This is a genomic window from Pseudomonas kairouanensis, assembly GCF_004682055.1.
Lineage (GTDB): Bacteria > Pseudomonadota > Gammaproteobacteria > Pseudomonadales > Pseudomonadaceae > Aquipseudomonas > Aquipseudomonas kairouanensis.
This window is the reverse complement of the sequence record NZ_QUZU01000032.1, coordinates 1-57,671: the sequence shown is the minus strand read 5'-3', so window position 1 is coordinate 57,671 and position 57,671 is coordinate 1. Positions and strand designations below refer to the sequence as shown.

At 61.7% G+C, this 57,671-nt stretch carries 50 protein-coding genes and 1 pseudogene (1 of these 51 running past the window's edge); 24 read left to right on the top strand and 27 right to left on the bottom strand.

The window, feature by feature from the left end; all coding sequences use genetic code 11:
* The 3 genes from DYL59_RS22175 to DYL59_RS22165 all read right to left on the bottom strand — a co-directional run.
* Positions 1-97, bottom strand: partial view of a DUF4123 domain-containing protein gene (locus DYL59_RS22175; protein WP_135291097.1) — the 5' end (the start) only. 740 nt of this gene lie to the left of the window's left edge; only the first 97 of its 837 coding nucleotides appear in the window; its start codon is at positions 95-97; its stop codon lies beyond the left edge, outside the window.
* Positions 97-2,103 (bottom strand): type VI secretion system tip protein TssI/VgrG, encoded by a 2,007-nt coding sequence (gene tssI, locus DYL59_RS22170; RefSeq protein WP_135291096.1) that lies wholly within the window; start codon positions 2,101-2,103, stop codon positions 97-99. The genes DYL59_RS22175 and tssI overlap by 1 nt, the downstream gene beginning before the upstream one ends.
* Before the next feature lie 303 nt (positions 2,104-2,406).
* Entirely contained in the window at positions 2,407-3,375 is a 969-nt protein-coding gene (locus DYL59_RS22165) for a diaminopimelate epimerase (protein WP_135291095.1), read from the bottom strand.
* A 174-nt stretch (positions 3,376-3,549) separates the two neighbouring features.
* Here DYL59_RS22165 and DYL59_RS22160 point away from each other — a divergent pair, with 174 nt between their 5' ends.
* Positions 3,550-4,701: an MFS transporter gene (locus DYL59_RS22160; protein WP_135291094.1), complete on the top strand. Its 1,152-nt coding sequence runs from the start codon at positions 3,550-3,552 to the stop codon at positions 4,699-4,701.
* A 13-nt stretch (positions 4,702-4,714) separates the two neighbouring features.
* Here the strand turns inward: DYL59_RS22160 and DYL59_RS22155 are convergent, their stop codons facing one another.
* The 16 genes from DYL59_RS22155 to DYL59_RS22080 form a co-directional block, all read right to left on the bottom strand.
* The gene (locus DYL59_RS22155; RefSeq protein WP_135291093.1) at positions 4,715-5,263 is read right to left on the bottom strand and encodes a type III secretion effector protein; all 549 of its coding nucleotides are present in this window, start codon (positions 5,261-5,263) and stop codon (positions 4,715-4,717) included.
* 1 nt (position 5,264) lies between these two features.
* Positions 5,265-5,618, bottom strand: a complete 354-nt coding sequence (locus DYL59_RS22150) for a hypothetical protein (protein WP_135291092.1) — start codon at positions 5,616-5,618, stop codon at positions 5,265-5,267.
* Between the two features lie 132 nt (positions 5,619-5,750).
* Positions 5,751-6,053 carry a hypothetical protein gene (locus DYL59_RS31780; protein WP_238340762.1) on the bottom strand — a complete coding sequence of 101 codons (303 nt, stop codon included), beginning with the start codon at positions 6,051-6,053 and terminating at the stop codon, positions 5,751-5,753.
* A 77-nt stretch (positions 6,054-6,130) separates the two neighbouring features.
* On the bottom strand, positions 6,131-7,198 hold the full coding sequence (locus tag DYL59_RS31525; RefSeq protein ID WP_193557576.1) for a hypothetical protein: 1,068 nt from the start codon (positions 7,196-7,198) through the stop codon (positions 6,131-6,133).
* Positions 7,199-7,406: 208 nt separating this feature from the next.
* Complete coding sequence (locus tag DYL59_RS22135; protein ID WP_135291091.1) at positions 7,407-9,812, bottom strand: TonB-dependent siderophore receptor; 2,406 nt, start codon at positions 9,810-9,812, stop codon at positions 7,407-7,409.
* A 97-nt stretch (positions 9,813-9,909) separates the two neighbouring features.
* Positions 9,910-10,863, bottom strand: a complete 954-nt coding sequence (locus tag DYL59_RS22130) for a FecR family protein (RefSeq protein ID WP_135291090.1) — start codon at positions 10,861-10,863, stop codon at positions 9,910-9,912.
* Between the two features lie 29 nt (positions 10,864-10,892).
* Complete coding sequence (locus DYL59_RS22125; protein WP_135291089.1) at positions 10,893-11,390, bottom strand: sigma-70 family RNA polymerase sigma factor; 498 nt, start codon at positions 11,388-11,390, stop codon at positions 10,893-10,895.
* A gap of 77 nt (positions 11,391-11,467) precedes the next feature.
* A complete protein-coding gene (locus tag DYL59_RS22120) occupies positions 11,468-12,106 on the bottom strand; it encodes a CGNR zinc finger domain-containing protein (RefSeq protein ID WP_135291088.1) in 639 nt (212 codons plus the stop codon).
* A gap of 97 nt (positions 12,107-12,203) precedes the next feature.
* Entirely contained in the window at positions 12,204-12,818 is a 615-nt protein-coding gene (gene cysC, locus DYL59_RS22115) for an adenylyl-sulfate kinase (protein ID WP_135291087.1), read from the bottom strand.
* Positions 12,815-14,044, bottom strand: coding sequence for an MFS transporter (locus tag DYL59_RS22110; protein ID WP_135291086.1), 1,230 nt, complete (start codon positions 14,042-14,044; stop codon positions 12,815-12,817). The genes cysC and DYL59_RS22110 overlap by 4 nt, the downstream gene beginning before the upstream one ends.
* A 10-nt stretch (positions 14,045-14,054) precedes the next feature.
* Positions 14,055-14,825, bottom strand: a complete 771-nt coding sequence (locus DYL59_RS22105; RefSeq protein ID WP_135291085.1) for a class I SAM-dependent methyltransferase — start codon at positions 14,823-14,825, stop codon at positions 14,055-14,057.
* A 7-nt stretch (positions 14,826-14,832) separates the two neighbouring features.
* A complete protein-coding gene (locus DYL59_RS22100; protein WP_135291084.1) occupies positions 14,833-15,969 on the bottom strand; it encodes a Rossmann-fold NAD(P)-binding domain-containing protein in 1,137 nt (378 codons plus the stop codon).
* Complete coding sequence (locus DYL59_RS22095; protein WP_135291083.1) at positions 15,966-16,691, bottom strand: SDR family NAD(P)-dependent oxidoreductase; 726 nt, start codon at positions 16,689-16,691, stop codon at positions 15,966-15,968. Before DYL59_RS22095 ends, DYL59_RS22100 begins: the two co-directional genes overlap by 4 nt.
* Before the next feature lie 10 nt (positions 16,692-16,701).
* A complete protein-coding gene (locus DYL59_RS22090) occupies positions 16,702-17,430 on the bottom strand; it encodes a sulfotransferase-like domain-containing protein (protein WP_135291082.1) in 729 nt (242 codons plus the stop codon).
* Positions 17,427-18,647, bottom strand: a complete 1,221-nt coding sequence (locus DYL59_RS22085) for a transaldolase family protein (protein ID WP_135291081.1) — start codon at positions 18,645-18,647, stop codon at positions 17,427-17,429. Before DYL59_RS22085 ends, DYL59_RS22090 begins: the two co-directional genes overlap by 4 nt.
* A gap of 24 nt (positions 18,648-18,671) precedes the next feature.
* Entirely contained in the window at positions 18,672-19,376 is a 705-nt protein-coding gene (locus tag DYL59_RS22080; RefSeq protein ID WP_135291080.1) for an HAD family hydrolase, read from the bottom strand.
* 254 nt (positions 19,377-19,630) lie between these two features.
* On the opposite strand from DYL59_RS22080, the gene DYL59_RS22075 reads away from it, so the two are divergent.
* The 4 genes from DYL59_RS22075 (at position 19,631) to DYL59_RS22060 (ending at position 23,791) form a co-directional block, all read left to right on the top strand.
* Positions 19,631-20,431 carry a glucose 1-dehydrogenase gene (locus DYL59_RS22075; RefSeq protein ID WP_135291079.1) on the top strand — a complete coding sequence of 267 codons (801 nt, stop codon included), beginning with the start codon at positions 19,631-19,633 and terminating at the stop codon, positions 20,429-20,431.
* Complete coding sequence (locus DYL59_RS22070; RefSeq protein WP_135291078.1) at positions 20,424-22,250, top strand: glycoside hydrolase family 15 protein; 1,827 nt, start codon at positions 20,424-20,426, stop codon at positions 22,248-22,250. Before DYL59_RS22075 ends, DYL59_RS22070 begins: the two co-directional genes overlap by 8 nt.
* A gap of 39 nt (positions 22,251-22,289) precedes the next feature.
* On the top strand, positions 22,290-22,769 hold the full coding sequence (locus tag DYL59_RS22065) for an isochorismatase family protein (protein WP_135291077.1): 480 nt from the start codon (positions 22,290-22,292) through the stop codon (positions 22,767-22,769).
* A gap of 110 nt (positions 22,770-22,879) precedes the next feature.
* On the top strand, positions 22,880-23,791 hold the full coding sequence (locus DYL59_RS22060; protein WP_135291076.1) for an alpha/beta fold hydrolase: 912 nt from the start codon (positions 22,880-22,882) through the stop codon (positions 23,789-23,791).
* On the opposite strand, the gene DYL59_RS22055 is transcribed toward DYL59_RS22060, so the two are convergent.
* Positions 23,737-24,729 (bottom strand): GlxA family transcriptional regulator, encoded by a 993-nt coding sequence (locus DYL59_RS22055; protein ID WP_135291075.1) that lies wholly within the window; start codon positions 24,727-24,729, stop codon positions 23,737-23,739. The genes DYL59_RS22060 and DYL59_RS22055 overlap by 55 nt on opposite strands.
* A gap of 90 nt (positions 24,730-24,819) precedes the next feature.
* Here DYL59_RS22055 and inhA point away from each other — a divergent pair, with 90 nt between their 5' ends.
* Positions 24,820-25,500 carry an isonitrile hydratase gene (gene inhA, locus DYL59_RS22050; RefSeq protein ID WP_135291074.1) on the top strand — a complete coding sequence of 227 codons (681 nt, stop codon included), beginning with the start codon at positions 24,820-24,822 and terminating at the stop codon, positions 25,498-25,500.
* 126 nt (positions 25,501-25,626) lie between these two features.
* On the opposite strand, the pseudogene DYL59_RS22045 reads toward inhA, so the two are convergent.
* A pseudogene (locus DYL59_RS22045) lies at positions 25,627-25,731 on the bottom strand (LysE family translocator); the annotation flags it as partial.
* 159 nt (positions 25,732-25,890) lie between these two features.
* On the opposite strand from DYL59_RS22045, the gene DYL59_RS22040 reads away from it, so the two are divergent.
* The 15 genes from DYL59_RS22040 (at position 25,891) to DYL59_RS21970 (ending at position 45,829) form a co-directional block, all read left to right on the top strand.
* Entirely contained in the window at positions 25,891-26,406 is a 516-nt protein-coding gene (locus DYL59_RS22040) for a sigma-70 family RNA polymerase sigma factor (RefSeq protein ID WP_135291073.1), read from the top strand.
* On the top strand, positions 26,393-27,343 hold the full coding sequence (locus DYL59_RS22035) for a FecR domain-containing protein (RefSeq protein WP_135291072.1): 951 nt from the start codon (positions 26,393-26,395) through the stop codon (positions 27,341-27,343). Before DYL59_RS22040 ends, DYL59_RS22035 begins: the two co-directional genes overlap by 14 nt.
* Positions 27,344-27,449: 106 nt before the next feature.
* On the top strand, positions 27,450-29,936 hold the full coding sequence (locus DYL59_RS22030) for a TonB-dependent siderophore receptor (protein ID WP_135291071.1): 2,487 nt from the start codon (positions 27,450-27,452) through the stop codon (positions 29,934-29,936).
* A gap of 421 nt (positions 29,937-30,357) precedes the next feature.
* Positions 30,358-31,797: an undecaprenyl-phosphate glucose phosphotransferase gene (locus DYL59_RS22025; protein ID WP_135291070.1), complete on the top strand. Its 1,440-nt coding sequence runs from the start codon at positions 30,358-30,360 to the stop codon at positions 31,795-31,797.
* Entirely contained in the window at positions 31,797-33,257 is a 1,461-nt protein-coding gene (locus DYL59_RS22020) for a mannose-1-phosphate guanylyltransferase/mannose-6-phosphate isomerase (protein WP_135291069.1), read from the top strand. The genes DYL59_RS22025 and DYL59_RS22020 overlap by 1 nt, the downstream gene beginning before the upstream one ends.
* A gap of 1 nt (position 33,258) precedes the next feature.
* On the top strand, positions 33,259-34,170 hold the full coding sequence (locus tag DYL59_RS22015) for a glycosyltransferase family 2 protein (protein ID WP_135291068.1): 912 nt from the start codon (positions 33,259-33,261) through the stop codon (positions 34,168-34,170).
* 29 nt (positions 34,171-34,199) lie between these two features.
* On the top strand, positions 34,200-34,976 hold the full coding sequence (locus DYL59_RS22010) for a polysaccharide biosynthesis/export family protein (RefSeq protein ID WP_135291111.1): 777 nt from the start codon (positions 34,200-34,202) through the stop codon (positions 34,974-34,976).
* 14 nt (positions 34,977-34,990) lie between these two features.
* A complete protein-coding gene (locus tag DYL59_RS22005) occupies positions 34,991-36,982 on the top strand; it encodes a GumC family protein (protein ID WP_135291067.1) in 1,992 nt (663 codons plus the stop codon).
* Entirely contained in the window at positions 36,982-38,172 is a 1,191-nt protein-coding gene (locus DYL59_RS22000) for a glycosyltransferase (RefSeq protein WP_135291066.1), read from the top strand. Before DYL59_RS22005 ends, DYL59_RS22000 begins: the two co-directional genes overlap by 1 nt.
* Entirely contained in the window at positions 38,162-39,490 is a 1,329-nt protein-coding gene (locus tag DYL59_RS21995) for a glycoside hydrolase family protein (RefSeq protein WP_135291065.1), read from the top strand. Before DYL59_RS22000 ends, DYL59_RS21995 begins: the two co-directional genes overlap by 11 nt.
* Before the next feature lie 8 nt (positions 39,491-39,498).
* Positions 39,499-40,716 carry a glycosyltransferase family 4 protein gene (locus tag DYL59_RS21990; RefSeq protein WP_135291064.1) on the top strand — a complete coding sequence of 406 codons (1,218 nt, stop codon included), beginning with the start codon at positions 39,499-39,501 and terminating at the stop codon, positions 40,714-40,716.
* Positions 40,707-41,810, top strand: a complete 1,104-nt coding sequence (locus tag DYL59_RS21985; RefSeq protein ID WP_135291063.1) for a glycosyltransferase family 4 protein — start codon at positions 40,707-40,709, stop codon at positions 41,808-41,810. The genes DYL59_RS21990 and DYL59_RS21985 overlap by 10 nt, the downstream gene beginning before the upstream one ends.
* Positions 41,811-41,812: 2 nt before the next feature.
* Positions 41,813-43,240 (top strand): O-antigen ligase family protein, encoded by a 1,428-nt coding sequence (locus tag DYL59_RS21980; protein WP_193557575.1) that lies wholly within the window; start codon positions 41,813-41,815, stop codon positions 43,238-43,240.
* Positions 43,240-44,643 carry a murein biosynthesis integral membrane protein MurJ gene (gene murJ, locus DYL59_RS21975; protein WP_135291061.1) on the top strand — a complete coding sequence of 468 codons (1,404 nt, stop codon included), beginning with the start codon at positions 43,240-43,242 and terminating at the stop codon, positions 44,641-44,643. Before DYL59_RS21980 ends, murJ begins: the two co-directional genes overlap by 1 nt.
* Before the next feature lie 163 nt (positions 44,644-44,806).
* Positions 44,807-45,829 (top strand): acyltransferase family protein, encoded by a 1,023-nt coding sequence (locus tag DYL59_RS21970; RefSeq protein WP_193557574.1) that lies wholly within the window; start codon positions 44,807-44,809, stop codon positions 45,827-45,829.
* A gap of 60 nt (positions 45,830-45,889) precedes the next feature.
* Here the strand turns inward: DYL59_RS21970 and DYL59_RS21965 are convergent, their stop codons facing one another.
* From DYL59_RS21965 to DYL59_RS21955, 3 genes are all read right to left on the bottom strand, one after another.
* Complete coding sequence (locus tag DYL59_RS21965; RefSeq protein ID WP_135291059.1) at positions 45,890-46,465, bottom strand: DUF4174 domain-containing protein; 576 nt, start codon at positions 46,463-46,465, stop codon at positions 45,890-45,892.
* A gap of 165 nt (positions 46,466-46,630) precedes the next feature.
* Positions 46,631-47,263: a glutathione S-transferase gene (locus tag DYL59_RS21960; protein ID WP_135291058.1), complete on the bottom strand. Its 633-nt coding sequence runs from the start codon at positions 47,261-47,263 to the stop codon at positions 46,631-46,633.
* A 25-nt stretch (positions 47,264-47,288) separates the two neighbouring features.
* Positions 47,289-49,646, bottom strand: a complete 2,358-nt coding sequence (locus DYL59_RS21955; protein ID WP_135291057.1) for a DNA polymerase II — start codon at positions 49,644-49,646, stop codon at positions 47,289-47,291.
* 197 nt (positions 49,647-49,843) lie between these two features.
* Here DYL59_RS21955 and DYL59_RS21950 point away from each other — a divergent pair, with 197 nt between their 5' ends.
* Positions 49,844-52,075 (top strand): TonB-dependent receptor, encoded by a 2,232-nt coding sequence (locus tag DYL59_RS21950; protein WP_135291056.1) that lies wholly within the window; start codon positions 49,844-49,846, stop codon positions 52,073-52,075.
* A gap of 44 nt (positions 52,076-52,119) precedes the next feature.
* Here the strand turns inward: DYL59_RS21950 and DYL59_RS21945 are convergent, their stop codons facing one another.
* Positions 52,120-52,578, bottom strand: a complete 459-nt coding sequence (locus tag DYL59_RS21945; RefSeq protein WP_135291055.1) for an SRPBCC family protein — start codon at positions 52,576-52,578, stop codon at positions 52,120-52,122.
* 211 nt (positions 52,579-52,789) lie between these two features.
* Here DYL59_RS21945 and DYL59_RS21940 point away from each other — a divergent pair, with 211 nt between their 5' ends.
* The gene (locus DYL59_RS21940) at positions 52,790-53,191 is read left to right on the top strand and encodes a GFA family protein (protein ID WP_135291054.1); all 402 of its coding nucleotides are present in this window, start codon (positions 52,790-52,792) and stop codon (positions 53,189-53,191) included.
* Position 53,192: 1 nt separating this feature from the next.
* Here DYL59_RS21940 and mrdA read toward each other — a convergent pair whose 3' ends face one another.
* Positions 53,193-55,085: a penicillin-binding protein 2 gene (gene mrdA, locus DYL59_RS21935; protein ID WP_135291053.1), complete on the bottom strand. Its 1,893-nt coding sequence runs from the start codon at positions 55,083-55,085 to the stop codon at positions 53,193-53,195.
* Positions 55,086-55,219: 134 nt separating this feature from the next.
* Positions 55,220-56,635 carry an aldehyde dehydrogenase family protein gene (locus tag DYL59_RS21930; RefSeq protein WP_135291052.1) on the bottom strand — a complete coding sequence of 472 codons (1,416 nt, stop codon included), beginning with the start codon at positions 56,633-56,635 and terminating at the stop codon, positions 55,220-55,222.
* 102 nt (positions 56,636-56,737) lie between these two features.
* Between DYL59_RS21930 and DYL59_RS21925 the strand changes: the two genes are divergently transcribed.
* A complete protein-coding gene (locus tag DYL59_RS21925) occupies positions 56,738-57,628 on the top strand; it encodes a LysR family transcriptional regulator (RefSeq protein WP_135291051.1) in 891 nt (296 codons plus the stop codon).
* Positions 57,629-57,671: the final 43 nt, after the last annotated feature.

Sequence of the window (57,671 nt, the reverse complement as noted above, 5' to 3'; positions counted from 1 at the left end):
TCGGCTCACGTTCTGGGCTGTTACCCTCAAGGATCAAGCACAGCCGGTACCCCGCCTGGTGCTGTCGGGCCATCCATTGGCCTGGCATGTCGTGCATCAGGCCGCCCTCCCCGGCAGATCACAGACGCCTTCGCGGCAGCGTTCACACACCGGACAGAAGTCTGCGTCGAGTTGCCTGGCCATGAGCAGAGTGGCGCCTTGCACAACCGCGATTTTCGGCACATCGGCCATCGCCGATCGAGCCACGGGCGGCGCCCCGCCCAGGGTGATGGGCCGACTGCTGAAGATGCCGCCGGCCTGGATCAACAGATGCTCGCCACCGGCCTTGAGGCTCAACTGCGCCCCGGCCTCGATCACCAGGCTGGCACCGGCCTTGAGGTGAAGCTGCTGACCGGCCTCGATGACCAGCGTCTGGCCGACCTGAGTCCGGCTATCGCCTTGCACCTCCAGATGGTCACTCGCCTTGAGCACGACCTTGCGATCACCCGCAACCTGGCGATGTTCCTCGTTTTCCAGGCACACCGTGCTCAAACCCTGGATGACTTCACGTCGCTGCCCCGCCACCTCCAGCCGACTGTCGCGCCCCACGTAGTGCTCCAGGTCCCGCTGTGCGCGCAGGTAGATGAGTTCTTCACCACGGCGGTCTTCCAGGTGCAGCTCGTTGCAGCCTGCGCCGCCCGGCGAACTGCGACTGCGCAGCACGCTACGGGTCTTGTGTTGCGGCAACGAATAGGCCGGCCTGTGCAGTGCATTGGGCAAGCATCCGTTGATCAATGGCTGGTCCGGGTCCCCTTCCAAAAAGGTCACCAGTACCTCCATGCCGACACGGGGGATCATCGAGACGCCATAGCCATCACCGGCCCACCCGGACGCTACCCGCACCCAGCAACTGCTTTTCTCATCGGTCTTGTCGAGACGGTCCCAATGAAAACGCACGTTCACCCGACCGTACTCGTCGCAGTGCACTTCTTCCCCGACAGGCCCGGTCACCGTCGCCGTCTGGCTGCCAAGGAGGGTTGGTTTGGGATGCTTGATAGGAGGCCGGTGCACCGCTTGCCAGGGGGTTGCGGTAAATCGGTTGCGGTAGCCCTGGAATGCATCAGCCGCAGGCGCAACCTCCTCCAGCACCTGCGGTTGATACCCCTCGTGACGTACCGAGGTAATGAGCCACACGTCGTTGCACAAAGGGTCGGGGTGATCGCTCAATTCAAGGAAGTGCCCGCTGCGCAGGACAGGCTGGTTGCTCTTGCCCAACGCCCGGAAACGGTCGCGTTGATGGCGCTCCAGGCTCCGGCGCGCCAATTGCCGGCCACGGCCATGGCCGGTAAAGCCTGCCGGGTAGTGATAGTCCTCAAGGAGATGTACCGCGTCAGCACTGGCCGTGTCCTGCAGCCGCAACGAAGGGTGTTTGAAGTCGTGATCACGGCGCACGGTTTGCTGGCTGCGAGTGCCCAGGCGCACATCAAAGCGCTGGATAACCCGCCCTTCGGCTTGAGGCCCGCCAGCAGCGCAATACCGTTGCGCCGGCAAGCGGCCAAACACTGTCTGGTCATCACCAAACACCAACAGATGGGCGTCCGGGCTGTGGCGAAAATGGAAGTGAATGCCCTCCTCTTCGCACAGTCGCTGGATGAAATGCAGGTCGCTCTCCGCGTATTGCACGCAAAAGGCGCGCGGTGGATACACCACCGGGCCCAACTCGAACACATAGGCATCGGCCAGGATGCCGTGGTGCTCAAGGACTTGCGCGATGATCTGCGGCACGCTGCGCTGCTGGAAAATTCGCTGGTCACGGCGGTAGGCCAGCCAGGCCAGACGTGGTGCCAGGGTCAGGTGATAGCGGGTCAGGCGCCGACCAGGCTCATCCCGCCCCACGGCATACACCTGCCCATGCAAACCTGGGTGTTCCTCACCCAAATCCAGATAGGCGGGCTGCTGGAGCAATGCCTCCAGATCCAGGGATGGGTCTTCACTGACCCATTGCACTTGAATAAAAAACGCTTGGTCGAGGGCTTCGCTGCCTTTGAACGCCAACACCTGAAAGTCATTATTGATACTTGGAAGAATCAATTTGAAACGTGACAAGACAAACGCGTTATCCATCCGTTGATACCCGCCCTTCAATGACCGCACCGAAATACTTATTCCCGTTGTCGCGCCGGAAAACGGCCGGGAAAAAGCGCCTGAACGCCGCAAAGCTTAGCGATTCCAGGGAAAAATCGGCCTTCAAAAAATAAAAAAGAAGTTTCGTACGATCAAGTTGGAAGAGTCTTTTACAAAATAATAAGGCGCATCGAATTGCCACTTCTTAATCAAAAGAAATGCCCTACACAAACTTAATAATCTTATAACGAGTAAAAAGAGAAACAGCTGACGCTTATTAACTTCATCAGCTGTTCAACGAGTTCAAGCCTGCGGCCGCGCAGTCCCGAAAAGGCTGACGCTCAGCAACGTCTGGGCTTGAACATGCAGGCGTACCGGCGCGGTGCCACCTGGCATGACCACCGCCACTTCACCCGCTTGCACCCAGCCGGCGCGCCACGCTGCACACGCCACCGCACTGGCGCTGGTTCCGGAAGACGCCGTAGGCCCCTCGCCCCGTTCGAATACCCGCGCGATCACACGATTGGCAGACTGCCGGGCAGCCCACTGCAAATTGACCCCCGCCGCACAGGGCCGACCGCTGCCCATGGGCGGCGCAAAGGCAATCGTTTGAAGGGGGCCGAATAGCGCCGGTTCCTGCATCTGCTGGTTGTCGGGCAATGCGGTCGCCTGCTCCACCAGCGTCACGCAATGGGGGTTGCCCACCCGCACGAACTGGCTGCGTGCCCACTGGGGGTTGATCGCCGCCAGTTCGCTGACGTGGCTAAACCCAACCTGCGCTGCTTGCGCGCCTACCGCAGCGGGCCCGAACTCGGGCTTGCCCAATGCCAGCCAGAAACCCTCGGTCTGCTCATACACGGCAGGCTCGACCTGGGTGCTAACGGGCGATAACGCGTCCAGCTTGTCGTGATGCACTCGCAACTCACAGGCTTGGGTCATCAACCCCTGATCGGTAAGGGCCTGGGCAAAGATGGTCAGGCCGTTGCCGCTGCGCTCGGCCAGTGAGCCGTCGGTGTTGACGATCAGCAAGTCGAACGGTGGCTCGGCCTGGAACGGCCCCACCAGCAGGCCATCGCAACGGTGGGCCTTGGCGTCGGCCGGGCGCGGCAGCACACCCCAACTGCATTCGGAGGCGACGGCAACAGGTGCCCACGAGGCCCGATCCGCCGCTGCCAGGGTTGCACTGTGCGGCACCTCGATGCCCTGGCCGCGCAATACCTCGGGGCTGACAACCCCATAGATATTGCCCCGCGCATCATAAAAACGGGTCACGTCGCCACCTGCCAGAGAATTTTCATCAACCCAATTCGTCCCATTGCCTACAGAGTTGGTCGGCAGCGTATTACAGATCAGACCCGCTGTGGCAGTCGGCTCGCACGCTGCGCCTTGATGTGCAAGGATGTTGCGCCGGACATCGTTCTCTGAACGCAATACCAAGGATTTTTCATGACTGCCATCCCCACCTCAGCGCCCGTGGTTCCCGGGCGGCTGGAGCAAATGTCGACCCGCATCGCCTTTTTCATCGCCGGCTTCGGTATCGCCGCCTGGGCGCCCTTGGTGCCTTACGCCAAGGCGCGTGCGCAACTCAATGAGGGCACCCTTGGCCTGTTGCTGTTGTGCCTGGGGGTGGGTTCGATCATCGCGATGCCCGTGGCGGGCGCCTTGGCCTCGCGCTATGGCTGCCGCCGGGTGTTGACTGCCGGGACCATCATGATCTGCCTGGCCCTGCCGATGCTGGCCACGGTCAGTTCGATTCCGTTGCTGATTGCCGGGTTGTTCCTGTTTGGCGCCGGCCTGGGCACCGTGGACTCCACGGTTAACCTGCAAGCAGTGATCGTCGAACGTGCCAGCGGCAAAACCATGATGTCGGGTTTCCATGGGTTGTTCAGCCTGGGGGGAATTGTGGGCGCGGCAGGGGTTTCAGGTTTGCTGGGGCTGGGTTTGTCACCGCTGCAGGCGACCCTGGTGGTGATCGTGATCATGGCCGTAGCGCTGCTCAAGGCCGGACCACACCTGTTGCCGTATGGCAGTGAAAGCTCGGGCCCGGCCTTTGCGGTGCCCCACGGTGTGGTGCTGTTTATCGGTTGTTTGTGCTTTATCGTGTTTCTGGCCGAGGGTGCGGTGCTGGATTGGAGCGCGGTGTTCCTCAGCGCCGAACGCGGCCTGGATGAGGCCTACGCAGGCCTGGGTTACGCGGCCTTCGCCCTGACCATGACCGCCGGCCGCCTGACGGGCGATGCCATCGTGCGGCGCCTGGGCGCCACGCGTGTGATCGTGATCGGCGGCGCGCTGGCGACTGCCGGGATGCTGCTCACCACACTGTTCCCGGCCTGGGAAACCGCGTTGCTGGGGTATGCGCTGGTGGGTGCAGGCTGTTCGAATATCGTGCCGGTGTTGTACACCGCTGTCGGCAAGCAAAAGGTGATGCCCGAGCATATCGCGGTACCGGCCATCACCACCCTGGGCTATGCGGGCATACTCGCAGGCCCGGCCATGATCGGTTTTATCGCCCATGGCAGCAGCCTGAACACAGCGTTTGTGCTGATCGCCCTGTTGCTGGCAGGGGTGGCTATCAGTGGCAAGATCCTCAAGGTGTAAAAGCGCCAGGGCGCTACCTGGCTCGGTGCAGGTTGTACTGTTGGAGCCAGCGTTCGAGACTTTTATTGCTCAGCCACCCTTCATGCCGGGGACGACCGAACAGGCGAGCGTTATTGGCCCGCTCCAACGACCGTAGCAGCCCTGGCCGCTCAATGATGTTCTTGATCGTGTACACGCAATGCTCGCTGTACTGTTTGCGGGGCAACCCGGTGGTTGGCTCTACGATGGGCGTGCCGTTGGCGTCTGTCTCATCAGGATCGCTCATCACCGTTCTGAGCCCTGCAATTTCCACGTACTCCAACGTTTCGAAAAAGCCGACCCGATCCCGGCTCGCATCTCTCAACAGCTTGAAATGGCCCTGCAGCGCCTGAACAACCTTGGCATTGCACTGGCCATGGAAAGGGTCCTGACTAAAGGCACTGGGGGAGCTGTTACCCGGCAGCGCCGCTGCGGCTGCCCTGAGGCTGTCGCGGGTAATGAACCCCTCGAAATCGATGATCGTGTCGTTCAACAGCGGGCGCTTCAGAATCTCCCTGACCACCAGGATAATGCGATCGCGCACCTCAATCTCCCGCCAGCGCCTGCGCCGCAATGCTGCGCAGTGAAGACTGGGTCAAGCGCCCCTCCCTGAAAAAGGGATGCAGTTCGCCGAAGTTCTTGTCCAACTCATTTGCCAGTTGGCTATCCGTGGAGTGCTGGCCGGGTGGCGTGGTATTCGCACGGGCAACCGGCGCGTTCTGTAATGCCTGGTAGCGCAGCGACGACAAGGCGGCTCGACGCGCAGGGGGCTGGCGTGGCGATGCCTCCCACGAGATGCGTTGTTCATCCCGAGAGGGATAGGCGCTAGACGCCTGGGGTTCCTCCACTTGCCCTCTGACCAAGGGGTGGCCGAGGGGTGTTGCACCATTGATTTTCATACTTGATCTCCAGCCTTTTCCGAACGTGATGCCAGGGGCGCGCGCCATCGATATGTGGCGGGCCGAACGCAATAGTTCCGGGCTGCGGGTGCGGAGCAATGACAGTATGTAAACGTCGGTGGCGACGTTGCGTCAGTCAAGTTTTTGCCCAGCACACAGGGCTCTTAGCCCGAGGATGACCGTCGCCAGCGCGCCACGAATCTGCGCCAGTGAGTGGGTCTGGGTTTTCAGGCTCTGACCCGGCGCCAGCATGCCGCGAGCAAAGTCATCGGCAACCGGGGCCTGGAATCTGCGTTGGCCGGCGAAATCTTTCATTCGCTGGATTTCGCAGGCGTGGCGCAGCGGGCCCGCCTCTTTTTCACAAAAAGCCGTCGATGCGGTGTCGTAGTGCTGTGTACTGACGGACGGCTGACGAGTGTTGAGCGAAGTCGTCATAGGGTATCTCCACGGCAAGTCGCCGCCCACGGGTGACAGCGACTTGCCTGTTCAATGAAGAACTCTTGGGTGTGGGCCTATCCGCGGGACATCCGACGCAAGGTGTCCTTATGGATCCAGCCATCGCGCCCCCAATGATCTGCACCATCAAAGCTTGCCGATGTGTCGGAGCGCTTGAGAAGTTCCTGCGCGATCCAGGCAAGACGGCCATGGGCCGTGTCGCCAGCAGGCCACTTGGCCATGTCCTTCAACCTGTCGATGCTGATGTAGTCCGGGTTATCGGGATCTTTCAACGCATCGAAATGTTTTAGCATTTCAGCGGCCAATTGCTTGTCGTCCTGATACTTGTGAGGGTTTTGGCTGCTAAGCGTCATTTGGATCTTCTTGCGGTCGATCAGACCATCGAGCGCGCCGGTGGTGCTGTGCCGATCCATCGCATTGACCAACTCGGGCCGCCGCATCAATTCCCTGGCCAGGCGAATGTTCTGGTCCTGGTCGGGGTTGCCGGTCAATGGTTTGTTGGCCAAGTCTGAAATACCTTGGGTGGTGATGTACCAAGGCTGCTTCGGGTCTTTGAATGCGTCGAAATTGTTCAACAGCATTTTTGCCAGGTCATCGTTGCTCTGGCTGGAGTACCAGGGATCTGGTTTTCCATAGCACGGATCGGGTTTGCATGGCGTGGGGCGTTCAGGCGGCTTGCCAAGGCACGGATCCGGCTTGGGCCGCTCGGGTGGGCAAGGTTTAGGTGGTTTGGGCGGGCAAGGTTTCGATACCTCCGGTGGGCAGGGCTTGGGCGGTTTGGTCGTGCACGGCGGTGGCGGGCATGGGTCCGGTTTGGGCGGGCGCTGTCCACCACAAAAGCCTTTCACTGCCTGTTTGAATTGGCTGAACAGACCCGACGACCGGGTTTGCGACTCGCGTTCGCTGACCGGTGACATTTGGCCTGCGGCTGGCGTTTTTGCGGTGGACACCTGATCAGCCATTATCTTGCAGGGTTTGCTGCCACCCGCATTGAAACTGACTTGCTGAGCCGTTTGCCCTCGGGCTGCCGAGGCGCCCATCTCCTTGCCCTGGGGTTCGGATTTGAGCGGCGGTGTACGTGGAGGTGGGTTGGGTACAGGTTTATCGAGGGCGGATACCGACATATGAATCTCCAGTGCGGCGTGATCACAGGGTTCACCTGCCTATCCAACGCCTTTCCAAGCGCATGAATGCAGGCCACCTGTGTGTGGCCACCTCGTCCGATTCAGTTCCTGAACGCAACACCATCTGCCGATCACCGGGTAGGAGGCTGGATTAGCGGGCAAAAAAAATCGCAGTATTGCACTGCGATTTTTCCGCGCCGCTTGCAGGTCAGAACCCCACACTGGCCTGTACGAAGAAGGTACGTGGTTCACCCAGGTACAGCCCGGCGTTGTTATCGCTGGAACGGGTGTAGTGCTGCTGGTCAAAGACGTTCTTCACCCCTACACCGAGTTTCAAGTTGGACAGTTGCTCGCCGAAGTCATAGCCGCTGCGCACATTGACCGAGACATACCCCGGGATATCGCCGTACAGGCCATCGGCAGTGCCCTGGGTGATGTAGGTCGTGCCAGTCCCTGGCGCACGCTGGCCAGACTGGGCGTAGACGTCGAGGTTATGGGTCCAGTGGTTGATGTCGTAACGCAAGCCCAGGGTCGCCACTTTGCGGGAGTACAGTGGCAGGTCACGGCCCTTGAACGGGACGTCACCCTCGGAGGTGGCCTTGGTATAGGTGAAGCCAGCGTTGGCCGTCAGGCCGTCGAGGCGCGGGTCCAGGTTCGACAGGTCATAGTGGGCCGAGGCTTCGATACCCTCGTGCTTGGTGGCGCCGAGGTTGGTCCAGCCCACGGCGTTGCTGACGTATTGCAGCTCATCGGAGAAGTCGATGTAGAAGAACGTCAGCTCGCCGCCCCACACAGTGTCGTTGTAGCGGGTACCCACTTCGTAGGTCTTGGCTTTTTCCGGGGTCAGGCCATTGGCGGTCTGGTCACCCGAGCCGCCCTGGCCCAGCTGGAAGTATTGCAGGCTGCCAAACGAGGTCTCGTAGTTGGCGAACAGCTTCCAGGCATCGGAGAGGTGATACATCACGCTCAAGGCTGGCAGCGGTTCGTTGTTGTGCACTTCGCGGCGTTTTTCGGTGACGCGGGTGCCGGTTTGGGAAATAACCGGGCGGTCGTGCCATTCGGTGCGGATATCTTCGAAGCGGATGCCTGGGGTGATCGTCCACTTGCCGATATCGACCTTGTTGTCGATATAGAACGCGTTGGCCTCGGTGCCACCGGTGCGGTCCTGATACACATGGCCGTCGCTGAGACCGTCCGGGGTGGGGACGTTATTGATCAACCCCAGCATGGTGGCCTGCTCGTGCATGCCTTCCTTGAGGTAGCGATAACCGACGCTGACTTCCTGGGTGCTGGGGCCTATATCGAACACATGGGACACCCGTGGCTCGATGCCGAAGGTGTAGTAGGTGCGCGGGTACGAGCCGATGGTCAGCAGGTCACGGTTGGCGATATTGCTGCCACGGAAACTGTCGGAATAGTAGGTGAGCACTTCGGCCTGGGTGCGGTCGTCGATCTGGCGGATGTACTTGAAGGACACATCCTTGCGGCGGCCGCTGAAGTTGTCCCAATCACGCACCGACTGGTAAGGGTTGGCGTCGAACTGCCTCTGGGTCAGGCCGCCGGGCATGTCGGCACTGGCGTCGTAGTAATGGAAGTTCAGCGAGAAGTCGTCTTGATCGGTGGGTGCCCAGTGGGTCTTGAGGATCACGTCGTCGATATCGTTGCCGTTGTTGCTGTTGCGATAACCGTTGCCATTGACCCCGGAGTACAGCAGCGCGACGCCGATACCGTTGTCGGCGGTGCCACCGATAAATGCGTTGTCGATGTGCTTCCAGCCACCGTGGGCAGAGGTTTGCAGCGTGGTGCCGACTTCGCCGGAGAATTTCTCGGGGATGGCGCGGGTGACGAAGTTGATCACCCCGCCGACGTTTTGCGGCCCGTAGCGCACGGAACCTGCGCCACGCACCACGTCGATGCTGTCCAGGTTGCCGGCGGAAATCGGTGCCATCGACAGTTGCGGCTGGCCATAGGGCGCGAACGCAGCGGGCACGCCGTCGATAAGGACGGTGGAGCGTGGCGACAGGCGCGACGTAAGGCCACGTACGCCAACGTTGAGGGAAATGTCGCTGCCACCGGTGCCGTTGGACTCCTGCACCTGCACACCGGGTACGCGGCGCAGTACGTCGCCGACGTTCATCGCGCCCTGCTCCACCATGGTTTCCCGACGGATCACGGTGCGCGCACCGGGGTGGTTCTGCACCACTTCGGCATTGGCATCGCCGAGCCAGTCGCCGACCACCTTGATATCGGTGGCGCCCAGCTCCAGGGGCGAGCCCGCTTCACCGCTACCGCTGCTCAGCGGGCGCAGGGTCACGGAGCCCGCATCGATCTGATAATCCAGGCCGCTGCCTTGCAGCAGTTGGCGCAGGGCTTGTTCCGGCGAGAGGTTGCCGTCGACCGCAGGCGCCTGTTTGCCGGCCACCAGGTCAGGGCTGAAGAACACTTGCAGGGACGTCTGCTGGCCCAGCTGGCTCAGCGCCGCGCCCAGGGGTTGTGCCTTGATATGAATAGCGTCGGCTGCGAAGGCCAACGGCACTGCGGCATTGACGGCGAGCGCCAAGGCCAGCGGCGCCCAGCGGGAGATTTTATTGTTGTTAACGGCGAGTTTTTTCACGTCGAGCCTTGTCCTGTCATCGCAAGTGTAAGCGGCTGTTAATGCAAACCAGTTGCAGTTGCAGGGGAAGACGAAGAACTCGAAAAAAACCTGAATCTCAGCGCGAAATAATTTCCTGGCTACCATCGGGCAAGGTGCGCAAGGCCACCGGCAGGATGTGCGGCAAGGCCTTGAGCAAGGCGTCGGTGTCGTTGGCCTTGAACACACTGGTCAGGCGCAGGTTGCTGACCGCGGGCGTGCTGACCCGCAACGGATGCTCGCGATAACGCGAGACTTCCCGCGCCACTTCGCCCAGCAAGGCGTTGTTGAACACCAGCTTGCCGGTACGCCAGGCTGTCAGTTCCTCGGCGTTTACCGCATAAGGCGCCGCCACCTGGCCTTTGCTGTCCACATGGCTGCCCAGCCCCGCCGTGAGCGTCACCCCCTCGTCCGGCGAACGGCCTTGTACCTTGACGGTACCGGCCTCGACCACCACGCGAGTCTGGTCATCATCACGGCGCACATCGAAACGTGTCCCCGTGACCGTCACCTGCCCGGCCCCGGCGGCGACCACAAAGGGTTGGCTGGTGTCGTGCTCGACGCTGAACATCGCCTCGCCCTGCTTGAGTTCCACACCGCGCCGGCCGTTTTCATAGCGCACCATGACCACACTGCGGCTGTTGAGGTCCATCACCGAGCCATCGGGCAAGGCCACCTGGCGATGCTCGCCCAAACCCGTGCTGAACTCGGCACTGTAGGGCTTGGGATGATTGAGCCCACTGAACAGTCCTAACCCCAGTGCGACCGCCACCACGCTGGCTGCCACGGCATAGCGCACCACCGCACGCCGCCTGGGGCCCTGGGCCGGGGTATCGCACAACGCCTGCAAACGGGCCTTGGGCAGCAAGTCGGTGGCGTTCCACAGCCCTTGCAGCACATCGAATTCGTATTGGTGTTGGGGTTGCTCAGTGCGCCATGCCTCGAACTGCTGGCGCTCGGCGGCGCTCAGTCCGGTGTCTTGCAGGCGTACAAACCATTGCGCGGCTTCATCGCGTGCACGGCTATCCATCATGGAAGGTCCTGTTTCAAAGCGGGCATGGGTCATGGGGCCATCGCGTCCAGGCGGTCACGCAGATGCCGCAGGGTGCGGATCATATACTTTTCCACCATGTTCTTGGACAAACCCAGGCGTTCGGCGATTTCCTGCTGGGTCAGCCCTTCGATCTTCTGCCAGATGAAAATCTTGCGGCAGTTAAGCGGCAGCTCGGCCAGGGCCTGTTCGATGGAGTCCGCCAATTGGATCGCGTGCATGAAATGCTCCGGGTCGCCGCTGTGGGGCGTCTGATCAAAGGCTTCCAGCTCCATGGCCTCGCGCCGGTCCGCGCGCCGGTAGCCATCCACCGCAATGTTGCGTGCGGTCTGGTGCAGGTAGGCACGCGGTTGCTCAACAGAGGCGGACTTGGCCTCCAGCACCCGCACGAAGGTGTCGTGAGCCAGGTCTTCGGCCTGCTGACGGCTTCTGAGGCGACGGGTCCAGGTCCGGATCAACTCTTCGTAGTGCTCGAAAAAGCCTGTTCTGCGGGGCGGCTGAGGGATCATCGCGGGAGCACTGGGGAGGCGGGGCGTGAATAGTAATGCTTCCTATTAAGTCGGGCAATCGCTACCCGTCGCCCCCGTCAGTGCGCCGCCTGCTTGAGGCGGCTCAGCTTCTCGCGGCTGCCGCAGACGCTCATCTGGCACCATTTGCGCTGTTTGTTCTTGGAGATATCCAGGAACACCCAGTCGCAATCGGTGGAGCTGCAACTGCGCAGCGCCTGCAGGTCGCCAGATACCAGCAACTGCGTGGCCTCAATGGCCAGTCGCCCCAGCAACATCGCGGTCAACTCCTGGGTAGAGGTGCAGGCCTTCCAACCCCAACCGGGCGCCCCCGCAACCGAGCGCAGCACGCGCCAGGTGACGCCTTGCTGGAACCTCAGGTTGATCTGCTGCAACGCTTCATCGCCGGCCGGGCGGCGCAGCGACAGGGCATGAAACACGCCATACAGGCACTCCCTGAACGCGATAACCGCGTCCAGGTCGGGTTGGTAGGCCATAGGCGATTCGAACACCATGGCCTTGTACGCCTCGAACTCTTGAGCCGTGACCAACGAGGCATGCAGCGCCCATTCAAAGAAGAACTGGAAACTGGTGAGCCGCTCTTCAGTCACCTTGAGCGCCGTACCCGGACGCCGCCCATTGGTGGTGTTGATAAAGTCCAATACCCGGGCGCCGCCAATCAAACGTATCGACTTCGCAGTGCCCGTAAAATGTGTCATGCCGGCTCCAGGGAAAACGTGATATCCATGCGATGGCGCAGAGTACCTTGTTTTCTGGAGTGACAAACACCGTCATCCCCCGCGCAAAGACCAACGGCTAAGCCAGATCATCACGCCGTGCAATCCAATCGAGCAGCTTGCTCACCGAGTCGTCGACTGAAAGCGCCTGGGTATCCAGATGCACCTCCGGAAACACCGGCACGTCATAGCGCGAATCGATACCGGTGAAGTGCTTGATCAGCCCCGACCGCGCCTTCTTGTACAGTCCCTTGGGGTCGCGTTGTTCGGCCGTTGCCAAGGGCGCATCCACATGCACTTCAACGAAGGACTCGTTGCCGATGATAGAGCGCGCGTAATGCCGGCTCGCCGAAGACGGTGAGATCAGCGCCACGATCACGATCAGCCCCGTGTCCACCATCAGCCGCGCCACTTCGGCAACCCGGCGGATATTCTCATCGCGGTCGCTATCGCTGAACCCCAGGTCCCGGCAAAGCCCGCCGCGCACTGAGTCGCCATCGATGATGCAGGTGAACCGCCCTTGTTGCTGCAGGGCAACATCCAGGGCGTCGGCGATGGTCGACTTGCCGGAGGCAGAAATACCGGTCATCCAGATAACCAGGGGTTTCTGCTTCATCCGCGCGTGTACGGCGCCCCTGTGACTGAAGGCAAACCGGTGCAGGTGTTGCTGGGTGTTGTCCGGAAAATAGCTCATGGCCGCGCGTCCTCCACCGTTGAAGCGGGCTGTTTGCCCAACATGAATACCATCACGCACTGTGCGAACAACAACAGCGCCACCACCCAGTACACCGTGGCAAACGAGCCGGTGAGGTCCTTGGAAAACCCACCCAGGAAGTTGCCGCACACCCCACCCAGGCCGATCAATACGTTGGCAATGCCAAAGGCCTGGGTCAGGCGGCTGACCGGCACGATTTGCCCGATGTAGCTGGGGACCAGCCCGAAGATCGGGTAAAACGCCAGGGCAAACAAAAATGCCGCCAGGTAGAACAGCGGCAGGCTGTTGAAGCTGAACACCAACGTGGCCGCCAGCCCCGCGCTCAAGAAGCACATGGCCAACGAGGTGCGCACCCCGACCTTGTCCGCGATCCAGCCCACCAGGAAACCCGAGGCCATGCCCACCGCACCGATGGTGGTCCAGACAAACCCGGTGTCCTGCACCGACACGCCCAACTCGTCCCGCAGAAATGGCGCGAGGTACGTCTGGAATGGCAGCAACGCCATGCCGTTGAGAAAAGCGATGGCCCAGGTCAAATAGAGCGAACGGCTCAGCCACGGCGCAGTGCTGTCGACTGCTGTAGAGCGCTCGCCGGCAAACCCGGTGTCCTGTCCCGACGCCAGGTTGCGCAGCAGAAACCACGCCACCACGCACAGCGCCACCGATATCAGGCCGGCGGTCAGCCAGATCGAGCGCCAGCCGCCATGCAAGGTCAGGAACGACACCAGCAAGCCATTGATGAATACGCCATAGCTGGTGCCACTGGAAATCAGCCCCATGACCCGCGAGCGATTGCCTGGGCTGAAGCTCTTGGTGACGATCTCCGCCAGCGGGATGTACACCGACGCCGAACAGCCACCGAGCAGAATCAGCAACGCCCCGGACAACCCGATGCTGTCGCTGACACTCAACCCCAGCAGCGCCAGGGACGTCAGCACCGTGGACACCAGGCTGATCTTCCAGCCCTCGAAAAAGCGGCTGATATAGCTGGTCACCGATGAAAACAACAAAAAGCCGATCTGCGCACCGCCGGTGATCAAGCCCACCGTGGTGTAGTCAAAGCCGATGTCGCGGCGCATGTCCACCACCAGGTTGGCGAACAGGTAGACCCCGAAGCCATAGGTACTGGCCACAAAGCCGGTCAACACCACTGCCAGCACGACGCTGTCCAAGGTGCGCGGGGTGCTCTGTACGAGTGTGCTCATGCTGCCCCCCTTACACCGCGCGTGCGGTGTGGATGACGAAATCGCAATGCATCAGGTCGTAGTCACGGCGGAAGTCACCGTAACTCTCATGCACCGAAAACCCGGACGCCAGCACCTCGGTGGCCAATTCCCCCGGCAACAGCGGGTAGACCTTGAGCCGGTACTGCTGGGCGTTATCAAAGGTGTAGATGAACTCGCACAGGTGCTCATCGACCTGGCCCAGGCTGACCGAAGCGTGGGTGCCGCAATAATAGTAATTGCCGCTGGCCTTGAAGTGCCCTGCACGAATGGCCAGGAAGTTGCGCTGATCGACAATCAACAAGCCACCGGGCTTGAGCAAGGCCCGGAACCTTTCCAGCACGTTCAGGCGATCATGGGCGGCGAAGACGTGGCACAACGAACTGCCCAGGCACACCAGTGCATCGAATTGCCCCAGGTCCTGCGGGTCGAGGGACAGCCAGTCGCGGTAATGGGATTGGATCTCCAGGCCATGGGCGCGGAAGTTCGCCCGCGCCTTGGTCAACATGGTGCTGCTGCCGTCCGTGGCCACCACGTCAAAGCCCGCCTGCTTGAGCTGCACGGCATGGAAGCCACTGCCGGTCGATACGTCGATCACCGATTGCACGCCATGCTCGCGCAACAGCTTCTCAAAGAAGCCGCCCTCCCCGGCCTTGCGTTTTTCCCAGTCGATCAACTCGTCCCAACGCTCGACAAAATCGGCCGAATATTGCGCTGAGTAACTGGCGACCTCGTTGTGCTGTTGCGCTGACATTGGATTCATCACACACCTACCAGGTTGAGTTTTTGAAAGACCGGTACTTGCTCGCCAGCTCACGGGCAAAATCGGCGGACTGCTCAATCGACATCGTGTTTTTGCAATAGCCCAGCAGCGTGTTCATCACGGCCATGCACTGGGGGTTGAACGTGACGGAACCATCGCAGTGGATCTCGTCGATACCGTCCTGGCTCTGGCAGATCGTGTTGATCCGCACCGCTTCGTCCTGCGGGCAGGCATCCGAGAATTGCACCTCTACCTGCCCGTCGTGCAGCCACACCGGGTAACCGCCCGGCAACCCCAGCGGGCCCGGCGCATGCACCAGCACCGGCGTGGGTGAGCACAACCCCTCGATCACCGTGACCGCCGAGCAGGCGGTGAGGAACTGCCCATCAACGCCGCCCAACCGACGAAACTCGGTCTTCACTGTGGAGAAAATCGCCTCCGCTGGCAGGCGTGGCACCTGCGGCCGGTTGCGCACCTCGTACAACAAGCGATAGCTGGCACGGGGCGGCAAGCCAGCGCGTGGCACGTAGTGGCTGAAATAGTGCTGGGCGTACAGGCGTACCTGCACATCACCAGGCGGGCATTCCAACAGCCGGGCGATGGCAAACCGTACCGCCGGGATCAGGTTGGCCACATTGCCCACGCCGATATCCGGCGCCAGCCCGACCCTGGCCAGGATTGGGTTGACCGCATCCGGGAACGCCGCATTGACAGTCTTGGCCTTGATCCCCGAGGCCTTTACTGCCTGCATCAGGTCATGCATCAGTGTCAGGTGCATCGGCAGCCACGGGCCAAACTGGGCCTGGTCGAGTTGCTCAAAGGTCAGCTTGGGCAACCCGGTGATCACCCGCCAGGACTGCAACGACGCGCAGTTCACCAGGATATCCGGTGCCTCTTCGCGCAGCAGCCGCGTGACTTTGCCGATGTCTGCAAGGTCGGCAATCACCGGTTTGATCGCGATGTAGTGCCCCAACTGGGCACACGCCAGCGTCACCAGATTGCACAAGCGCAGGGTCGACTCTTCATTACGGCCCATCACCACGAACTCGAATTCGTTCTTGGGCCCAAGGATCTTCAGGATCTGCAGGCACAGGTTGCCCGCCCCCACCAGCAGCAGTTTTTTCTTGCCCGTCACCTGGCTCACCGTGGGTAGGCTCCGTTGTCCACCGGGATGACCCTGCCGGTCATATGCCGCAGGGCATCGCCCACCAGCAGCAGGATCACTTCGGCCACACCGCTGGGCCGGATCGGGTCCTTGAGAACTTCCTGGCGGGCATACTCGTCACGGCGGTACGTGGGGATTCTGTCGTAGATGGCGGTGTCATGGATCAGCGCCGGGGACACCGCGTTTACCCGCACAAACGGCGCGAAGTTCCAGGCATTGGCCTTGGTCAGGCCGATCACCGCCGCCTTGGTCGCCCCATACAGCGCGTCACAACTGCCCACCTCGCCCGCCACCGAGGCGATATTGACGATGCTGCGCGGGGCTTCGTTGGCCATTTCCCGTTCGGCAAAATCCTTGGAGAGATAGACCAGCGCCTTGAGGTTCACATTGAGGATTTCATCGATTTCCTCTTCGCTGTAGGCGTAGACACTTTTGCCGTGGTAAATCCCGGCGTTATTGACCAACCCATAAATAGTGGCGTGGCGCTCGTAGAGTGAAGGGATAAACCCCTTGATCACCGCATTGTCGGCAAAGTCGACTACATGGGTTTCCAACACATCAACGCCATAACGGTTTTGCAGCAACTTCAAGCCATCGACATCTTTGTCGGCCGCGATCACAAAGTAGCCGTCTTCAATGGCCTTTTCCAAGGTAGCCCGGCCAATACCGTTGGCCGCCCCGGTAATAATCAACTTGTTCATGCAAATTTCCTTATTGGCAAAATTCATTCATGCGCGCGTAGAACGTCCGATGATATTCATACATCGCCTTTAACTTTGGGTATTGATCAAACACTTCCCTCTCCAGCGTCGAATTGTCCGGCCACACAATCCGCTCACTGTTTTCTGCGGCCACATGCCAACTTCGCCAGGTTTTCCACTGTGGCGGACATTCACGTTTCCACGTCATGGCATGGGGTAGAAATTCAATCTGCAAGTGCTCGCATAAATTGCCAATCACCCGTTCCGGGTCGGCAGCGAGGTCATCGGCATTAATGACATAAGGTACTTTGCCGATCAGTTTGGTCACCACGCAAAATATCTCGTACAAGGCTTTATGCCCAATCGCCTGCAACGGCATATCGGGGTGCACCCGGTGATGGGAAACAATGCTGCTGGCCGGCTCGCGAATAATAAATATGTTTTCCTGTTGGGCCAGGAAGCCAAGATCAACTTTCAAGTCATCCAGGCAGTGGTAGCACATGTCTTTGTGAAACACATGGCTACGCGCTTGTGCCTGGATAAGTTGCTCTTTTATTGCTGCATAGGTGGTGGGCAACGTGTGATCCCACTCATCGGAAGGAATTGCCGAGTCCGCTGAAAAAGCCATATGGGCAAACGGCTCGTGGAACACCTCAAAATCGCCGCGCTCGATAAACACCCGCTCCAGCACGGTGGAGCGTGAGCGCGGATGCGCCCATAAGCCAACCATCTTGTTCATGCGACCACCCCGTATTCAGCGGCCAGGATGGCGTTGAGCGACAGCTTGAACGGCTTGGCCGGGCAGAGCCGCACGCAGTAGTCGGCCAGGCGCCGGTGCGCGCTGTTGGCTTCGTTGCAGGCATTGAGAAATGCCTCATGGTTGCCGAAGTCATAGGGTTCGATGCTGTCGAGAAAGTAGGCGTCGCAGAAATAGGCAATGCGCAACAGCTTGGCGAACGTCGCCGGCGGCGGCTGCAGCGGTTCGCTGGCGGGCAGCACCGGCTTGCCACGGCTCTCGCGCTCTACCAGGAACTCCACCACGTCCGGCGTCAACGTGTAGCAGGTGCTGGTCAGCCCGGTTTTTTCCAGGTGCCAGCAGTGTTTGTTGCCCCGCTCGTCCACGTCGATCTTGATGCTCGACAGCAGGGTCTTGACCGGCACCGTCGACGCCGCGACCAGGGCCTGGACCTGCTCGTAGATCAGCAGTTCGGCCCAGCGCAGGTCATCCGGCTCCAACGCCAGCCCGCGCTCGGCGGCTTGCAAGGCGAACTCGGGCTGGCAGGCAAAGCGTCCGATCATGAACGTAATCACGTATTTGCAGTGCCGGGTATCGATACCGTTGCTGTGCGCCGTCGAAAGGCCCCGCTCTATCGCCTGCAGACCGGCCTGGAACTGCGAGACGGTGAAGCAAAAGGTGATGTTCACCGAGCCACCCTGGGCCACCAGGCACTCGACCGTGTCCAGCCCTTCGAGGCTGCCGGGCACTTTCACCATCACATTCGGCGCCAGTTGGTGCAGCTCCAGCCCACGGGCGGTCATGCGTTCGGTGCAGCGCACGTCCACCGGCTCGACCTGGGCCGAGATCCAGCCTTGGGCCTGAGCCGATTGCACCCACAGCGGCTGAAGCGCCGCAGCGCCCTCGGCGATCACCTCGTTGTAGAGCTTCTTGCGCAAGGCCTGGGGGGACAAGCTGGCCAGGTTGAAACGCGACGACCAATACTCGCGTTTATCGAGGACAGCGGCCGTCACCAGCCGAGGGTTGGTGGTCACGCTGCTGAAGCCGGTGTGCGGGGTAAACGCATCGGGCATCAACTGCTCAATGTGCGCAGCGGCGGCCGGGTACTTGTCCAGCAAGTGTTGTTTAAACGGCGCGTAGACAACGGGCGATGAGTCCCACCACACTTCTGAAGATGGATCATTGCGTTTAAGTCGTTCCAGATAACCCAGTGTGCTCATCACATCCCCTCCCTGAGTAATTGTTCAATCAATGATGCTCAGTAATTCACGCATATCGGCAAATGGCAGGGCCCCGGCGTCGGCCAACTTGCTATGCCGACCCGTTGGACCAAACCCCAACACGCTTATATTGGCGGCCACCGCCGCTTGAATACCGCAGACACTGTCTTCAATAACCAGCGCATCCTCTACGGCCACATCAAACGCCTGGCACGCGGTTAAAAACACCATAGGATCGGGTTTCCAACGGCCCAACTCATAACAACTGAATATTCGGCCTTCGAAGTACTCAAGCAGGCCCGTCAGGCGCAAACATTGTTCTATCTTGTGACGTGGCGCACTGGAGGCCACGCAATAAGGAACTTTCAATCCTTTCAATACGTCGATTATTCCGTCCGTGGCCATCAACTCACGCGCCAAGGCTTGCAGTGCCTGTTCGCGAAACGTGACTTCAAACTGACTGTGCAAACGAACGTTCAATAACTGTTCGGCTTCTTGCAAACACTCGGCAATCTTTCGACCGCGAAAGTGCTCAATAAAATACTGAACATCAAGCAGTGTCTCTTCAGAGGCATAAACATTGAGCAGGGAAATCAATACCGACAGGCTGATCTCTTCGCTTTGGACTAAAACGCCGTCGCAATCGAAGATCACTAACTTGGGCGCTCTTTTAGTTAAAGAAGCTGCCGCCTGTTCTGGTAGTTCCCCTATCGCTGCCAATTGATACATGGGCATCTCGTATAGGTGACTCCGCGATGACTTCCGAACTACCAACGGAGCGGGTTGAGGTGTGCCTATAAGACACGGGGCTAAAAATCCTGTCAAACGCTTTTCATCGGTTTTTTAGTATCTTGTAGTTATTTTTTATTCTTCTTTTATTCCATTTTTCACCATGGTTGTAGTCGCTAAAATCACACCGGTGAACTTCCTTTGCCCGGCGTCAGTCAGCTGCTTGAACTCACGAATTCAAGATCGGGTGGGCAATGCACATTTCGTTGGAGCAGCAAGTAGCCTTGGTGACAGGCGCCAGTTCCGGAATCGGTGCCGGGGCGGCCAAGGCTCTGGCACGGGCCGGAGCGGCTGTTGTACTCAATTACAACGCCCAGGCGCAGCCCGCCCGGACGCTGGCGGCGCAGATCAATGCCGAGGGCGGTCGGGCCATTGCAATAGGCGCCGACGTCTCTAAAGAAGAGGAGGTAGAACGCCTGTTCGCACAGACCCTGGAAGCCTTCGGCCACCTGGACATCCTGGTGGCCAATTCCGGCCTGCAGAAAGACGCCAACCTGGTGGACATGAGCCTCGACGACTGGAACACGGTGATCGGCGTCAACCTCACCGGCCAGTTCCTGTGTGCCCGCGCGGCGGTGCGTATCTTCAGTCGCCAGGGTGTACGGGACGGCGTGTCACGGGCGGCCGGAAAAATCATCCACATGAGCTCGGTGCACCAACTGATCCCCTGGGCCGGGCATGTGAATTACGCCGCGTCCAAAGGGGGCGTGGAAATGCTCATGCGCACCCTCGCCCAGGAGGTCAGCGAACAACGCATCCGCATCAACGGGATCGCACCCGGCGCGATTCGCACGGCAATCAACCGTGCTGCCACTGAGGGCGCTGCTGAGGCGCAATTATTGAAGCTGATCCCCTACGGCCGCGTCGGCGATGTGGAAGACGTGGCCAACGCCGTGGTGTGGCTGGCCAGCGATGCCTCCGACTATGTGGTGGGCAGCACCCTGTTCATTGATGGCGGCATGAGCCTTTATCCGGAGTTTCGTGGCAATGGTTGATTTGAAAAACGAGCAACAAAGCCCCATCGATGCTCACGGCATCATTGGCGATATGCGCAGTGCGGCACTGGTGAACGATAAAGGCAGCATCGACTTCTTCTGCTGGCCCGAATTCGACAGCCCTTCTGTCTTCTGCTCTTTGCTGGACACGCCCGATGCCGGGATCTTCCAACTCACCCCAGACCTGCCCAACGCCCGCCGCGAGCAGATCTACCTGCCCGACACCAACGTGCTGCAAACCCGCTGGCTCAGTGATGAAGCCGTGGTGGAGATCACCGACCTGCTCACCATCAGCGAAGAAATCGATGACCTGCCGTTGCTGATTCGCCGCGTGCGGGTGGTCAGCGGCAAGGCAGAGATCCACCTGCGTTGCGCCGTGCGCCATGATTACGCGCGCGCGCCCACCCAGGCCACGATCGATAGCGGCACGGTGTGTTTCAACGCCGACGACCAGCCTGGCCTGCGCTTGTCCAGCAGCCATCCGCTGCAGATCAAGGACAACGCCGCCGTGGCACGCTTTACGCTGAACCAGGAGGAAGGCGCCGAGTTCGTGCTGGGCGGCCAGGATGACGAACGCGTCGACAGCAGTTGTACCGACCTGGCGCTGGCCCACACCTTGAAGTTCTGGCGCGGCTGGATCGCGCAGTCGAACTACCGTGGGCGCTGGCGTGAGATGGTCAACCGCTCGGCCCTGGCCTTGAAGCTTTTGACCTCGCGCAAACACGGCGCAATCATCGCCGCCGCCACCTTCGGCCTGCCGGAGACGCCGGGCGGCGAACGCAACTGGGATTACCGCTACACCTGGATCCGCGATGCGTCGTTCACCGTGTATGCCTTTATGCGCCTGGGCTTTATCGAAGAAGCCAATGCCTACATGCGCTGGCTCAAGGGGCGGGTCAGCGACTGCTGTGGGCAGGCGACCAAAATCAACATCCTCTATGGCATCGATGGCCGCCAAGAGTTGCCGGAAACCGAGCTCGACCACTTTACCGGCCACGGCGGCGCCAGGCCGGTGCGCATCGGCAACGAGGCATTCGACCAGATCCAGCTGGATATCTATGGCGAGTTGATGGACGCGGTGTACCTGGTGAACAAGTACGGTGAAGCCATCTCCCATGAGGGTTGGAAACACACCGTGGAAGTGGCCGACCAGGTCTGCGAAATCTGGAACACCCAGGACGTTGGCATCTGGGAAATGCGCGGCGAGCAACATCACTTCCTGCATTCGCGCCTGATGTGCTGGGTGGCGCTGGACCGGGCGATCCGCCTGGCGTCCAAGCGATCGCTGCCGGCGCCCTTCGCCCGTTGGGACCAGACCCGCCAAGCCATCTATGCCGATATCTGGAGCAACTTCTGGAACGAGGAGCGCGGGCACTTTGTGCAGCACACCGCCAGCACGGCCCTGGACGGCTCGATGCTGTTGATGCCGTTGGTACGCTTCGTCGCCGCCACCGACCCACGTTGGCTCTCCACGTTAGAAGCCATCCAGAAAAGCCTGGTGCGCGACGGCATGGTCTATCGCTACCGCAACGACGACAGCCAGATCGACGGCCTGCAAGGCACTGAAGGCGCGTTTACCGCCTGTTCGTTCTGGTACGTGGAATGCCTGGCCCGCGCAGGCCAGGTGGACAAAGCCCACCTGGAATTCGAACAACTGCTGCGCTACGCCAACCCGCTGGGCTTGTACGCCGAAGAGTTCGACAGCCAGGCCCGGCATTTGGGTAATACACCGCAGGCGTTGAGCCATTTGGCGTTGATCAGCGCGGCCACCTTTCTGGACCGCAAGCTCAGTGGGGAGAAGACGACCTGGCAACCCTAGTGCACAATGGCCAGCCACTCGACTGCCGACCGGAACCCCATGCGCCAGGTGCTGCTGATCATCGATGTGCAACCGTGCTTCAACCCTCCCCAGTGGCTGATGGACGGTATCAATACCCTGATCGGCCACCTGCCCTCGGTGGCCACTGTGGAGCGCCATGACGAAAGCATCACCCCGTTCGCCCGCCAACTGGGCTGGCAACCGGCGCCAAACGACCAAAGCCTGATCGCGGCGGATCGCATCTTTATCAAGCATGGTTATGCACCAACGCCCGAGACGGTCGCCTACCTCAAAAGCCTGGCGCCGGCGCGGGTGCTGGTGTGCGGCATCCAGACCGATACGTGTGTGCTGGCGGCGGGGTTTGCGTTGTTTGATGCAGGGTTGCAGCCAACACTCATCAGCGATCTGACGGTGGGCTCGTCGCTGGATCGGTCGGGCCAGCTGGGGGTGGACCTGTGGCGGCATCACTTTGGCAAAGTGATTACCCGCGATGATGTCCTCCCGACAAACGCGTCTTGATGGCTTTCCCCACGCTGCATACCCAGCGCTCGCACTCTGCCACACATCCCCGCCCGTCACCGCAATCGGCTAGAGTTTCACCACCCCTGGCCAGCCGGTAATCGCCCACCATGACCCCCACTGCACTGCTCTACGTACGCACCAGCATGCTCGATGTGGCGTATGAAGCCCACGGCCCCCTCGACGGCGCGCCGGTGATCCTGCTGCATGGTTTCCCCTACGACCCGCGCGGCTACGATGCAATTGCGCCGGTGCTGGCCGAACAGGGCTATCGGGTGTTGGTGCCCTACCTGCGCGGGTACGGCCCGACGCGGTTTATCCACGCGAACGTGATGCGCTCCGGGCAGCAGGCGGCGCTGGCCAAGGATTTGCTGGATTTGATGGATGCGCTGGCGATCCCCCAGGCCACCCTCGCCGGGTATGACTGGGGCGGGCGGGCCGCGTGTATTGTCGCGGCGCTGTGGCCGCAGCGGGTACGTGGGTTGGTGACCGGGGACGGCTACAACATTCAGGACATCGCCCAATCGCTCAAGCCCCGAGCGCCAGAGACGGAGCATCGGTTGTGGTACCAGTACTACTTTCACACCCAGCGCGGCGTGGACGGGTTGACGGCCAATCGTCGCGAGCTGTGCAGGCTGCTGTGGGCGCTGTGGTCACCGTCCTGGGCACAAGGGCCTCAGTTGTACGGGCAGACGGCGCCGTCGTTCGACAACCCGGATTTTGTCGAGGTGGTGGTCCATTCCTATCGCCATCGTTTTATGTACGCGCCGGGCGACCCGGCACTGGAAGCCATCGAACAGGCGCTGGCGCGGCAACCGGCGATTTCGGTGCCGAGCATCTCATTGAGCGGCGCCGATGATGGCGTAGGCCCTCCCGCCGTGGAGGACGATGACGTGGCGCATTTCAGCGGTTTTTACCAGCGCCGTGTGCTGCCCGGCGTCGGCCACAATATCCCCCAGGAAGCGCCTCAAGCCACGCTGGATGCGCTGTTGGAATTACTCGGCGAAAAGCGCTCGCGGTAGGCCTGGGGCGTTACCGACAAGGCGCGTAGAAAACTGCGGCGCAAGGTTTCTTCGCAGCCAAAGCCGCACTGCACTGCAATGCGTTTGATCGAGGCGCTGCTGTCGGCCAACTGGCGGCGCGCGGTCTCGACGCGGATCAGTTCGACGGCACGCGCCGGCGTCTGGCCGGTTTCGGCGCGGTAATGGCGCACAAAACTGCGCTCGCTCATGCCCGCCTGGGCGGCGAGGGTCGAGATGTTCAGATCGAGGGTGAGGTTTTCGGCCATCCAGGCGTGCAGTTCAGTGAAGCGGCTGTCGGCCTTTTGCAGGGACAACGTCACGCTGAACTGCGACTGGCCGCCGGGGCGCTTGAGGAACACCACCAGGTGCCGCGCCACTTCCAGGGCCACCGCGCTGCCCAGGTCTTCTTCCACCAGCGCCAGGCACAGGTCGATGCCAGCGGTGACACCGGCGGAGGTCCAGACGCTGCCCTGTTGGATGAAGATCGGGTTGGCCTCCACCGTCAGCGACGGGAATTTGCGCGCCAGTTCTTCGCAGCGGGTCCAGTGGGTGGCCACGCGACGGCCGTCGAGCATGCCGCTGGCGGCCAGCAGAAAAGCGCCGGTGCACACCGAGGTCATGCGCCGGGTGTGCCGGGCTTTTTCGCGCACCCACTCCACAAGGGCCGGGTCTTCGGCGGCACCGTATACGCCCCAGCCGCCGGCAATCACCAGGGTGTCGCAAGGCGTGTCGGCGGCGGGCAGCGGCTCGGCCACCAATGCCAGGCCGGCGGAGGTCATCACCGGTTCGGCTGTTGCGGCGATCACCGAGACGGCGTACGGCAACGGTTCGCCGCGCTGGCGCGCCAGGTCGTTGGTGGAAGCGAACACCTGCAACGGCCCGGTGACATCGAGCACTTGGGCGTTATCGAAAGCGAGGACGTGGACGATTCTGGGCATGATTGGCGCAATGTGTGGGTTCAATGGCGTATTCGCCAGAGCCTAGGCCTCTAGAGTGAAGCCGTCCACCCCTTTATCGGAGCGCTATTAATGACCTTGCAGATCGGCTTTGTGTTGTTCCCTGGTATCCAGCAACTGGACCTGACCGGCCCCTATGACGTGCTGGGTTCGCTGCCGGACGTGAAATTGCACCTGGTGTGGAAAGACCTGGCACCGGTCACCTCCAGCACCGGCCTGGTGTTTACCCCAACCATGACCTATGCCGATTGCCCAGCACTGGATGTGATCTGCGTGCCGGGCGGTTCCGGCGTGGGCGCGTTGATGGAAGACCCGCAAACCCTGGACTTCCTTAAGGCCCAGGCGCACACCGCACGCTACGTGACCTCGGTGTGTACCGGCTCGCTGGTGCTGGGGGCTGCGGGTTTGCTGCGCGGGCGCAAGGCCACCACCCACTGGGCCTATCACGACATGCTCGCGCCACTCGGTGCAATCGCGGTGCAGGACCGCGTGGTGCGTGATGGCAACCTGCTGACCGGCGGCGGCATCACTGCCGGCATCGACTTTGCCCTGACCCTGGCAGCGGAGTTGTACAGCGAAGCAGCGGCGCAATTGGTGCAGTTGCAGATCGAATACGCGCCGGCGCCGCCGTTCGATTCGGGCAGCCCGCAGACGGCGCCGCTGCATGTGTTGGAAGAAGCCCGCAAGCGCACGGCGGAGTCGCGCAAGACCCGCGGTGAAATCGTGGCGCGGGCGGCGGCACGCCTGGGCTGACCAAACAGGGATCTGGTGGTGGCTGAGTTTTCAGGCCTGCCACACATCGAGGTAGGAGCTGGCTTGCCTGCGAAAGCGGTGGGCCAGCAGCATTTGTTACAACTGGCACGCCGCCTTCGCGGGCAAGCCATGGGTCAGGCCATGGCTGATCACAATGGCCATGTTCAGCCCCGGCGATAACAGCAGCACCACAGCACCGGAAAAAACCGCCAGGGTTGCTAAGTCGATCATGCTCAAGCGCTCCACCGGGAAAGCCTGCAGATTAATCAGCGCATTCCGGGTAAACAAAAAATTGTGCTGGATACATTGCGCGGCGGTAATTGCCCATTGCCACAGCCAACGTCTAGAATGCGAAACATTATCAATTAAGCCTGTTGCGCCAGGATGCCCATGTCGAGCGATCACCCACTGGACCATGCCGCCATCGGCCAGCTTTACCATGCCCACCATTCCTGGCTGCGTGGCTGGTTGAGCCGGCGTACCGGGTGCCGTGAGCATGCCGCCGACCTGGCCCAGGAAACCTTCGTGCGTCTGCTCAACGCGCGTAAACAGCAGGCGTTGTTGCAGCCCCGCGCCTACCTGAGCAGCATCGCCCGCAGCCTGATGATCGACCAGTACCGGCGCCGCGAACTGGAGCGCGCCTACCTCGAAAGCCTCGCCCATTTCCCACACGTCGAGGTGCCGTCGGAAGAAACGCGCCTGCTGATCCTCGACAGCTTGGAGCGCATCGACCGGCTGCTCGACCAGCTCAAGCCCCGCGTGCGGGAAGCCTTCCTGCTGGCGCAGCTGGATGGCCTGACCTGCGCGCAGATTGCCCTGCGCCTGGGGGTATCCAAAGCCACCGTGGAGCGCGATTTGTCCAAGGCACTGCACGCCTGCTATCGGTTGCGTTATGCCGAGCTCTGACCCTCGCCTGGTGGACCAAGCCATCCAGTGGATGATCACGCTGCGTTTCAATGTAGCCGACGATGCCAGCACCGCCGCCTTTGAACGCTGGTTGCAGTCCAGTGCCGAACACCAGCAGGTGTGGCAGCGGGTCGCGAGCATGAATGATGACTTCAACCACCTGCCGGCACAGGTCGGGCGCCATGCCTTGAATGGCGCGCGGCAACGCATCGGTCGGCGTGAAAGCCTCAAGCTGCTGGGGCTGATGGCCGGTGCCGCGGGCCTGGCCTGGATGGGCCGCGACTACACGCCCCTGCCCGCCTTGATGGCCGACTACCGCACCGTCACCGGCGAACGTCGCTGGGTGGCGCTTAACGACGGCAGCCAAATCCAGCTCAACAGCGCCACGGCCGTCGACACCGCCTTTAGCACCGAGCGACGCTTGGTGCACCTGCGCCAAGGCGAAATACGGGTCAATACCGGCGCCGACAGTCGGCCTTTCTGGGTGCAGACCCGCGACGGTTACCTGCGCAGCCTGGGCACCCGTCTGCTCGTGCGCGAAGAAACCCAGGGCACTCTGCTGGCGGTGCAGCAAGGCACGGTGGCGGTGTTTGCCGATAGCCGCGACAGCCACGCACGCCAACTGATCATGCCCGGCGAACGGGTACTGTTCGACCGCAGCGGCATCCGCCCTGCCCTTACCAACGGCCTGGACCCCTGGGCCTGGAGCGACGGCGTGATCAGTGCACAGAACATGCGCCTGGATGACTTCCTGGCCGAACTGGGCCGTTACCGCAACGGCCTGCTGCGCTGCAGCGAAGCGGTGGCGGGGTTGCGCGTGTCGGGCACTTACCAGTTGGACGATACCGATCGAGTACTGGGCCTGCTGGCGCACTCACTCAACGTGGACGTCACCTACCGCAGCCGCTACTGGGTCACCGTCAGCCCCCGCGTTTAAACCAACAAAAAATAAATGAGGTGAATTCTCATTGCCGCTCGACCTGTAAGGAAAGGCCGATCAACAGGCCGGTTCTGTTCACTTCCTTCAGGAGCTTCCCGCGGTCATGCAAGCGTTTCCCTCCCAACGTTCTCCCCTAAAGCGCGCGGTGCAGGCCGCCCTGTTTGGCGCCTGCCTGAGCAGCGGCGCCCTGCCCCTGGCCGTGATGGCCGACGCACCGGCCAGTGACGCCCAGGTGCGCAACTGGAGCATCGCACCCGGCGCGCTGGCCAATGCGCTGGACCAATTTGCCCGCCAGGCCGGCATCAGCCTGTCGTACGACGCCAACAGTGTCGCCGGCAAGACCAGCCCTGGCCTGAGCGGCAGCCTCGACCGCCAACAGGCACTCGACCAACTGCTGCGTGGCCAGGGCCTGCAAGCCCAACGCCAGGGCGACAGTACCTGGCTGCTGCTGCCCCAAGTGGCCGACACCGGTGCGCTGAATCTCGGTGCCACCACCATTACCGGCGACCGCTTGGGCGCTATCACCGAGGGCACCGGTTCCTATACCACCGGCGCGGTTACCATCGGCAAAGGCCAGCACAGCCTGCGGGAAACGCCGCAATCGGTGAGCGTGATGACCCGTCAACTGATGGACGACCAGAACGTCGCCACCATCGACGATGTGATGGAACGCACACCCGGCATCACCAGCTACGAGTCCCCTATGGGCGGCAAGTATTTCTATTCCCGTGGTTTCAAGATGCTCGGCCAGTACCAGTACGACGGCGTGCCGTTGGACATGGGCAAGGACTATGCCCAGGCCGACAGTTTCAGCGCCAACATGGCGATCTATGACCGAGTTGAAGTGCTCAAGGGCGCGGCCGGCATGCTCAAGGGCGCCGGCACCGCCAGCGGCGCAGTGAATTTTGTGCGCAAGCGGCCCCAGGCCAAGCCCACCACCAGCCTGTCGCTGTCGGCCGGCACCTGGGACAACTACCGCACCGACTTCGACACCGGCGGCCCGCTCAACGACAGCGGCAGCGTGCGCGGCCGTGCGGCGGTGAGCCAGCAGGATCGCGGCTCGTACATGGACATCGCCAAGCGCAAGGACCGTGCGTTCTACGGTGCATTGGATGTCGACCTGAGCCCCGACACCACCCTGGGCATCGGCGCCAGTTACGAAGATGTGGACGCCACCCCCTGCTGGGGCGGGCTGCCGCGTTATGCCGATGGCAAGAGCGCCAACCTCAGCCGCTCGACGTGCCTGGGCCAATCCTGGAACGACTGGCAAAGCCGACGCACCACGTTTTTCGTCGACCTCACTCATCAGCTCAGCGATGACTGGAAACTCAAGGTTGCCGCCGTACACAGCCGCAACCTGCAGGACACCAAATACGCCGCCAGCGAAGGCACCATCAACTACGGCGATCCGGCACCTACGGCGCTTTCCTACGCCGCACTGATGGACTACGACCATCGCGACTACGGCCTGGACGCCTACCTGGATGGCAAGTTCGAAGCCTTTGGCCTGCAACACGAGTTGATCCTCGGCGCCAACGGCAGCCGTGGCACCCAGGATGACGTGTACGCGATCCAGAACCTGCCGACGCGCCAGGGTATCTACACCCCCAACCACCATCTGCCGGAGCCGGCCGACAGTACCTTCTGGCCGAACATGTACCGGGGCAGCACCATCAAGGAAACCGCCACCCAGTACGGCGCCTACGCCACCTTGCGCCTGCGCCTGGCCGAACCCCTCATGTTCATCGTGGGCAGCCGCGTGAGCTGGTACGACAACCGCCGCGAGTCCTACAGCCTGGGCTGGGGCGAGTGGGCCCTGCAGGACGCGCACACCAAGGAAACCGGCGAAGTCACGCCGTTTGCCGCGCTGATCTACGACCTCAACGAGAATCTGTCGGTGTACGCCAGCTACGCGGATATCTTCCAGCCACAAAGCGCGTATGCGACCGCCGATGGCGCGCCGCTCAAGCCCAAGATAGGTGACAACTACGAGCTGGGCATCAAGGGCGAATGGTTCGATGGGCGCCTCAACAGCTCCCTGGCACTGTTCCGCGCCCTGGAGAAAAACGCTGCCGAGACCGACTACACCAGGCTGTGTGCCACCTCCGCCGATGGCTTTTGCTACACCGACACCGGCAAGGTGCGCGCCCAGGGCATAGAGGCCGAAGTCAGCGGTGAATTGCTCGAACGCCTGCAAGTATTTGGCGGTTATACCTACACCCAGACCAAATCGCTGAAGAACATCGACAGCAGCCTCGAAGGCGGTTCCTCCAACACCTACGTGCCTCGCCACATGCTGCGCCTGTGGGGTGACTACCAGCTCGACGGCGCCCTGTCGAAGTGGAGCGTGGGCACCGGCGTCAACGCCCAGAGCAGCAATTACCGGGTGCAAACCATCAAGCTGGAACAAGCCGGTTACGCCGTGTGGAGCGCGCGCCTGGCCTACCGCCTGGACGACACCTGGACCGTGGCGCTCAACGGCAACAACCTGTTCGATAAAAACTATTACAACACCGTCGGCACCGCCTCATGGGGCAACTTCTACGGTGAACCGCGTAATTTTACAGTGAGTTTAAAAGGCAACTTCTAATCCCGCGAAAGTCCCGGTGGCAGGGCACTTAGTCCTTCCTGCCACCCTCTCTCTATGCTCCTTTCCTACCCCTTCTGGAAAAACGTTTTACCTTTATGCAGGAAAAATCCTGCATTTGTTCCTACACTCAAAATCACACCCTAAAACCGAGTGTACAGACAAGGAATGTCAATAAAATGCCGCAAAAAAGACTGATTAACCTGTCTAGTATGCCGCCTCCGCACCATCGTCAATTAGTTGACAATACACAGTAAGGGAACACTCCTTTAGCCACTACCCCCGCAAATTCCCTTGAGTGAGATAGGTAATTGCGTATTACCCAGCGTCGCTGTAGTTCGACTTGTCCTCTTTAAAGCCGTTGTGGGCTTTATTGAACAAACAGCCGAAGCGTGAAGTCTGGAGTGCAATGAGGGATGTTTTTATGCGAGAGAAGTCGTCCGTCGACAGTTTGTTTTTAACACGCGCCGGTTTTGTCGAGTTCTTTGTTGTTTTCGTCAAGTTCATCCATGGCTTGAGTGCCATTCTGCCCCCGTTGGCACTGGTGCTGTTCATCGACCCGATGGAGCCCGAGCTGCGCCCGCACTTCCTGGGCTTGCTGCTGTTTTTTGCAGTGCTGACCATCATTCTGTTCCAGGCCCTGGGTATTTATTCCGAAGAGCTGTTCAGCAATCGCCTGCGCCTGAAAACCAAGGTCAAGGCTTGGTCGGCGGCATTCTGCATCCTGCTGTTCATGTACCAGATCCTGCAGATGTTCCCCCAGCTCACCCCACGCAACCTCGCGGTGTGGTACGTCGCCAGCCTGGGCCTGTTTTGCCTGGAACGCCTGGTGATGCTGCGCCTGTATCGCAACCTGATGCGCAAGGGCAAATACCTGCAACGCACGGTGATCCTGGGGTTTACCGATACTGCCGTGCATGTGGCCGACCACCTGCAACGCAACGGCGATATCCGCTCGGGCCTGATCGGCTTCATCGACGACCGCACCGAGCGCATCCCCAAGGAATTGAGCAACCTGCCCCTGCTGGGCAATACCCGTGACCTGGAAAAACTCATCCGTGCCGAGCAGGTCAACCAAGTGATGATCTGCCTGCCCTGGGCCGCCGAGCAGCGCATCCATGGGCTGGTCAACCGCCTGCGGCAGATGTCGGTGAACGTGATGCTGGTACCCGACATGGCCGCCCTGCGCTACGGCCACAGCAAGATCACCGACGTGGGCGGCATCCTGATGTTCAACACCTCGCAGCTGCCGTTGCGCGGTTGGTCGCCGGTGATCAAGCGCCTGGAAGACCTGATACTCGCCAGCCTCGCGCTGGTGGCGCTGTCACCGCTGATGCTGGCCACGGCGGTTGCCATCAAGCTCGACTCCAAGGGCCCGGTGCTGTTCCGCCAGAACCGCTATGGCTACAACGACAACGAGATCCGCGTGTTCAAGTTTCGCTCGATGTTCACCGACCAGAGCGACTTTACCGCCGAACGCCAGACCACCCGCCAGGACCCGCGCATCACCCGCGTGGGGCGCATTATCCGCAAGACCAGCATCGACGAGCTGCCCCAGTTGTTCAACGTGCTGCTGGGCAACATGTCCATGGTCGGCCCGCGCCCCCATGCCACCGCGACCAAGGCAGCCGGCGTGCCCTTCGAGGTGGCAGTGAGCGAATACAGCTCGCGGCACCGGGTAAAACCGGGCATCACCGGCTGGGCGCAAATCAATGGGTACCGGGGCGAAACCGACACCCTCTACAAGATCCAGAAACGTGTCGAGTACGACCTGGAGTACATCTCCAAGTGGTCGGTGTGGTTTGACTTGTACATCGTCTTCATGACGGTCCCGGCCGTCCTGTCCACCAAGGAGGTCTATTGATGAATACCCTCAACGGATTGATTCCCTGCATCATTTCCGGTGGTTCGGGCACACGCTTGTGGCCGGTGTCGCGGCAGAACATGCCCAAGCCGTTCATGCGCATGCGCGATGGGCAGAGCCTGCTGCAAAAAACCTTCCAGCGCGCCGCCAAGCTGCCCGGTGTGGAAAGCGTGCTGACGGTGACCAATCGCGACCTGCTGTTTCGCACCCTGGACGACTATCGCGGGGTGAACAAGGCGCACCTGCCCCTGGACCTGCTGCTGGAGCCGTTCGGGCGCAACACTGGCGCCGCCATCGCTGTGGCGGCGCTGCATGTGCAGGAACATTTCGGTGATCAGGCGCAGTTGCTGGTGATGCCCGCCGACCATTTGATCCTCAATGAAGTGGCGTTCGCCCAGGCCGTGACCCAGGCCCGCGACCTGGCCGAGGCCGGCTACCTGGTGACCTTCGGCATCCAGCCCGACCACCCGGAAACCGGCTTTGGCTACATCGAACAAGGCGAAGCGCTGGACACCGGCTACCGGGTCAAACGCTTCGTGGAAAAACCCGACCTGGCCACCGCCCAAGGCTACCTCGACGGCGGCAAGCACCTGTGGAACGCGGGCATGTTCTGCTTCAAGGCCAGCACCCTGGTAGACGAACTCGCCGCCCATGCCCCAGACGTGCTCAGCGCCGCCCAAGCCGCGCTGGAGCATAGCCAGAGCCTGCAGAATAAAACCTCGCGCCAGCGTGAGCTGGAATCGGAGGCGTTTGGCAGCGCGCCGGATATTTCCATCGACGTGGCCCTGATGGAGAAGTCCAAGAAGGTCGCCGTGGTGCCCTGCGATATTGGCTGGAGCGACATCGGTTCGTGGGAAGCCTTGCGCCAACTCACCCCCAGCGATGCCCATGGCAACCAGGTCAACGGCGAGGCGATTTTGCATGACGTGCACAACTGCTACATCGACTCGCCCAAGCGCGTACTCGGCGCCGTGGGCGTGCGCGACCTGATCATCGTCGACACCCCCGACGCGCTGCTGATCGCCGACGCCCACCGCAGCCAGGATGTGCGCTACATCGTGGCCGAGCTCAAGCGCCAGAACCATCCGGCGTACAGCCTGCACCGCACCGTTACCCGGCCTTGGGGCACCTACACGGTGCTGGAGGAAAGCAGCCGCTTCAAGATCAAGCGCATCGTGGTCAAGCCCCAGGCCTCGCTATCCTTGCAGATGCACCACCACCGCAGCGAACACTGGGTGGTGGTCAGCGGCGCGGCGCAGATCACCAATGGCGAGCGCGAATTCTTGATCAACGCCAACGAGTCCACCTACATCCCCGCCGGGCACAAACACCGCCTGACCAACCCCGGCATCATCGACCTGGTGATGATCGAGGTGCAGAGCGGCGAGTACCTGGGAGAAGACGACATCGTGCGCTTCGATGACATCTACGGCCGCGCACCCGCCGAGGTGAAAAAGTGACATGCGCACTTCACTGATCATCCCGACCCGCAACGCCTCCAGCCACCTGGCACGCCTGCTGCCGGCGCTGAAGATGCAAACCCTGCAACCGGACGAGATGCTGGTGGTAGACAGCGCCTCCAGCGATGACACGGTGGCGCGCTTTCGTGCCTTCGGTGCGCGGGTCGAGGTGATCGATGCCCGCGACTTCAACCACGGCGGCACCCGGCGTTGTGCCAGCCAGCAGGTAGGCGGCGACGCCTTGATCGTGATGACCCAGGATGCCATTCCCGCCACCCCGGACACCTTCGCCAACCTGCTCGATGAGTTGCAGCAAGACCCGCTCAACGGCGTGGCCTACGGGCGCCAATTGCCCCACCCCGACGCCGGGGTGCTGGGGGCACAGTCACGCCACTTCAACTACCCGGAACACAGCCGCAGCAAAAGCCTGGCCGACGCGCCCGAGTTGGGGATCAAGACCTGCTTCAGCTCGGATTCATTCTCGGTGTACCGGCGCAGTGCGCTGGAAGCGGTGGGCGGCTTTCCCGCCGATGTGATTGGCAGCGAAGACGCCTACGTGGCCGCTCGCCTGCTGCTCGACGGCTACAAGGTGCGCTACGCCGCCACGGCGCTGGTGCACCATTCCCACGATTACAAACTCATGGATGAATTTCATCGCTACTTCGATATCGGCGTGTTCTACGGCCGCGAACCCTGGATCCGCCAAGCCTTTGGTGACGCAGGCGGCGAAGGCAAACGCTATGTGCTGGCCGAACTGGCCGCCTTGCGCAAAGCCGGCGCCTTGCACCGCGTGCCCGAAGTGCTGGTGCGCAGCGCATTCAAATTACTCGGTTACCGCCTGGGGCATCTGGAACGGCGCCTGCCGCTGGCCCTCAAGCGGCGCATCAGCATGTTTCCCGGTTATTGGAGGTGAGCAGCATGACCTACAGGAAGTCCCCCTTGATCAAACGCACCCTGCTCGTCATGGCCCTGCTGGCCCTGGCTGCCTGCAATACACCGGCGCGGATCGTGCCGCCGGATGACAAGACCGTGGAGGACGGCAAGCGCGCCCTCGACCAGTTGGCGCAACTGCCGCCGGCGGTGGAGCGCATTCGCATCGGCGATCAGTTGCGCATCGTGCGCGATGCCGGCGAGATGCCGACGCTGTCGGCGTTCAACGTGAGCACCATCTACGAGCTGACGCTGTACACGGTGCAGAACGACGGCAAGATCAACTACCCGTTCCTGGGGCCGATCCAGGTCGTGGGGCGTCAGCCTTCGGAGTTGGCCAAGGAGCTGACCACCCGGCTCGCCAACACTTACCGCGAACCGAGTGTGACCGTGAACATCAACCAGGCACCGGGCAACTCGGTGATCGTTGGCGGTGCGGTGAACAACCCGACGGCGGTGCAGATTGCCACGGCCAATACCTTGGAGCAGGCCATCCTCGGGGCCGGCGGGGTGAGCCCGGCGGGCAATGCCAGCATGGTGGCGTTGCTGCGCGAGGACGCCGAGGGTGCCTATCGCGCGTATTTCCTGGACTTCAGCCAACTGCTCAAGACCGGCCCCAATGGGCGCAAACCCGTGCGCCTGCAACGCGGTGATGTGGTGTTCGTGCCCAAATCCAACGTGGGCGAGCGCATCCAAGGGGTGGATACCTACATGAACCAACTGATCCCGTTCACCAAGTCCATTGGGGTTGGCTACAACTACACCCGAACCAGCGGCGGCAATAACTAAAGGAGCGACATCCCATGATCGAGATCCGTTCTTTTCGTGATCTTCTGCGCTTGTTCTTCATCTTCCGGCGCGAGTTCAAACTGGCGGCGATTGCCGCCCTGGTGATCATCCTGCTGGGGGCATTCTTGCTGCCGGCCAAATACGAGTCCACCGCGCGCCTGCTGGTCAAGCCTGGGCGCGACTCGACGCTGCCCATCGAGATCAGCAACCGCCAGGCGCTGGTGATGCCCAGTACCCAGCGCGACCCGATTGTCGACGAAGAGCGCCTGCTTACCGGTCGGCCGATTGTGCGGGCGGTGGCCGAGCATTACCTGGAAGTGATCAACAACGCCCCGCCGCCCGAAGGTTTCTGGAAGCGTACCAAGCACTACGTCAAGAGCGGCGTGGGGGCGGTGTTCGACGGCATTCGCGTGGTGCTGGAAAGCGTCGGCATCGTGGAAAAAACCACACCAGTGGAGCGCCTGGCCGCCGGCCTGGAAAAAAGCTTTGAAGTGAGCCACGCCGCCGGTTCCACGGTGATGGACATCAGCTTCACCTGGAGCGACCCGGAAATTGCCCAGGCCATCGTCAAGGATTGGGTCGAGACCTACGTCAACGAACGCACCCAAGCCCTGGGGCGCAAGAGCCTGTACGCCTTCTATGAAGGCCAGGTGAGCGCCAGCGCCACCGAGATCAAGAGCTACAAGCAGCAGATCCTCACGCACCTCAATGAAATCGGTGCGGCCAGCATTACCGACCGCCTGGAAGACCTCTCCGAGCGCATCAACGTGCTGCGTGGTGAAACCTTCAACACCACGCGGTTGATCGCGTCGTCCGACAGCGCCATCGCCAGCACGCGCCAGCAACTCAAGGGCCAACCCAAGGAAGTGACCACGGTGCGCCAGATCGCACTGAACCCGCAGCAACAAGACTTGCGTCGCCTGCTTAACCAGAAGTTTTTGGAAAAAGCCGACATGATGCGCACCTACACCGACAACGCGCCGCCGGTCAAAGCCCTGGATGCGTCGATCCGTGCGATGCAGGCCATGGTTGCCAGCGAAAGCAATACCGTGCAGGCCTCGGAAAACCGCGCACCCAACACCCTGGAAATCCACTTGCAGCGGGTGCTGCTGGATGAAACCAGCAACAACGTGGCGCTGCGTACCCAGCTTGTCCAACAGGAAAAACAACTGGTCAACCTGCAAGCCCAACGCAAGCAAGCGTTGGAGATCGAACCGGAACTGGCGCGCCTGTCCCGCGAGTTGAGCACCAACGAGCGCAACTACGCCCTGTACGTGGACAACCTGGAAAAATCGCGCATCGACCGCGAACTGGATAACAGCCAGATCAGCAACATCGCCGTGATCGAAGAAGCCACCCTGAACCCAGGCCGCATCTTCCCCAAAACCCTGGTGATGCTGTTTTTGGCCATTCCGTTTGCCATCGTCGTCGGCCTGTTGGTGATCTACCTGTGCTACCTGCTGGACCAGCGTATTCACGACGGCGGCCTGGTGGAGCGCAAGTTCGGCCTGCGCCTGTGGACCACCCTGCCGGAGCTGGACAACACCACTGCGCAAAGCACCAACGCGTTCAACGCCAGCATTTACCGGCTGTACAGCCTGCTCAAGCCTGACCGTATTGCCGAGCAGGGCCTGACCCTGGGGTTGACCTCCGCCCGCCACGGCGAAGGTGTGACCTTTGTGGTGGAGCACCTGCGCCAGTTGCTGCTGGAGAACGGTGTAAACGTGCGGGTCGGCGGCCTGGACCCTGCCGAGCCCGGTGAGGTGGTGCTGCTGGATGCATCGGCCTTGCTGGCCAACCGCGAGGCGTTTGTGACCCTGCGCCGCGCGGACCTGATTGCCCTGGTGGTGGAAGCGCACAAAAGCACCGTGCCGGTGGTGGAACATGCGCTGTCGATCCTCAACACCGCGTTCGGCAAGGTGGACGGCATCATCATCAACCGCCGCAAACTCGAAGTACCGGCCAAGGTGCTGCAAACCATCACCAAATACCGGGGAGCGTTCTGATGCGTATCGCCCTGCTCGCGCCGCTGCCGCCGGAGAAAAACGGGATCGCCGATTACGCGAACCACTTGCGCACGGCACTGGAGCAACTCGGCGTGTCGGTGTTGACGCCACTGGCCGGTGTGGCGGGCAACGGCGATGCTATCCAAGCGGCGCTCGCGGCCTTCGACTGGCATTGCGTCGACCTGGTGCACGGGGAACTGGGCGGCGGGCGGCTGGGGGAATTCCTGGCCCTGCGTGAGCTGCGCAAGGCCTACCCGCAGTTGCCGCTGACCGCCACCGTGCACGACCCCGAGCGCATCGTGTGGCGCCGCGAGCACCTGCCCTTTCCGCTGAACCTGTTGGAGCGCTTGCCCAGCCCGTTGCCACAAGCGGCAGTGGTGCTGGCCGACCCGCTGACGTTGCGCGAAGAACGCCAGGTTGCCAAAGGCCTGACCCGGCTGGTCACCCTCACCCGCCTGGGCGCCGAGTGCCTGACCCAACGCATGCAACTGCCGGCGGGCAAAGTGGCGGTGATCAACCACGCCAACCTGGCGATTGCACCGGTGCCGCTGCCGCCCCTGGGTACCCTGCGTTTGCTGTATTTCGGGTTTATCTACCGGGGCAAGGGCATCGAGGACCTGGTGCAGGCCCTGGCCAATGTGTTCGAACAGACCCCCGAATTGCGCGACCGCGTGCGCCTGACCCTGGCCGGCGGTACGGCCGCAGAAATGGCCTTTGGCGCAGGCGGCAATTACCTGGAACAACTCAACAGCCAGATCGCCGCACTGGGCCTGACGGGCTCCATCGACTGGCGCTTGAACCTGCCCGCCGAGGACATTGCCCCGACGATCCAGGCCCACCATGTGATGGTGCTGCCGTACCGTGAATCAAAAAAACTCGGCCTGTTGGGGCGCCAGCGTGGCACCAGTGGCGCGCTGTCCTGGGCCACCGCCTGCGGGCGCGGCGCGATCACTTCCGATGCGCGGGCGTTTGCCGAAGAGGTCGCCAGCGGCAACGGCGCCATCTACCCCGAGGGCGATGTGACGGCCCTGGGCGAGCAAATTGTGCGCCTGGCACGCACGCCCTCACTGGCGCGCGATTGGGCCGAGCGTGCTGGCGAAATCGGCCGCGAGCGACTGTGGCCGCTGACCGCGCAGAAGTTCAAGCAGCTGTTCGAGCAGGCAATTGCGGGAGCCCCCTATGGCGCGTAAACCAACCTTTTTTGCGACCCTGGCAGTGGTGGCGGTACTGGGCGTGACAGCGTTTTTGTGGGGGCGCCCGGCCGATGCCGAGAACCATGTGCTCAAGGGCAGCAAGGTGGTGGTGTGGAAGGATTTCCTGGGGGTGAATGCGCAGTTCCTGTGGTTCAGCCCCCAGCGTTACCAGATGCAGATCGGCCGCCTCAAAGCCTTGGGCCTGGAGTGGGTGCGCCTGGACCTGCACTGGGATCAATTGGAGCCGGTGGAGGACCAATACCAGGTGGCAAACCTCGACCAGTTGGTGGGCAACCTGCAGAGCAACCAGCTCAAGTCGGTGTTCTACCTGGTGGGCTCGGCGCCCTTCGCCACCACCGCGCCGCCCGGTGCACCGTATCAAGACCAGTACCCGCCCAAAGACCCCAGCGTGTTCGCCACGCGCATGGCGTTGTTGTCCCAGCGCTACCCCAGCGTGAACGCCTGGCAGGTGTGGAACGAGCCCAATCTGCTGGGCTTCTGGCGCCCGGTGGCCGACCCCGCCGGTTTTGCCAACCTGTTGACCGTCACGGCAGGCGCCTTGCGCGGCGTGAACCCCACCAAACCGGTGGTCGCCGCCGGCATGGCCTTCTTCAGTGAAATGCCCAACGGCCAGACCATGTTCGACGCCCTCGGCGCCCTGGGCGTGGCCAGCCTCAATACGGTGATTTCCTATCACCCTTACACCCAACTGCCCGAGGGCAACGACCCGGCCAACCTGGACTTTATCGCCAAGACCACCGCCCTCAACCAAGCCCTGCGCAACGGCGGCGTGCAGACCCTGTGGAGCACTGAGTGGGGCTGGTCCACGTACCCCGGCCCCAAGGACGCCCAGGACATCATCACCCAGCAAGGCCAGGCCGATTACATCCTGCGGCGCCTGGCGTTGATGAGTGCAATGGATTTTGACCGAATCTTCCTGTTCACCTTGAGCGACCTGGACCAGCGCGCCAGCGTGCGCGACCAGTTCTACGGCCTGCTGGACATCGACGCCAACCCCAAGCCGGCCTACACCGCGCTGAAAAACTTCCTGGATGTGAGCGGCCCCCAACTCACCCCCGCCGACCCACCGCTGGCCGACCAATTGCCCGACGGCCTGTTCAGCATCGGCTGGAGCCGCGCCGACGGTAAAAAGCTGTGGTTCTTCTGGTCGGCCGAAGGCGGCAATGCCCACTTGCCTGGCCTTGCAAACGCCACCCTGTACGACCCGCTGCGCAGCACCCAAACCCCGGTCAGCGGCAGCAATGGGTTGACCCTGGCGGTTAAACCGAACCTGCAAATTCTGGTATGGGAGTAGAGCCTGCCATGCGCATTTTATGGATCCTGCCCTACTCGCCCTGGCCCGCCACCAGTGGCGGCAAGACCCGCCAGTACCACTTGCTGCGCAGCCTGGCGGCGCGCGGGCATCGCATCACTTTATTGCTGCATGACAAGCACCCGGTGTCGCCCGCCGACCGCCAGGTGCTGGAGGCGTTGCTGGAACAGGTGATCATCCTGCCGCGCCGCCCGCTACGCAGCGTCAAGACGCTGGTGGCCGGGCTGTTGGCACCTTACCCGCTGCTGGCCAGTGTGAATGGCCTGTCAAATGAACTGCAGGATACGTTCAACTGGCTGCTGGCCGAGCAGTGGGACGTGGTGCAGATCGAACACAGCTACAGCTTCCAGCCGTATGAAGAAGCGTTGGCGCGTAACGCCCAACCCTTCGTGCTGACCGAACACAACGTTGAATCGGCCCTGGGCGCGGCCACGTACGACCGCTTGCCCGGTTGGGCGCTGCCGTTCATTCGCTACGATCAATGGCGCTATGGGCGCTGGGAGCGCCGGGTGATGCGCCAGGCCACCCAAGTGGTCGCGGTGACCGACGCCGACGCCCAGGTGCTGCAAACCATCGCCGGCAAACCGGTGCCGGTGGTGGTCAACGGCGTGGACTGCGATCACTTCGCCGCCGCCCACCCCGACCCCACCGCGCGCCGCGTGCTGTTTTTGGGCAACTACGAATACGCGCCCAATGTGGACGCCATCGAGTGGGCCCTGGATGAGATTTTGCCCAAGGTGTGGGAGCGCTGCCCGGATGCGCGCATGAGCGTGTGCGGCTTCGGCATGCCGGGCAGTTGGCGTGAGCGCTGGAAAGACCCGCGCATCGAGTGGCAAGGCTTTGTGCCGAACCTGCTGGACCTGCAATCGAGCTGTTCGGTGTTTCTTGCGCCATTGCGCCATGGCGGCGGGTCTAAATTGAAAGTGCTCGAAGCCCTGGCCGCAGGCCTGCCGCTGGCAAGCACTGCGCAAGGGGTGTCGGGCCTGGAGCTGGTGGAAGGCCTGGACTACCTCGGCGGCCAGAGCGCCGCCAGCCTCGCGGACGCGGTGGTGCGCCTGCTGCAGTTCCCGGACGCGGCCGCCCCCATGGGCGAAGCCGGGCGCGTCTATGTGCGCCGTGCCCACGACTGGAGCGTTGCCGCCAGCCAGTTGGAGCAGGTGTATGCAACCCTGGCACCCTGGCATCAACAGGAGCCCGCATGCGTGTAGGCCTGGATTACCGCACCGTCGGCACCTCACCCCAATCGGGCATCAGCCGCCAGGTGTACGCGCTGGAAGCGGGCTTGCGGACATTGCCGGGCATCGAGCTTGAGCGTTTCACCGTGGCGCCCCTGGGCGACGAGACCCGCTTGCAGGGCCATTGCCCGACCTGGGGCTGCGCCAAGACGGCGATGCACCAGCCGCAGAACCGCCTGCGGTTCGAGGCCGGTTTTTTGCCCCGTGCGTTGCGTGAGCAGCACATCGACCTGTACATCAGCACCTTCAATATGGGCCTGCCGCTGCCGCCCAAGCCCAAGGGCTTGCGAACCGTGGTGCTGTTGCATGACCTGTTCCAGATCACCCTGGACAACTACCACGCCAACCGTTTGAAGGCGCTGATCTACAAGACCAGTGATCGTTTGTCGATTGGCTGGGCGGTGCACAGCGCCGACCGGGTGTGGACGCCGTCGCAGTACAGCGCCGATGAAACCGCACGGTTGTTTCCAAAGGCGGCGGGCAAGATTCGTGTGTTGCCCAACCAGGTGGACGGGTTTGTCGAACCGGCGGCGGATGTGAGCGCGCGGCAATTGCCCGAGCGCTATTGGCTGCTGGTGGGCACCCGCGAGTTGCGCAAGAACGTGCCGTTTTTGGTCGATGCCTGGCAACAGGCGCGGCGCCTGTGCGCCGACGTGCCCGAACTGGTACTGGTGGGCAGCCTGGAACATTTGCCCCAGGCCCAGCGCACATTGCCGGGCATTCGGGCATTGAGTGGCGTGTCGGATGCCGAGCTGCATGCGCTGTACCGCCAGGCGTCGCGCCTGTGGCAACCGTCCTACGCCGAAGGCTTTGGCCTGCCGGTGATCGAAGCCCTGAGCGTGGGCACGCCGGTGGCGGTGGCCAGCGGCACCTCGCTGGATGAAATCACCCCGCCGTCGGCACCGCGTTTTTCCCCCACCGATGGCGCGGCGCTGGTGCAGTTGATGGTCGATCTGGGCGCGCGCACCGATGAACAATCACCCGAGCAGCGCCGGCAGTGGGCGCAGCGTTTCAATCAGCACGCCTACCGCCAGCGCCTGGCCGAATTGATCGAGGAATTGAAGTGAGAGTGAACCTGGCAAGTGTCGTCGCCATCCTCCTTGGCCTGCTGTTTGGCGCGCTGGCACTGCTGCTGTCACCGGCCAAGGCGTTCCTTGCCGTGATTGGCCTGGCGGGAGCGGTGACCATCCTGCGCTTTCCGTTCTGGGGCTTGCTGCTGTTTGCCCTGATGGCGACGTTCATGCCGTACTCCACGGTCAACCTGGGCATTCGCACCACCGTCAGCGAAGCGATCCTGGCCCTGACCTGGGGCGCGGTGGTGTGGCATCGGTTCTTGTCGCGCATGCCTGATGGGACCACGTTCGCCCGACGCCCCACTGACCAGATGCTGTTGTGGCTGATGCTGTTCAGTGTGTTCCCGTTTATCGTCGGCCAGGTCATCACCCATGCCGACAGCAGCGGCGTGGCCAACTGGCTGCGCTGGTTGTTGAACCTGTCGGGGGTGTTCCTGGCGGCCCAGTTGCTGGTAGACCGCAAGCACCGCGAATCCCTGGTGATCGCCCTGCTGCTGGGCACCCTGGCGATGCTGGTGCTGTCGATTGCGGTGTTTGTGTACACCCGCTCGGGCGCGGGCATCGCGCCGATCCTGGGGATGTTCAACTACGCCAACTTCGACACTTTGAAATTCGGTCTGGAGGCGATGTCCCCGCGCATGGGTTCGCCCTGGACCCACCCCAACGCCATCGGCGGGATCATGGCGTTGCTGCTGCCCATGGCCTTCTGTTTTGGCATGACCGAGCAGGGTTGGAAACGCGCACTGGGCCTGGGCGTGGCCTGCCTGGGTGCGGCCGCCTTGCTGTTGGCCAGTAGCCGTGGCGCCATGGTCAGCCTGGCGTTGGTGCTGATATGGATGGCGACCCGACGCGTGCCTTACACCGGCCGCCTGCTGATGATCGGCGCGGCGCTGACGGTGGCGTTGGTGCTGGCCTACCCACCGTTGCAGGAGCGCCTGGCGACGATTTTTTCGTCGGACAACGCCAGTACCGAAGTGCGCTTTGACGAATACCGCATGTTCCCGCAAGCGGTGGCGGCGTACCCGCTGGGCATCGGCTTCAAGGTCGACCCGCCGGTACCGGGCAGCCATCTGCTGGGCATCTCCAACCTGTGGCTGAACTATGTCTACAAGCTCGGCATCATCGGCATGCTGTTCTTTGTGGCGGTGACCCTGCGCTGGTGGCGTGAGGCGCGCCCGGAACAGGGCCCGATCCGCCTGACCAAGGACAACGCGCTGTGGCTGGGCACCACCGGCGGGATTCTGTCGGCGCTGGTCAGTGGTGTATTCGACCACTACTTCAGCTTTGCGGTGGTGATGGTGGCGCTGTTTTGGCTGATGGTGGGCATCAATGTGCTGGAAGCACGCCGCTTGTTCCCGGCGCGGTTGCCCCAGGTCAAGCGCGTGGATGTGGCCGAGCCGCTGCTTGAAGGCGCGCCACGCTGATGCTCGGCTCCGCCGTCTGGTTGACCCTGGCGACCTTGCTGGGGCTGTGCCTGGGCTTTGCGCGGGAATGGTTGCTGGTGGCGGCCTGGGGCGCGGGGGAGCGTAGCGATGCGTTCTTGATCGCGCTGTTTTTACCCGAGGCGTTGCGCATGTCCTTGGCCGGTGGCGTGCTGAGCGCCGCCGCGTTGCCCCTGTACCTGGCACGCAAGGAGCGCGAACGGTTGGACTGGCTGGCGGTGTTGTTTCCCGCGCTCATGGTGATTGCCGTAGTGACCAGCCTGTTGCTGACGCTGTTGGCGCCATGGCTGGTGCAGTTGCTTGGCCCTGGGTTGGCGGCCACGGCGTTGGCGGCGAGCAATTTGCAGGTTGTCGCCTGGTGCGTGCCAGGCCTGATGCTACATGCGCTGTTCAGCATCCCGTTGCAGGCCAGCGAGCGCTTTGTACTGGCGGGGCTGGGCTCGCTGCTGTTCAACCTGCCGCCGGTGGCCTACCTGGCACTGGCCGGCACGGCGAGCCAACCGCACTCATTGGCGCTGGCCTGCCTGGCCGGCAGCCTGTTGATGCCCCTGGCGATGCTGCCGGCGGTGTGGCGCCAGGGCTGGCGGCCGTGGCGTTGGCAGCTGTCGTTTGCCCCTTTGCGCGAGCTGGGCCAGCGCATTGGCCCGCTGTTGTTGAGCAACGGCGCCAGCCAAGGCCTGGCCTTGATCGAACGGCTGGTGGCGTCGTTGCTGGGGGAAGGCGCGGTGACCTGGGTCAACCTGGCGCGCAAGCTGATGAACCTGCCGCTGATTGCCCTGATGAGCCTCAACCAGGTGCTGCTGGGCATGATGAGTCGCCGCCAGGGCGATGAGCGCCTGGCCCTGCTCAAACGTGGCGTGCAAACCGCCAGCCTGCTGACCCTGCCTGCCGGTGTCGGCCTGGTGGCGGCGGCGCCGAGCCTGGTGGCGTTGTTGCTGCCCAAGCAATCGGCCGATTCGCCGCTGCCCCTGTTGCTGGCCTGGTTTGCCGTGCCGCTGGTGTTCGGCGCCTGGAACGCCCTGCTCGCCCGCTATGCCTACGCCGCTGGCGACACGCGCCAGCCACTGCGCTGCGAACTGCTCGGCAGCCTGGTCAACGTGCTGCTGTTGGGTGCCCTGCCCTTTGTGTTCGGCTTGGCGGGTATCCCCTTGGCAGCCTTGGCGGGCGTGATCTGCACGGCGTTGCTGCTGATGCAGCGCCAGGCCCTGCTCGATGCTCTGCCGTGGGCACGCCATTGGCTGCTCAGCGCCGTGCTGATGGGCTTGGCGGCACTGGCGCTATTCCGTATTGAAGGCGTGTGGCTGCAACTGGGCCTGAGCACCCTGGCCGGCGCCGTGGTGTTACTGGGGATGGGGTTGTGGCTCAAGCCATGGCGCAAGGCATGACGCATTTCCCTGTAGGAGCGGGCTTGCCCGCGAAGGTCGTTAATGATGACGCGGGCATTCTGAATGAACGCGCTGGATGTGAGTTTTTCGCGGGCAAGCCCGCTCCTACAGGGAGCCGGGTGTCTGGCAGAGAGGTGATCAGGTGAAAAATCGCTGGATTCAAATGGACATCGCCAAAGGCATCGGCATCCTGGTGATCGTGTATGCCCACAGTTGGTTTGTGGCCACCTCTCCAGACCTGATGTACCCGATCCTGGCCTCGTTCGTGTTGCCGCTGTTCTTCTTTTTGTCCGGCGTGTTGTTCAAGCCGGAGCAGCCCTTCGGCGAGATGGCGGTGCGCAAGGCCGACGGCCTGCTCAAGCCGTTTTTCTTCACCATGTTGCTGTATGTGATCGTACGCGACGTGCTGCGCGGCCAGCCGCTGTTGCCGGATATCGGCGGCGTGCTGTATGCCTCGGTGGACACCATCCCGTGGCAAGCATTGTGGTTTTTGCCGCACTTCTGGGTGGTGCTCCTGTTCAGTTGGGGGGGGCTGCGGCTGATCCAGCGCCTGCCGTTGGCAGCCAATTGCGCATTGATGGCAGTGATGCTGTGGGTCGGCACGTTGATACTGCCGTTGTTCTGGCAACTGCCGGTGACCGTGGGTGGCCAAACCTGGGTGTTGCCGGGGCTGCCCTTCAGCATCGATATCACCTTGATCAGCAGCGCCTGTTTCATCCTGGGCTACCTGCTGCGGGACTGGCTGCGCCGGCATGAAGGTTCGCTGCTGACGCTGGTGATTTCGGCGCTGCTGTTTGCGGCAGTGTTCCTCTGGCGCGGCGACACCATGGACCTGGCGCAACGGCGCTATGACCATTGGTTGTGGACCAGCCTGCTGGCGGTGATCGGGGTTTACCTGTGCTGGGCGCTGGCGCGAGTGCTCATGGTGTCGAGCGTGCTCACGCGGGCGATGACCTACATTGGCCAGTCCACGTTGATCCTGCTGATCTTCCATGGGGAGATCCAGCACAAGACCTTCGACTTGATGGAGCGTGTGGGGCTGCCCCCGTTTGCGGCGGCATGCGTGGGGTGGGTGGTGGCGGTGGTGGCGCCGTTGTTGATCGGGGAAGTGATCAAGCGGGTGGCGTTCTTGCGGTTTTTCTACTTTCCGTTTCCGGTGCGCAAGCAACCTGAAGAACAACGTTGAAGCATTGTGGGAGGGCGCCTGCTCCCTCCCACAGAGATCCAACGCTCAGGCTGGATCAGGTCAATCGTCGAGTTGTTGTGGCGCTGGCTTGCTGCCCGGTTTAACTGCTTTGGCGCCTTTGGTCGGCGCGGGGGCAACGGGCTCGGGCTCTGCGGCAGCGGCTGCTTCTTTTTCAGCCATCGGCATCTGGTCGATGGTCGTGAAGAATTCCTTCAGGTCGAGGGTATCCGGCGGCACGTTCTTCTCGAGTTTTTTCTCACCGTCCTTGCCCACCAGGATCACTTTGGTACCACTGCCGGCGCCGAGCTTGAGGGCGCGGATCAAGGCGTTGGTTTCAGGTGGCGTGAGCTTTTTGTTGTCTTTGGCCTCTTTGGCGAACTTTTCCCCTTCGGCGCCAATGCTGCCGAACTTCACGGTGTAGAACACCATGCTGCGCTCTTCAAACGCCTGCTTGTTGGCCGGTTCGTCCAGTTGCTTCTGGAGGGTCGCCAAGGTGGAGTTACCCGAATCAAGCTCCACGACCACCAGCGGTCGAGCCTTGCCCAGGTCTTGCTTGAGCGGGTTGATATCCTCAGCGGCCAACAGCGGCCCCGTAAAAGCCATCAAGGTAGCCAGGGTCAGCGACCGGATGAGCATGCGCACCTCCTTTGAATTCCATGCAGGGTTCTTGAGTTTCATGTCTGCGACAGTCAAATTCAAGGATGATTCCTACAGCGGTTTAAGAAAGCGTAGGCCAGGACGCCCGTGAAGCAAGGGGTTCGGCGCGGTTGGCGGTGATTGTTTCCACTGATTACGGAAACATCATGAGACCTTCCACTCAGGCCAATGCCGTGCAAACACGGGTGCTACGACGGGGTCGGCGTCCACCTGCGCCAGGGTTTGCGCAAAGCCCGGTGCCAGGCCGCTCAAAGCCTCCCGCGCAGCGTCCCAGCGCGACACCGCGGCGGCCGTGATACCCAAGGCATTGGGCACCCCGCTGGGCGCCAGCAGTTGCTCGGCAAACTGATCGGCAAACACCACCCAGGCCTGGTGAAGGTAACGCCGGGTGCCCGTGACCAGTTGCGCCTGTACCGTCTCATTGACGTTACCCAGCCAGCGTTGCGGGTAGTCGATGATGCCGATGGCCGAGTAGCAGTTAGCGGCGATGTACACCAGGCCACGGATGATCTGCCCACGGTTGCCGGCCAGCAATTCAGAGGCGGGATGTTCCAACCCGAGGTGAATCATGATCGCAGCGCTCTCGGTCAGTACCTGGCCATCGGGGGTGATCAGGGTGGGGACTTGTTTGAGGGGGTTGATGCGGGCCAGTTCGTCACTGCCCTCGCCACTGGCCCACGAGGCCGCATCGACCCGTTGCCACGGCACCGCGCAACGCTGCAGGGCGATTTCGATCATGCAGGAGCCGGATTCGTCGATGCCATAGAGCGTGTACATGGGGGCTTTCCTCCTTTCCCAACGTTTAAAACAGGCCCATTTGCCCGCCCACGAGCGTACTGAAATCGTCATCCACGAACGGCAGGATCGCGTCGGCCACTGGCTGCAATTGTCGGGTCACGTAGTGATCGTAGTCGATGGGTGCTTGTCGCACTTCCAAGGGTTCCGGGCCGTTGACGCTGATCACATAGCTGATCCAGCCGCCGCGCTGGTACTGGCGCGGACGGCCCAGGCGGTCGTTGTAGTCATCGGCCAGGCGCGCGGCACGTACGTGGGGTGGCACGTTGCGTTCGTAGTCGTCCAGGCGGCGGCGCAGGCGTTTGCGGTAGATCAGCAACTCGTCGAATTCACCGCTCAGGGTGCGACACACGTAGTCGCGGATATAGTCCTGGTGCGGCTGGCGGTGGAAAATGCGCTGGTACAACTCCTGCTGGAAGCGCCGGGCCAGGGGCGACCAGTCGCTGCGCACGGTTTCCAGGCCTTTGTAGACCATTTCCTCAGTGCCATCGCTGCGCATCACCAGGCCCGCGTAGCGTTTTTTGCTGCCCTCCTCCGCACCACGAATGGTCGGCATCAGGAAGCGGCTGAAGTGGGTTTCGTATTGCAGTTCCAGGGCGCTTTGCAGGCCGTATTCGTGGCTCAGGTGAGCGCGCCACCAGGCGTTGACGTGCTGCACCAACTCACGGCCGATGCGGCCCGCGTCCTCTTGGGAATGGGCCTTGCCGAGCCAGACGAAGGTGGAGTCGGTGTCGCCGTAGATCACATCAAAACCCTGGGCCTCAACCAGTGCGCGAGTCTGGCGCATGATCTGGTGGCCACGCATCGTGATCGATGACGCCAACCGCGTGTCGAAGAACCGGCAACCGCTGGAACCAAGCACGCCGTAGAAAGCGTTCATGATGATTTTCAGGGCTTGGGACAGCGGCGCGTTATGCTCGCGCTTGGCCTCTTCGCGGCCTTCTGACACACGCGCGACGATGGACGGCAAGCAGTGCCGTGTGCGGGAAAACCGTGCGCCGCGAAAGCCTTCCACCGAGTCGCTGTCATCCGGATGCTTGAGGCCTTCGATCAGGCCCACAGGGTCGATGAGAAAGCTGCGGATGATCGACGGGTACAGGCTTTTGTAGTCCAGCACCAGCACCGATTCGTAGAGACCAGGGCGTGAGTCCATCACAAAACCGCCGGGGCTGGCCTGGGGCGGTTTGTCCCCCAGGTTCGGCGCGACGAAACCCTGGCGGTGCATCAGCGGCATGTACAGGTGGGTAAAGGCGGCGACGGAACCACCGTTGCGATCGGCCGGCAAACCGGTGACGCTGGCCCGCTCCAGCAGGAACTTGAGCAGCTCGGTCTTGGCGAAAATCCGCGTGACCAGTTCGCAGTCCTTGAGGTTGTAGCGCGCCAGGGCGGGCTTGTCCTCGGCGAACATGCGGTTGATTTCGTCCATGCGCTGGTAGGGTGTGGAGATGTCCTTGCCTTCGCCCAACAGGGTTTGCGCGACGTTTTCCAGGCTGAAGGATTCGAAGCTCCAAGTGGCCGAACGCAAAGCCTCGATGCCATCGATGATCAAGCGCCCCGCCGCTGCCGCAAAGTAGTGGCTACGGCTGCCATGCTCGCGCCAGGCCATGGGCTCGGCGCCACGGCCAAGCAGCAACGGCACGTTGAGGCGTTGGGCATGTTCGTGGAGCACGCGCAGGTCGAACTGCACCAGGTTCCAGCCGATGATCGCGTCGGGGTCATGGGTGGCAATCCACTGGTTGAGGCGTTCGAGCAGTTGGGCGCGGGTGTCGCAATAGTCGAGCTTGAAGTCGACGGCGTCACGCTTGTTCGGCGGACCGAGCATGTACACCTGGCGCTCGCCGCAGCCTTCTAGGGCGATGGAATACAGGTCGCCCTGGGCGGTGGTCTCGATGTCCAGGGACACCAGCTTCAGCGGCGGACGGTACTCGGGCGCAGGTTTCATCTGCGCCTCCACCAGCGTGCCGTCCGCCTCCGGGGTACCGCCAAACCACACGGGCGCGGTGATGAAACGCTCCATCATGTAGCGCTCTGGCGGGCGTATGTCGCCTTCGTACACGTCCACACCGGCAGCGCGCAGGCGTTTTTCCACGTCCATCAATTGGCGGTGCTGGCGGGTGTAGAGGCCCAGGACCGGGCGGTGATGGAAATCGCACAGTTGCAGCGGGCGCAGTTCAATCTCGCGCTCGCCCTTGAGCAGCCAATCCAGCGGCTTGCGGTGGGCCTCGGGGATGAACACCACGGAGGTCTGCATGGGCAGGCGGACAAACCTCGGGCCCGCGTCGGTGGCCAGCCAGAAGCTGACCTCGGTGCCCAAGGCGGTGTCGCGCCAATGCCGGGTCAGGACAAAACCCTGCTGTAAATCCACCGTACCGCACCTCAGGAATCGCTTTCAGGGCGTGATTCTACTCGGCTATGCAGGCACACAGACCGGGCACGTAAATATTTGTTGCGGCATGCTAATAACAATTACTATCATTCGCACCGGAGTCGTATCCGCGCAGCGAGGACGCGCAACGTTTGTTGCCCTTTCCTCACATTGACGGTTCGCCGTCAGGATCGACCATGCCCACCTGTACGCCATTCGCTGTGCCGTTTCGTCCAACCTTGCTCGCCCTTTGCTGCGCCCTGAGCCTTACCGCTCACGCCGCCACCCCAGCCACCACGCAGGATGCGAACAACCGTCAGGACGACAACACACTGCAATTGGGTGCCACCACCATCAGCGCCCAAGCCCCTGCGCCAAGCGCCCTGCCCCCGGTGTATGCCGGCGGCCAAGTGGCACGCGGCGGCCAATTGGGGGTGCTGGGCAACCAGGACATCATGGACGTGCCGTTCAGCATGTCTTCCTACACCGAACAACTGATTCGCGACCAGCAGGCCGAAACCATCGGCGATGTGCTGCTCAATGATTCCTCCGTGCGCCAGGCTTCGGGCTATGGCAACCAATCGCAGGCTTTTGTGATTCGTGGCCTGCCCCTCAATGGCGACGATATTTCCCTCAACGGTCTATACGGGATCCTGCCGCGCCAACTGATGTCCACCGACGCCCTGGAGCGGGTCGAGGTGTTCAAGGGCCCCAACGCCTTTATCAACGGTGTAACCCCAGGCGGTTCGGGCATCGGTGGCGGAGTGAACCTGCAACCCAAGCGCGCCGATGATGTGCCGTTACGCCGCTTCAGCACCGACATCAGCAACGACGGCCGGATTGGCGAGCACCTGGACATCGGCCAGCGCTTTGGCGAGGACAACCGCTTTGGCGCACGGGTGAATATTTCCCAGCGCGAAGGCGATACCGGCATCGACCACGAGAACCAGCGCTCCAAGCTGTTTTCGGTGGGCCTGGACTATCGCGGCGATGCGCTGCGCCTGTCGGGGGACTTTGTGTACCAGAAGCAGCAGGTCAACGGCGGGCGTAACTCGGTGTTTCTCGGCAGCGACCTGACCCACATCCCCAACGCCCCTTCGGCCGACACCAACTACGCCCCAAGCTGGGCCACCACCAGCCTGGAAGACACCTTCGGCATGCTGCGTGCCGAGTATGACCTCAACGACAACTGGACCGCCTATGTCGCCGGCGGCGCCAAGCACACCGATGAAATAGGCCGCTATTCGTCCACCACCCTCAATGACACCGCCGGCAACGCCACGGTGACCGGCTCGCGCATTGCCCACCAGGAAGACAACACCAGCCTGATGGCCGGCCTCAACGGCAAGTTCCAGACCGGCCCGGTCAGCCACTCGCTGAACCTGGGCCTGACGGGTATCTGGACCCAGGCGCGCAACGCCTATGACTTTGACTTCACCGAGCATGCGAGCAATATCTACCACCCAGTCGATGTGGCTGAACCGGTCAAGGGCGGCTCCACCGGCGGCGACATGAACGACCCAGGCATCACCGCCAAGACTTTCGCTCGCAGTGCGGCGGTGTCGGACACCTTTGGTTTTATGGATGACCGCTTGCTCTTCACCGCGGGCCTGCGTCGTCAGGAACTGTTGGTGCAGGGCTACGCCTACGGCACCGGTACGCGCACCGCCAACTACGCCAAGGGTGTCACCACACCGGTGTATGGCCTGGTGTTCAAGCCGTGGGAGCATGTGTCGTTCTATGCCAACCATATCGAAGGCCTCGCTTCCGGGCCAACGGCGCCTACCGTGTTTGGCAACGCCACCGTCACCAACAAAAACCAGACCTACGCCCCCGCCCGCTCTAAACAGACCGAAGCCGGCGTGAAGGTGGATATGGGCAGCTACGGCGCGACGCTGGGTGTTTACCGCATCGAGCAACCAACCCAGGGTTACTCCACGCTGAATGCGGACGGTACCGCCACCTTTGTGTTCCAGGGTGACCAGGTCAACAAGGGCGTAGAACTCAACGTTTTCGGTGAGCCGGTACCAGGCCTGCGTTTGCTGGGTGGCGCAACGTATATCCACACCGAAGTCAGCGGCACCGCCGGCGGCGCCAACGACGGCAACCGGGCGGTGGGCGTGCCATCGTTCCAACTCAATGCCGGGGTGGATTGGGATGTGCCGGGCTTGCAAGGCGTGAGCGTCAACGGGCGCATGCTGCGCACCGGCGGCCAGTATGCCGACGCGGCCAACAACCTCAGCCTGCCAGCGTGGAACCGCTTCGACGTGGGCGCACGCTACAGCTTCAAAGTGGATCAGCGTGACGTGACGCTGGGCGCTACGGTGGAGAACGTCGCCAATACCCGATACTGGGAATCGGCACTGGGCGGCTACCTGACCCAGGGCGATCCGCGTGTGGCTAAACTGTCGGCAACCGTGGACTTCTAACCGGCAGTGAGCGGGCACGCCCGCTCACTACTGCCGTGTTTGAATTACGCCTGGCCCAGGTAGGCTTCGATATTGCCCATCTGCTCATCCCAGCCACGGGAGTTCATCTTGAAGGCCTTCTGCCGACGGGCCTCGGGCACGGTGTCAAAACCAGACTCGACCACCCGCAGCAGAATGCCAGGGGCGCGATCCTCAAGGGTGAACTCCACCAGGGTCGGGGTTTCGTTGTCATAGTCGACGCCTGCGTCTACCGCAAAGGGATGCCACCAGAACGAGAACAGCGTTTGCGGCAGGATGCGCTCGATCTTGGCTTTCCACATCACATGTTCGTAACCCGGATACGTGATCGGCGCTTCCAGGGTTTGCCCCGCCGTGAAGGTTTTGCCTTTGAGGGCGATCCCAAACCATTTGCCGAATTGCTCGGCGTCGGTCAAGGCTTCCCACACCTGTTTACGTGAAGCGTTAAGCAGCACTTTTCGTTCTATGCGATCCAATACGTGCATATGTCACCTCCTCCATTGACAGTAGGCGACATCGAACAATGCGCAACCTTTTCGGCTGCGCATTGGCATTGACCATCCCATAACGCGGCTCGACCCAGGCAACGTCGTTAAAGGTGCCCATAGCGTCGTACTGGAAGTTCTGGCGCTTGAAGTGGTGCGCATCAGGGTCGCGAAAGGTAGATTGCTGAATCTCCCTCAAGGCGACGCACCTATGACTCAACAACTCCATGGAAGTTGTTTCTGCAAGGCCGTGCAGTACGAACTGGACAGCCTGGATATGCCCATCAGCCACTGCCATTGCCAAAGCTGCCGCAAGGTTCACGCAGCGGCCTTCGCTTCAACGGCGGGGGTCATGCGCGAACACTTTCGCTGGACTCAGGGCCAGTCGCTGTTGTCGTCGTATGAATCTTCGCCGGGGAAGTTCAGGCATTTCTGCTCGCGGTGCGGCTCTCATCTGATAGCCGAGCGTTTGCATCAGCCCCATGTCATTGTGCGAGTGGCGACGCTGGATAACGACCCTGGCGCCAGGCCCACTTCGCACATCTGGACAACCCACGGTGTGCCCTGGCTTGCCTATGAAGGCATAGAGCAGTGGGGCGAATGGAAAGCCTGAGTCAAACCTTTGGGTCTCCAGGCGCCTTGGCCGGCGTCGCATATTGGGGCTTCAGGTGCCCCTCCTGGTCGAGCAGCCAGGCATCCATGATCTGCCGCACCACCGGGCCTGCCACGCGGCCACCGGCCTCGCCGTTTTCGATCATCACCGAGATCACGATTTTCGGGTGCTCGGCGGGTGCAAAGCCGACGAACAAGGCGTTGTCGCGATGGCGTTCAAGGGTCTTGTTTCGGTCATAACGCTCGCCCTGCTTGATTGCCACCACTTGCGCCGTACCACTCTTGCCGGCGATGCGGTATTGCGCACCTTGGGCGGCCGCGCGGGCGATACCGCGTGGGTCGTGCATGACCAGTTGCATGCCGTGGTTGACCTGTTCCCAGTCGCGCGGGTCCTTGAGGACGACGTTGGGCATCGGGTTTTCATCCACCGGCGGCACGCCGTTGATGGTCTTGGCCAGGTGCGGTCGGTTCCACACGCCTTTGTTGGCGATCAGCGCGGTGGCCTGGGCCAGCTGCAGCGGCGTGACTTGCATATAGCCCTGGCCGATCCCCAGGATCACGGTTTCGCCGGGGAACCAGGGTTGGCGTCGGGTGGCACGCTTCCAAGACTGGGATGGCATCAGGCCGGCGGACTCTTCGAACATGTCCAGCGAGACTTTCTGGCCAAGCCCGAACTCGGCCAGGTAGTCGTGCAGGCGATCGATACCCAGCTTGTGCGCCAAATCGTAAAAATAGGTGTCGTTGGAGCGCATGATGGCTGCGTCCATGTCTACCCAGCCGTCGCCGCTGTGGTTCCAGTTGCGGTATTTGTGGTCAAAGTCTGGCAACTGGTAGTAACCAGGGTCGAACACGCGGGTTTGGGCGGTGACCACACCGCTGTCGAGGCCGGCGATCGCGACTTCGGGCTTGATGGTCGAGCCTGGGGCGTAAAGCCCTCTGAGCACACGGTTGAACAGCGGCCGGTCGATGGAATCATGCAGCGCGGCGTATTCCTTGAAGCTGATGCCCGTAACAAAAAGGTTCGGGTCGAAACTGGGCTTGCTGACCATGGCCAGTACTTCGCCCGTTTGCGGATCGAGGGCTACAACGGAACCACGGCGGTCACCCAGGGCCTCTTCGGCAGCTTCCTGCAGATGGACGTCGAGACTCAATACGATGTTTTTGCCGGGGATCGGGTCAGTGTGCTTGAGCACGCGCAGTACGCGGCCCTGAGCGTTGGTCTCGACCTCCTCATAGCCGACATGGCCATGCAATTCGGACTCGTAGAAGCGCTCGATGCCGGTTTTGCCGATGGACTGCGTGCCACGGTACTCCACGGAATCGAGGGCCTTGGACTCTTTCTCGTTGATCCGCCCCACATAGCCAATGGAGTGGGCAAAATGAGCGCCCAACGGGTAGTGACGGACAAATTGCGGCTCTACGTCGACGCCTGGCAGGCGAAACTCGTTGACGGCCAGTAGCGCGATCTGTTCTTCGGTCAACTCGTAAAACAGCGTCACCGGAACAAAGGGGTGACGTGCCTGCTTCAGCGCTTTGTCGAAGACAGCGCGGTCTTCGGCGGGCAGGTGCAGCAAATTGACGATGGCGTCCAATTCACCCTTGAGATCGGTGGTGCGCTCGCGGGTGATGGTCAGGTTGTAGCTGGGGCGGTTATCGGCCAGTACTACGCCATTGCGGTCGTAGATCAGGCCGCGCGTGGGCGTGATCGGCAGCACATGCACGCGGTTGTTTTCGGAAATCGTGGAGTGATAGTCGAACTGTACGACCTGCAGGAAATACATGCGTCCCACCAACGCGCAGGTGATGCCGATCACCAACAACGCGCAGGCGAGCAGGCGCTTGTTGACCAGTCGGTTTTCTTTTTCGTGATCCTTGATAGGTATGGGCTCTGGCATTTCTACAGCATCTCGTTGAAAAAAATCGACGCCGCATCCTGCGGAAGAAAGGCCTATCCCTGTGAAAATGTGCTGCACCATACCAAAAATGCAGAAACACTTTGCATCGATTTCCCCAACGGCATGCTGTTTTATCAAGACAGGACGGATTTTGGCTCCATAAAGGCTTCCAAGCCGAATGTGCCGTATTCCCGACCGATACCAGATTGTTTGAAACCGCCGAAAGGGGCGCGGGGCTCGTGGGCCAGGGTGTTGATCAGCACGCGGCCAGCGTCGATATGAGCGGCCAGCGCGTGGGCTTTTGGCGCGTTGGAGGACAGGATGTAGGCCTGGAGGCCGTAAGGTGTGTCGTTGGCAATGGCCAGGGCTTGTGTCTCATCCTTGTAGGTAATGACCGAAAGCACCGGGCCGAATATCTCTTCGCGGGCGATTTTCATTTGATTGGTGACGCGGCTGAACACAGTGGGTCTGACGAACCAACCGGCCTCGATGCCATCCGGCAGGCCGGGGCCTCCCGCCAGGAGGTGCGCGCCCTCTTCAATCCCGATCTGGATGTAGTGCTGAACGCGCTGCCATTGTTTGAGGCTGACCATGGGGCCGACACTGGTGTTTGAATCTTGGGGATCGCCTGCGTGAATGTTGACGATTTGCTCGACAATCAATGCTTCGACTTCAGCCAAGCGGTGCTCAGGGACAAGCATTCGGGTTCCGGCAACGCAGGCTTGTCCGCTGTTCATGAAGCCGGCTTGCAACGCCATGGGGACGGCTTGTTTGAAGTCTGCATCATCGAGAATCAGTACCGGCGACTTGCCCCCCAATTCCAACGTGATGCGTTTCAGGGTTTCAGCACCGGCACGCAGGATGTGCTTGCCCACAGCAGTTGAACCGGTAAACGAAACCTTGGCGATATCGGGGTGCTTGCTCAGCAAGGCGCCTACGGTTTCGCCCCTGCCGGTAACAATATTGAAAACACCGGCAGGCAACCCGGCCTGATGCAGCGCCCGCGTGACGATGGCGGTTTGAAGGGCGCTCATTTCACTGGGCTTGATCACTGCCGTGCAACCTGCTGCCAGTGCAGCAGCGAGTTTTGCGCAGATAAAACCCGCATTGCTATTCCAGGGGGTGATGAGCCCGGCAACGCCAAGAGGCTGCATCGTGACGTCAGCACTGCCAATGCGCTGTGTGAAATGGTAATCCTGTAGCACATTCGCGGCATCCAACAGAACATTCGCCGCATGCCTGGCCATCCAGACCGCACGGGCGATGGGGGCACCGTATTCCTCAATGATTGCGGCAGTGAGTTCGGCTTCTACTGACACCACAGCGGCGTGCATGCGCTTGAGGTAGTCGATACGCGTTGCTTTAGTGGTTCGGGAGAAGTTGGGGAAGGCCTGTTTGGCTGCTTGGATGGCGTCCAGCGCATCCTGCTCATCGGCCAATCTGACGTGGCCTATGGGCTTGGCCGTCGCCGGGTTGTACAAGTCGAACAATTCCGTGCCGTGAGGCGTTACAAATTGGCCGTTGATGTAGATCTGGTTGATCTGTTGCATGGGCGCTCCGCAGGGACTCAGTTGGTAGACGCTACGGTAAGCCACTATGATTGACCTGATAATCCGTACAAACCGGCACGAGCTAATGAGCGATACAGGACAATGAATACCTCTGGGCTGAACGAATTGGAAGCGGTGCTGGCCGTGGCTCGCCATCGAAGTTTTCGCGCAGCGGCGACTGAGTTGAATGTATCGACGTCGGCGTTGAGCCACTCGATTGCCGGGCTGGAAGCGCGAATGGGCGTGCGCTTGTTTAACCGCACGACCCGCAGTGTTTCGTTGACGGAAGTGGGCGCCGAATTTGTAAGCACCATTACGCCGGCCCTCTCGACCATCCGCGTGGCACTGGAGCATGCCGGTAATCGCCAGGCAATGCCGAGCGGGTCCTTGCGCCTAAACACCTCAGCAGGGGCAGCCAAACAGGTGATGCCGCTGTTTTTGGAGTACATGCGTCGCTATCCACAAATGAAGCTGGATATTGTTACTGAGGGACGTCTGGTTGATATCGTCGCCCAAGGTTTTGATGCCGGGATTCGCTTGGGTGACAGCATTCCCCAGGACATGATCGCTGTTGATATCAGCCCCCGACAGCGTTTTGCGGTACTGGGTAGCCCTGCTTACTTCTCCAATCACCCTGCCCCATTGAATCCACTGGACTTAAACACTCACGAATGCATCCGTTCCCGAATGCCGAGCGGTGCGATTTATCGCTGGGAGTTCGAGCGTCACGGCGAAGCCATTACCGTGGATGTACAGGGGCCCATAACCCTGGATAACCCAACGCTGATGCTTGAGGCTGCTCGGGCAGGGGTAGGGTTGGTCTATTTGACGGAGTGGAATGCGGCGGCGGACCTGGCGGCAGGGACCTTGGTGCGTGTCTTGGAAGAATGGACACCATCGTTAGAGAAGCTACGCCTCTATTACCCAGGAAGGCGTCATGTACCGGCGGGGTTGAGGGCGTTGATTGAACTGATCAGGGAGGAAGGCTTCTAGTCGACGTGATAGCCAAACGAGGCAGCGGCAATAACTTTTCTGG

Bases quoted from the DNA above. Each gene is read 5' to 3' on its own strand.
- tssI (WP_135291096.1), bottom strand. From the start codon at position 2,103: ATGGATAACGCGTTTGTCTTGTCACGTTTCAAATTGATTCTTCCAAGT.
- DYL59_RS22160 (WP_135291094.1), top strand. From the start codon at position 3,550: ATGACTGCCATCCCCACCTCAGCGCCCGTGGTTCCCGGGCGGCTGGAG.
- DYL59_RS22150 (WP_135291092.1), bottom strand. From the start codon at position 5,618: ATGAAAATCAATGGTGCAACACCCCTCGGCCACCCCTTGGTCAGAGGG.
- DYL59_RS31780 (WP_238340762.1), bottom strand. From the start codon at position 6,053: ATGACGACTTCGCTCAACACTCGTCAGCCGTCCGTCAGTACACAGCAC.
- DYL59_RS31525 (WP_193557576.1), bottom strand. From the start codon at position 7,198: ATGTCGGTATCCGCCCTCGATAAACCTGTACCCAACCCACCTCCACGT.
- DYL59_RS22130 (WP_135291090.1), bottom strand. From the start codon at position 10,863: ATGATGGATAGCCGTGCACGCGATGAAGCCGCGCAATGGTTTGTACGC.
- DYL59_RS22125 (WP_135291089.1), bottom strand. From the start codon at position 11,390: ATGATCCCTCAGCCGCCCCGCAGAACAGGCTTTTTCGAGCACTACGAA.
- DYL59_RS22120 (WP_135291088.1), bottom strand. From the start codon at position 12,106: ATGACACATTTTACGGGCACTGCGAAGTCGATACGTTTGATTGGCGGC.
- cysC (WP_135291087.1), bottom strand. From the start codon at position 12,818: ATGAGCTATTTTCCGGACAACACCCAGCAACACCTGCACCGGTTTGCC.
- DYL59_RS22110 (WP_135291086.1), bottom strand. From the start codon at position 14,044: ATGAGCACACTCGTACAGAGCACCCCGCGCACCTTGGACAGCGTCGTG.
- DYL59_RS22105 (WP_135291085.1), bottom strand. From the start codon at position 14,825: ATGAATCCAATGTCAGCGCAACAGCACAACGAGGTCGCCAGTTACTCA.
- DYL59_RS22095 (WP_135291083.1), bottom strand. From the start codon at position 16,691: ATGAACAAGTTGATTATTACCGGGGCGGCCAACGGTATTGGCCGGGCT.
- DYL59_RS22090 (WP_135291082.1), bottom strand. From the start codon at position 17,430: ATGAACAAGATGGTTGGCTTATGGGCGCATCCGCGCTCACGCTCCACC.
- DYL59_RS22085 (WP_135291081.1), bottom strand. From the start codon at position 18,647: ATGAGCACACTGGGTTATCTGGAACGACTTAAACGCAATGATCCATCT.
- DYL59_RS22080 (WP_135291080.1), bottom strand. From the start codon at position 19,376: ATGTATCAATTGGCAGCGATAGGGGAACTACCAGAACAGGCGGCAGCT.
- DYL59_RS22075 (WP_135291079.1), top strand. From the start codon at position 19,631: ATGCACATTTCGTTGGAGCAGCAAGTAGCCTTGGTGACAGGCGCCAGT.
- DYL59_RS22070 (WP_135291078.1), top strand. From the start codon at position 20,424: ATGGTTGATTTGAAAAACGAGCAACAAAGCCCCATCGATGCTCACGGC.
- DYL59_RS22065 (WP_135291077.1), top strand. From the start codon at position 22,290: ATGCGCCAGGTGCTGCTGATCATCGATGTGCAACCGTGCTTCAACCCT.
- DYL59_RS22060 (WP_135291076.1), top strand. From the start codon at position 22,880: ATGACCCCCACTGCACTGCTCTACGTACGCACCAGCATGCTCGATGTG.
- DYL59_RS22055 (WP_135291075.1), bottom strand. From the start codon at position 24,729: ATGCCCAGAATCGTCCACGTCCTCGCTTTCGATAACGCCCAAGTGCTC.
- inhA (WP_135291074.1), top strand. From the start codon at position 24,820: ATGACCTTGCAGATCGGCTTTGTGTTGTTCCCTGGTATCCAGCAACTG.
- DYL59_RS22040 (WP_135291073.1), top strand. From the start codon at position 25,891: ATGTCGAGCGATCACCCACTGGACCATGCCGCCATCGGCCAGCTTTAC.
- DYL59_RS22035 (WP_135291072.1), top strand. From the start codon at position 26,393: ATGCCGAGCTCTGACCCTCGCCTGGTGGACCAAGCCATCCAGTGGATG.
- DYL59_RS22030 (WP_135291071.1), top strand. From the start codon at position 27,450: ATGCAAGCGTTTCCCTCCCAACGTTCTCCCCTAAAGCGCGCGGTGCAG.
- DYL59_RS22025 (WP_135291070.1), top strand. From the start codon at position 30,358: ATGCGAGAGAAGTCGTCCGTCGACAGTTTGTTTTTAACACGCGCCGGT.
- DYL59_RS22020 (WP_135291069.1), top strand. From the start codon at position 31,797: ATGAATACCCTCAACGGATTGATTCCCTGCATCATTTCCGGTGGTTCG.
- DYL59_RS22015 (WP_135291068.1), top strand. From the start codon at position 33,259: ATGCGCACTTCACTGATCATCCCGACCCGCAACGCCTCCAGCCACCTG.
- DYL59_RS22005 (WP_135291067.1), top strand. From the start codon at position 34,991: ATGATCGAGATCCGTTCTTTTCGTGATCTTCTGCGCTTGTTCTTCATC.
- DYL59_RS22000 (WP_135291066.1), top strand. From the start codon at position 36,982: ATGCGTATCGCCCTGCTCGCGCCGCTGCCGCCGGAGAAAAACGGGATC.
- DYL59_RS21995 (WP_135291065.1), top strand. From the start codon at position 38,162: ATGGCGCGTAAACCAACCTTTTTTGCGACCCTGGCAGTGGTGGCGGTA.
- DYL59_RS21990 (WP_135291064.1), top strand. From the start codon at position 39,499: ATGCGCATTTTATGGATCCTGCCCTACTCGCCCTGGCCCGCCACCAGT.
- DYL59_RS21985 (WP_135291063.1), top strand. From the start codon at position 40,707: ATGCGTGTAGGCCTGGATTACCGCACCGTCGGCACCTCACCCCAATCG.
- murJ (WP_135291061.1), top strand. From the start codon at position 43,240: ATGCTCGGCTCCGCCGTCTGGTTGACCCTGGCGACCTTGCTGGGGCTG.
- DYL59_RS21970 (WP_193557574.1), top strand. From the start codon at position 44,807: ATGGACATCGCCAAAGGCATCGGCATCCTGGTGATCGTGTATGCCCAC.
- DYL59_RS21965 (WP_135291059.1), bottom strand. From the start codon at position 46,465: ATGCTCATCCGGTCGCTGACCCTGGCTACCTTGATGGCTTTTACGGGG.
- DYL59_RS21960 (WP_135291058.1), bottom strand. From the start codon at position 47,263: ATGTACACGCTCTATGGCATCGACGAATCCGGCTCCTGCATGATCGAA.
- DYL59_RS21950 (WP_135291056.1), top strand. From the start codon at position 49,844: ATGCCCACCTGTACGCCATTCGCTGTGCCGTTTCGTCCAACCTTGCTC.
- DYL59_RS21945 (WP_135291055.1), bottom strand. From the start codon at position 52,578: ATGCACGTATTGGATCGCATAGAACGAAAAGTGCTGCTTAACGCTTCA.
- DYL59_RS21940 (WP_135291054.1), top strand. From the start codon at position 52,790: ATGACTCAACAACTCCATGGAAGTTGTTTCTGCAAGGCCGTGCAGTAC.
- mrdA (WP_135291053.1), bottom strand. From the start codon at position 55,085: ATGCCAGAGCCCATACCTATCAAGGATCACGAAAAAGAAAACCGACTG.
- DYL59_RS21930 (WP_135291052.1), bottom strand. From the start codon at position 56,635: ATGCAACAGATCAACCAGATCTACATCAACGGCCAATTTGTAACGCCT.
- DYL59_RS21925 (WP_135291051.1), top strand. From the start codon at position 56,738: ATGAATACCTCTGGGCTGAACGAATTGGAAGCGGTGCTGGCCGTGGCT.